The sequence below is a fragment of the Intrasporangium sp. genome, assembly GCF_035280925.1.
Classification (GTDB): Bacteria; Actinomycetota; Actinomycetes; order Actinomycetales; family Dermatophilaceae; genus Intrasporangium.
Map to the genome: position 1 here is coordinate 1 of NZ_DATEEY010000181.1, position 56339 is coordinate 56339.

Below are 56339 nucleotides of genomic sequence, written 5' to 3' on the forward strand. Positions count from 1 at the left end.
GCATGTGCCGCGACCCGGTTCAGCTCCGTGACGCTCAGGTGCTCGATGTTCTCCACGATGGTGTCGATGATCCCGTCGAGCTGCCCCGGGTCGGCGATGCGGACGACGTCCTTGTGCAGGCGCAGGACCACCGCGGCCTGCGCCACGGACACCTCCCCGCTGGCCACCTTGTCACTCAAGGCCTGCCACCGCGGGTCGTTCATCGCCCCGCCCATCAGCGCCAGGGACGTTGCTTGACCACACCCGAGCGCGGGCGCCTGCGCCTTGAGCCAGTCCACCCGGGACAGGCCGTCCTCGGCGCCCAGCGCCCGCGAGTCGGCCTCCCTGGCCAGGACCGCGGTCAGCGTCTGGCTCAGCTGGCCCAGCCGTTGGGCCGCGGCCACACCCGCACTCACTTTGGCCTCGGACAACGACCACGTCGGGAACCGGGACGCCAGCTTCTGCACAATCTCGACGGCGAGCTCGAGCGCACCAACGAGGCCCTCCGCCTCGATCAGCCGCTGCGCTTCCATGGTCTCCCCTGACCTCTCGGACGAGATCGCCAACCGACTCGCCGGCATCTCCGGACGATCCCACCGAACCACAATCGCGAAAATGGGCCCGGCGGATATCCCCAGCCCCTCGAGAAAGGCCTACCCGAGAGCTTTGAGGACCTTCCAGGGGACGACCGCAAGGACCGCATCACGGCGGCGAAAGGTCATATAAGCCTATGTGATCGTCCATATAATGGTTGGTTATTGCAGGTGCAAGGCCTGCTGGCGACACTGGAACGCATGCCGACGCATCGCCTCACCTGCCCGTACTGCGGGGGTGACGACCTGACCCCTTGGCCGGACCCACTTCACGCGTGGTCCTGTCTCGCGTGCCTGCGGGTGCTTCGGGTCGAGGTCGTGCAGCCGGCTTCCGTGTCTGGATGGGGCGTCCTCCGGACAGTGCGCCAGGTCCCCTTGACAGCCTGAGAGACATCTGGCGGGAATCGTTGTCCCCGGCATGCGGTTTGATCGGAGGACGAAGGAGGGCCCGCCTTGGGGATGCAGCCGTGGATGATGATGCGATCGCTCTCGCGCGACCGCAGCGTCACCGACCGCACCCTTGCCCCGGGCACTCGCCGGCGGGTCCTGTCCTATGCGGCTCCGTACCGCTCGTGGATCATCGCCTTCCTCGGCGTCGTGATCGTCGACTCAGTCCTCGTCGTCACCGTGCCGCTCCTGCTCAAGGCGCTCGTTGACGACGGCGTCATCCCCAAGGACTCCACCGTCGTCGTCCGGCTGTCCCTGATCGTCGCGGGGATAGCCCTGTTCGACGCGCTGTTCAGCGTCGTCCAGCGCTGGTTCTCGGCGCGGATCGGCGAGGGGCTCATCAAGGACCTGCGCACCGAGGTCTTCTCCCACGTGCTGCGCCAGCCCATCGCCTTCTTCACGCGGGCCCAGACCGGCTCGCTGGTGTCGCGACTCAACAATGACGTGATCGGTGCGCAGCAGGCCTTCACGTCAGTGCTGTCCAACGTCGTCAGCAACATCGTGTCCGTCGTGCTCGTCATCGGCGCCATGCTCGCGTTGTCGTGGCAGCTGACTCTGGGTTCGCTCCTCCTGGTCCCGCTCTTCCTCTTCCCGGCCAAGCTCATGGGCCGACGCCTCGCGGAGCTCGCTTCTCGCCAGATGTCGCTCAACGCCGACATGGGCACTCGGATGACGGAGCGCTTCAACGTCGCCGGCGCGCTCCTGGTGAAGCTCTTCGGCGACCCCAGGCGGGAGGAGACGGAGTACGACGAGCGGGCCGGCCGAGTCCGCGACATCGGCATCCAGATCGCGATCAACCGCACTGTCTTCATGGCGGCGCTCACCCTTGTCGCTGCGATGGCGACGGCGATGGTCTACGGCTTCGGCGGCGTCATGGCCGTCAACGGGACGCTCACGGTCGGGACGCTCCTGGCCCTGACCGCCCTGCTCGCCCGGCTCTACGGGCCGCTGACGTCACTGTCGAACGTCCGGGTCGACATCATGACTGCGCTCATCTCGTTCGAGCGCGTCTTCGAGGTACTCGACCTCAAGCCGCTCGTCGACGAGCACCCGGGGGCCGTTCCGCTGCCCGACGAGCCGCTGGGCGTCGAGCTCGACGACGTGTCCTTCCGGTATCCATCGGCTGACGAGGTGTCGCTGGCCTCTCTCGAGGCGACGGCGAGTGGTGATCGTCGCGCCGGTGGAGAGGTGCTCCATGGCGTGAACCTCACGGTCGAGCCGGGCCAGCTCGTCGCCCTCGTTGGTCCCTCGGGTGCCGGCAAGACGACCTTGACCTCACTTGTGGCGCGCCTCTACGACCCCACCTCCGGGGTCGTCCGCGTCGGTGGACTCGACCTGCGCGACGTGACCCTGTCGTCATTGCGGGACCGCCTCGGCGTCGTCACGCAGGAGGCCCACCTGTTCCATGACACGATCCGGGCCAACCTGCTCTATGCCCGACCCGATGCCACCGAGGAGGACATGGCAGCCACCCTGCGGGCGGCACAGATCAGCGACCTCGTCGACGACCTGCCCGAGGGCCTCGACACCGTTGTGGGAGACCGTGGTCACCGGCTCAGTGGGGGTGAGAAGCAGCGCCTGGCGATCGCCCGGTTGCTGCTCAAGGCGCCCGACATCGTCGTCCTCGACGAGGCCACGGCGCACCTCGACTCCGAGTCCGAGGTGGCGGTTCAGCGCGCCCTCGATGCCGCGCTCGCCGGTCGCACGTCGGTCGTCATCGCACACCGACTCTCGACGATCCGCCAGGCGGACCTCATCGTCGTGATGGACCACGGTCGCATCGTCGAGACCGGTCGTCATGCCGACCTGCTCGCCGCCGGAGGGCTTTACGCGCAGCTCCACGCCACGCAGTTCGCGGACTCGCCGCCACCTGCCGCAAGCCCGTCCACGGAGTCCGTCGAGGCGGAGGCCGTGGCAGCAGAGTCGCTCGCAGCAGAGTCGCTCGCGGCGGAGTCCGTGGGAGCGGAGTCCGTGGGGCTGCCCGCAGGGCCACGGCTGTCCTGACCGCCCAGCGTGCCTATGCTGCCCGGGTGTCGAACGATCCGCGCAGCATGACACCGGAGGCGTTCCATGCGCCCATCCGGCCCCAGCTCGAGATGTTCCTCGACGAGCACCGCGCAGCGCTCAACAGGTGCTTGGACGGGCTGACCGAGGAGGAGGCCCGCCGCTCGCTCGTGCCGTCGAGGACGACGCTGCTCGGACTGGTCAAGCACGCGACCTTCGTCGAGGGGGTGTGGTTCGACGAGGCGATCACGAGGCGGTCTCGCTCGGAGATCGGGATTCCGGCAAGTCCGGACGCGTCGTTCATCCTGGATCCGGAGGACACGATCGAGACCATCCGGGCCTCGCACCAGCGCGCGTGTGCCGCCTCCCGCGAGGCCACGGCCACACTCGCGCTGGAGGACATCATCACGGGCAACCGCCGCGGCCCCCTGCCGCTGCGCTGGGTCTACCTCCACATGATCGGGGAGCTGGCGCAGCACTGCGGACACGCGGACATCCTCCGGGAGCAGGTCCTCGCGGCCAGGCGAACGGGCGCTGGCCCACATATCTAGCCCGCCCCAAGCCCACACCAGCCCACACCAGCCCACACCAAGCCCACACCTGGCCAGACGGGCGCCTCGAGCGGGCGACGCGTCAGGCGTCCTCCTCGTCCCAGATCCGCACCTTCTTCGGCCTCGCGGTCGCCTCCTGCCGGGAGTCCTCGGCCGACTGGATCGCCTGCCGCCGGATCGCGAACCACACGAAGACCAGCCCCGCCGGCATCGTCAGCCACCACTGGATGGCGTAGGCCTGATGGGGACCGAGACCCTCGTCGGGGCGCGGCAGCGGTACGACCGGGTGCTCACCCGCCGGCGCGGGCGGCGTCTGCGAGCCGAGCACCACGTAGGCGCCTACGTCGCTCAGCTCAGGAACCCGCGCCCGTGCGTCCGAGATGCTGATGCTCGCCAGCTGGGGGGCGGGTAGGTCGCGGCCCAGGTCGGGCTCACCGCTCCGTAGCCACCCGACCACCTCGATCGGGCCCGACGGCGGTGGGTCGGCCGAGGGAGTGCTCTCGGCGTCCCGGGCATTGGGTACCCAGCCCCGATCGACGAGGATGGTCAGCCCGTCCGTGACGAACGGCGTGAGGACCTCAAAGCCGACGGTCTGGTCCTTGGTGCGGTTGCGAACCATGAGGTCGGGGCCGGGTCGGTAGGAGCCCTGCAAGGTCACCCGGGTCCACTGCTGCTCCGGCGTGAGCCACTCCCCGCTCCTGTCGGCCCCGCCCCCGTGCGCCAGGACGGTCGCGATCGGCGCTGGGTCGGCTTCGTAGTTCTGTTCGATGGCCGTGACCTTGGTGCGCTGCTCGACGTGTCGGCCCCACTGCCATGAGCCGAGCATCCAGCACGCCACACCGAAGAGGATGGCGGCGACGGTGACGAGCAGCCATCGCCGAGTGAGCCAGAGCCGGAGCACACCATGACGCTACCCGGCTTAGAGTAGTGGTCATGACGCGCCTTCCGGATCCCACCGTCCGGCCCGCCGACGCGATGAGCCGGCCGGTCGGCCAGACCGGTCTGCGGGACCAGTTCGGCCGCGTGGCCCGAGACCTACGCGTCTCGGTGACCGACCGCTGCAACCTGCGCTGCACCTACTGCATGCCCGCCGAGGGTCTGCCCTGGATGCCAAAGGCGGAGATGCTGACCGACGAGGAGATGCTCCGGCTCATCGGGCTCTTCGTCCGTGACGGCGTCACCCAGGTGCGCCTCACCGGTGGAGAGCCGCTGCTGCGCAGGTCCCTCGTCGAGATCGTGGCCGGCATCGCTGCGCTCGAGCCGCGCCCGCGGATCGCGATGACGACGAACGGCGTCGGCCTCGAGCGTGTCGCCCAGGGCCTCGCGAGCGCAGGCCTGGACCGGGTCAACGTCAGCCTCGACACGATCGACTCCGAGACCTTCACGCGGCTCACGCGACGGGACCGGATCGCCGACGTCGAGCACGGACTCAAGGCTGCGGCGGATGCCGGCCTCACCCCGGTCAAGGTCAACGCCGTCGCCATGCGAGGCGTCAACGACGACACCGTGGCAGACGTCCTGCAGTGGTGCCTGGACCGTGGTTACGAGCTGCGCTTCATCGAGCAGATGCCGCTCGATGCCCAGCATGCGTGGGACCGCCGCGACATGGTGACCGCGGACGAGATCCGAGCGAGGTTGTCCGACCGCTTCACCCTCACCGCATTGCCCGCGGAGGAGCGGGGCAGCGCCCCGGCGGAGCGGTTCCTCGTGGATGGCGGTCCGGAGACGGTGGGCATCATCGCCAGCGTGACCGCCCCCTTCTGTGCGGCCTGCGACCGGACCCGGCTGACTGCCGACGGCCAGGTGCGCAACTGCCTCTTCTCCCGCACGGAGACGGATCTGCGCACCCCAATGCGCGAGGGCGCCACCGACGACGAGCTGCTCGACCTCATGCGCGGGGAGATGTGGCGCAAGCGACGTGGGCACGGGATCGGCGCGCCGGACTTCGTCCAGCCGGACCGTCCCATGTCCGCGATCGGCGGCTGAGCCAAGACTCGTCGACGTGGCCCGCCCGCTGCGGACCCCGGTCCCCGTCTGGCGGAGTTCCCGGCACATGACGCGCCCGCTGCGGACCCCGGTCCCCGTCTGGCGGAGTTCCCGGCACGTGGCCCGCCCGCTGCGGACCCCGGTCCCCGTCCGCCCGGCTCAGCCGTCCGCGTCGGTCAGCGCGCCGACGGGGATCACCTCGATGAGGAAGCCCCGCAGGCCGACGAAGTCCGCCAGCGACTGCTGGTGCTGGTCGCAGGCGAGCCACACCTTGCGCCGCCCTTCCACGTGCAGCTTCGGGTTGCGCCAGACGACGGCATGCCGGGCAGGGGCACGGCAGCCCTTCGCGCTGCACACGTGGTCCTGGGTCCTCGGAACGGGACCGGCGAGCGGCTCCGTCACTGCTCGAGCCGGTTGCGGTCCGGCTGGGGCGTCACCGGCTGGATCGACCCGGATTGGCTCGGGCGCACGGCGTTGGCCGTGACGACGGCGAAGTACGGCAGCACGACGGCTCCGATGATGGCGACCCAGCGCATCCAGCCGTGGAGGACGAAGACGAGGCCGAAGCAGGCGACACGGATGCCCATCATCGTCAGGTACCGCCGGATGCGTTGGCTCTGGTCATCCGCGGGCGAGGTCGGTGCCGAGGTGACGGTGTGCACCACGGGTCGCTGCTTGCCTTCTCCCACCCATCCACCATAAGCCCGGCACGAGCGGATGAACCCGGCGCCCCGGGGACGGCTTCGGCGTACCCGTCGGTAGTCCACTAGGTTCGGGGCTTGACCCCGAGATGCCGGATCGGGCGCGTCCACGCCCCGGAAGGAGACACCAGGTGGCAGACACCGAGCCGCGCAACGTGCTCGTCACGGGAGGCAACCGAGGGATCGGCCTCGCCATCGCCCGCGCCTTCCAGGCGGCCGGTGACAACGTCGTCATCACGCACCGCTCCGGGAAGCCACCAGAGGGCCTCGGGGGTGTCACCTGCGAGGTGACCGACACGGAGTCCGTCGACCAGGCCTTCACGGCCGCCGAGGAGATCTTCGGGGGCCCGGTCGAGGTTCTCGTGGCCAATGCCGGCATCACCCGCGACACGCTGCTCATGCGGATGAGCGATGAGGACTTCGACACCGTCATCGACACCAACCTCGCCGGCGCCTTCCGCTGTGCGCGCCGCGCAGCCACCGGGATGATTCGCAAGCGCAAGGGCCGGATCATCCTCATCTCGAGCGTCGTCGGGCTCTACGGCTCCCCGGGCCAGACCAACTACGCGGCGTCGAAGTCGGGCCTCGTCGGCCTCGCCCGTTCGATCACCCGCGAGCTCGGCGGTCGTGGCATCACGGCCAACGTGGTCGCACCCGGCTTCATCGACACCGAGATGACCGACGTCCTGCCCGAGGAGCAGAAGAAGGCCTACCTGGCGAGCATCCCGGCCGGCCGCTTCGCCACCCCTGAGGAGGTGGCCTCGGTCGTCCGCTTCATCGCGAGCGACGAGGCGGCCTACATCAGCGGTGCGGTCATCCCCGTCGACGGGGGACTCGGCATGGGGCACTGACCCAGCCCAGCGGCATACGACACCAGCGTTTTCCCGTATGCCGCTCAGCTCGCTTCCGCTCGAACGCCGCCTCCCACACGAGAAAGTCACGAGAAGACATGGGAATCCTCGAAGGCAAGAAGCTCCTGGTCACCGGTGTCCTGATGGACAGCTCCATCGCGTTCCACGTCGCGAAGATCGCCCAGGAGGAGGGCGCCGAGGTCGTCCTGACCTCCTTCGGGCGGACCATGAAGATCACCCAGGCCATCGCCAAGCGGCTGCCCACGACACCCGAGGTGATCGAGCTCGACGTCGCCGACCAGGAGCACCTCGACACGCTCGCGGACCGGCTGCGCCAGCACGTGGAGCGGCTCGACGGGGTGCTGCACTCCATCGGCTTTGCGCCCCAGGGCGCCTTCAACTTCCTGGAGGGCTCGTGGGAGGACGTGTCCACGGCGCTGCAGATCTCGGCCTACAGCCTCAAGTCGCTGTCAGTGGCGGCGCTTCCGCTCATGGCCGATGGCGGCAGCGTCGTCGGCCTGACCTTCGACGCGAAGTTCGCGTGGCCGGTCTACGACTGGATGGGCGTGGCGAAGGCCGCGTTCGAGTCGACGAACCGTTACCTCGCGCGTGACCTCGGCCCCAAGCATGTCCGGTGCAACCTCGTGGCTGCCGGGCCGATCCGCACCACGGCGGCCAAGTCGATCCCGGGTTTCGAGCAGTTCGAGCAGGTGTGGGACGAGCGGGCGCCGCTGGGTTGGGACGTCAACGACCCCGTGCCCGCCGCGCAGGCGTGTGCCGCGCTCCTGTCGGACTGGTTCCCCGCGACGACGGGCGAGATCGTCCACGTCGACGGCGGCGTCCACGCCATGGGTCAGTAGCCTCAGGCTCGGACTCCCGGCACTGGGGGAGCGGCGGTCGGCGTTCCGTCGCTGAGGTCCGCCTCCTCGATCTCCTCGCGCGTGATGCCGAGCAGGTAGAGCACCGAGTCGAGATAGGGCACGTTGACGCTGGTGTGCGCCTGCTCGCGAACGAGCGGCTTGGCGTTGAAGGCGACGCCCAGGCCCGCGATGTGGAGCATGTCGAGGTCGTTCGCACCGTCCCCGATCGCCACCGTCCGGCTCAGCGGCAGCCCCTCCAGCTCTGCGAACTCGCGGAGGGCGGCCGCCTTGCCGGCCCGGTCGACGACCACGCCCACGAGGGCACCTGTCAGCACTCCGTCGCGGATCTCGAGCCGGTTCGCCCGGGCATGGTGGATGCCGAGCTCGGCCGCCAGCCCGCCGACGATCTCGATGAAGCCACCGCTGACGAGGCCGACCGTGAACCCGAGGCGCTTGAGGGTCCGGACCAGGGTGCGGGCTCCCGGTGTCAGGACGATGTCCTGGCTCACCTCGGCGAGCACCGACTCCGGAAGCCCCGCCAGAGTGGCCACCCGAGCCCGCAGCGACTGCTCGAAGTCGAGCTCGCCGGCCATGGCGCGCGCGGTCACGGCAGCCACCTCCTCCTCGCGCCCGCAGTGGGCGGCGAGCATCTCGATGACCTCCTGCTGGATCAGCGTCGAGTCCACGTCGAGGACCACGAGGCGGCGTCCGCGCCGCGCGAGGCCGCCCGGGGCGACGGCGATGTCGATCCCCGACGACGCTGCCACGAGGGCCAGCTCGTTGCGGAGCGAGGGCACGAAGGCGCCGCTGATGTCGAACTCGACCGTCGTCACGGGGTAGCGCGACAGCCGCCGGATCCGGTCGATGTTCGCGCCGTGGTTCGCGATCTGCGCCGTGACGAGGGCCACGGCGTCGGCGAGCAGGGGCGCGCCGAGCACCACGACGGCGGCGCGGCCCTGCCGCGGTCGCCCGTTGTCCCCGCTGCCCTCGAGCACGGTCAGCGACAACCCGAGCCGGTGCGCCGCCACGGCAGCGGCGTCGCGCAGCTCGTCGGAGTGGTCGCCGGGGTCGAGGAGCACCGCCAGCGTGAGGTGTCCGTGCACGGCAACCTGCTGGATGTCGAGCACCTCGGCGCCCGTTGCGCTGATGGCTCCGAGGATCGTGCTGGTCACACCCGGTCGGTCCTCGCCGGTCAGGGTCAGGCTCAGGGTCTGGGCGTGCTCGCTCGTCACTCTCGAAAGGCTAACCAGCCGTGTTGAGGGGCGACGCATCGATCCGGCATGCGACCGATCACACCGCGTTCGTCTCGTCCCGCCACTGCAACAGGTCCCGGGCCCGCCCGAGGTCCGGATGGGCCGCGGAGATGCCGGCCGTGAACAGGCGGGTGCCGACGTCATGCAGCCGCTGCGCGTTGCCCGCGTAGTCGGCCCGCTGGTCCGGGTTGCGCCCAGGGACGAAGGCCACGCCGGCTGAACGCTCGATCTCCAGTGGGTCGCGTCCGCGACGCCGGCACCACTCGTCGAGCACTCGGTGCTTGTGTGCGATGACGTGGTCGTCGCCGAAGCCGTGCCAGATCGTCGCGTGCTCGGCGACGAGGCGCAGGGTCTTCCGCTCACCCCCGCCACCGATGAGGATGGGGATGCCACGCGTCGGCTTCGGGTTGAGCCGCTCCCAGCGCCGACGGATGACGGGCAGGTCCTTGGCGAGGTCGTCGAGACGGCTCCCCGCGGTCCCGAACGCGTAGCCGTACTCGTCGTAGTCACGCCGTGCCCATCCCGACCCGATCCCGAGGATGAGCCGTCCACCGCTCACGTGGTCGACGGTCCGCGCCATGTCGGCCAGCAGGTTGGGGTTGCGGTAGGAGTTGCCCGTGACGAGGCAGCCGATCTCGACCCGCTCGGTCACCTCCGCCCACGCGGCGAGAATCGTCCACGCCTCGAAGTGGGCCCCGTCCCGGTCACCACTCAGCGGGAAGAAGTGGTCCCACGTGAAGAGGATGTCGGTCCCGAGCTCCTCGAGCGTGCCTGCCAGAGAACGGATCTGCGCCCACGTGGCATGCTGCGGCGGGATCTGGAATCCGACCCGCGCCGGCCTCGGGTCCGTCGCGCTGATCGGTGCCGTCTCGCTCATGCTTCCTCCACGGATGAGGTCGTATGCCGCATGGCTGGCTCCACGCGGATCGTGCGGACCGCCGGTGGTCAGGTCGCCATCCTCGCAGCACCGGGACAGAGATTGCCCTGGACGGCAGGTGCTCAGGACAGGACGCGAAGGGTCATCAGGGTTGGATCGGCGGCATAGGCGACGCGGGTTCCATGCCCCTGGGCCGTCCTCACTGCCTCCACCGCTGCTGTCGTGACCTGCTCGCCGGGCGCGAGGACCGGGACTCCCGGCGGGTAGGGCGCCACGAGCTCAGCGCACGTCCGTCCGATGGCAGCGGCCGTGGGGACCGACTCGTGCGGTGCGAAGAACGCGGTGCGGGGCGTCGTCACGACGATCGGGTCGACGTTCCAGGCGGCGGCAGGGACGACGGCGCGTGGCTCAGCACGGTGGCGCTCCAGGGCTTCAGCGAGGGCGTCGCCGAGCCGGCCGACAGTCAGGTCGTCGTCGGCCAGGGTGACGAGCGCGACGATCGTGTCTCGGTCGGCCATCTCGACCGGGAGGCCCTGCGCGATGAGGTCCTGCTCGACCTGGATGCCATCCGCCCCGGTGCCGCCGAGCACGAGCGTCACCTTTGCGGGATCGACGTGGGGCCCGTCGAGGACCACGAGGCCCGGGATCTCGGAGAGCCTGGACCTGGTGCGGGCAACGCGGCCGACGAGCTCCCCGAGCAGCGCGGCACCGTCCCGGGCGAGCAGGGCCCGTGCCGCGTCGGCGCTGGCCAGGATGGCACCGGCCGGGCTCGTCGTGTGGGTTGCCTCGACTGCCGCGTCGAGCCGCGCCGGGTCGATCCGGTCGGTCCGGGCCAGCAGGTAGGCCGCCTGCGACCACGCTGGCAGCGTCTTGTGTGCGGACGTCACGAGTGCGTCGGCGCCGAGGGCGAGGGCGTGCTGGGGAAGGTCGGGATGGAAGCCGAAGTGGGCCGCCCAGGCAGCGTCGACGACGAGCGGCACACCGTGTCGGTGCGCCACCTCGGCCAGCCGCGCGACGTCGCCGACCGTCCCGACGTAGGCCGGGTCCCCGACGAGGACGGCGACCGCGTCCGGTGCCCGGCGGAAGCCGTCCTCGACGGCGGCGGGGCTCACGCCGAGGGGCAGACCGGTGCCTGCGTCGAGGTCCGGTCGGAGCCAGACCGGCTCGAGGCCGGCGAGGACGAGACCGAGGAGCACCGATCGGTGGAGCGTGCGTCCGACGAGGACCCGGTCGCCGTCCGACCCGATGGCCAGGGCCAGCGCCTGGTTCGCGTGGGTGGACCCGCCGACCGAGAAGCGGCAGACGTCGGCGCCCCACAGGGCGGCGGCCCGCGCCTCCGCGTCGGCGAGGACGCCGCCTGTCAGCTTCACCGTGTCGAGGCCGCCGTAGAGCGGGATGTCCCCGGCCACGACGTCGCCCACGAGGTCGGTCCGGTGCTTGTGCCCGGGAATCGTGAAGGGCGCGGGCGGCTGCTCCTGGAAGCGCAGCCACGCGTCGAGGAGGGGTGCGTCGCCACGCAGCCCCCGCGGGTCAGTCGGCATCGAGCCGCTCGGCGAGGGACCCGACGGCCGTGACGATGGCCTCGGGAAAGAGGCGTACCTGGCGCAGGTCGACCCACTCGTCGACCGAGTGCAGCCCGCCCCCTGACGGTCCACAGACGAGAGCCGGGATCCCGCTCTCCTCGAAGAGCGGGGCCTCCATCCAGTAGGGCGCTTCGAAGGGGGCGCCGGTCCGGCCCGGTACCGTGCTGAGCCGTGCGGCGAGGGCGGTCGCAAAGGTCCGCGCCGGGCCCGCTGGCTGCAGCTGCCACGACTCCCGGGCGACGACCAGCCGCGCGGTGGCCGTGACCGTCGGGTCCTCCTCGCGCATCCGGGCCAGGAGCGCCTCGACCTCATCGAGCGCCACACCAGTCGCCTCCCCAGGAGCGGTCCGGCGCTCGACGGTCGCCGAGGCCCGGTCCGCGACGGTGAAGGGTGCACGGCCACCGCGGACCACGCTGACGAGGAGCTCACCACCCCTGGCCCGGACCGGCTCCCGTGCGGCCGCGACGGCGGCCAGGAAACGTCCCAGCTGCGCCACCGCGTCGACCCCCTCGTCCGCCTGCGACGTGTGGACGGCGCGTCCCGCGAGCTCGACCTCGACGACGGCGAACCCCCGGAGGCTCACGGTGAGGTCGAGGTGACTCGGCTCGGCGACGAGTGCCAGGTCGGGCCGAAGATCGGTGGCCCCCAGCCGTGCGAGGACGGTCTCGGTGCCGAGGCTCCGGTCCTCCTCGTCCGCCACGAGAGCGAGCACCACCGAGCCGCTCCCACGCCGGGCAAGCTCCTCGGCGGCGACGACGACCCCGGCCACCCCGCCCTTCATGTCTGCCGCGCCGCGGCCGAAGAGGCGGTCACCGTCGATCCGCGGGCTGAACGGCTCGGCCATCCCGGCCACCCCGACGGTGTCGACGTGGCCGTTGAGCAGGAGACAGGGACCCGGCGCCGAACCCGTGTGCCAGGCGAGCAGGCTCGGCCGGTCCGGATGGCCATCGGGTGTCACGACCAGCGTGGAGAACCCGGCCCGCTCGAGGCGTAGCCGCAGGTGCGCGACGATGGGCGCCTCGCCGCGTGCCCCTGCCACGAGGCCCGGGTTGACGGAGTCGATGGCCACGAGCTCTCCGAGCAGCTCGACGGCCTGCTCGTCCAGCTCGCGTGCGGCCGACTGGCTCACCGGGGGACGGCCTGGCCCTTCCCGATGACGACGATCCCGGTGTCGGTGACGTGGAAGCCGCGGGCCACGTCGTGGTCGTGGTCGAGGCCGATCTGCGCGCCCTCTGGCACCACGACGTTCTTGTCGATGATCGCGCGCCGGATCTGTGCGTGGCGGTGCACCTGCACGCCGTCGAGGATGACCGAGCCCTGGACGCTCGCGTACGAGTGGACACGGACGAGCGGCGACAGCACCGACGCGTAGATGTGGGCGCCGGACACGACGACCCCGGGAGACACGGCCGAGTTGAGGGCCTCACCGATGCGGTCGCCGCTCCCGTGGACGAACTTCGCCGGCGGATAGCCCTGGTGCTGCGTGTAGATCGGCCACTCGTAGTTGTAGAGGTTGAACACCGGGTGGATCGACACGAGGTCCATGTGGGCGTCGTAGTAGGACTCGATCGTGCCGACGTCGCGCCAGTAGCCACGATCGCGGTCCGTCGCGCCGGGCACCGGCGTGTCCTTGAAGTCGTAGACCGCAGCGTCACCGCGAGAGACGAAGTCGGGCACGATGTTGCCGCCCATGTCGTGCTTGCTCTCGTCGTTGTCGCGGTCGCGCGTCACCGCATCGATCAGCGCATCGACGGTGAAGACGTAGTTGCCCATCGACGCGAGGATCTCGTTGGGGCTGTCCGGCAGTCCCTTGGTCTCCGTGGGCTTCTCGAGGAAAGCGGCGATCCTGGTCGGGTCGCTGTCGTCCACCTCGATGACCCCGAACTGGTCGGCCAGCGAGATCGGCTGTCGAATCGCCGCGACGGTGCACCCGGCGCCGGACTCGATGTGCTGCTCGACCATGTGGCTGAAGTCCATGCGATAGACGTGGTCCGCGCCGACAACGACGACGATCTCCGGCTTCGCGTCGTCGATGAGGTTGAGGCTCTGGTAGATGGCGTCCGCGCTACCGAGGAACCAGTTCTTGTCGACGCGTTGCTGGGCCGGCACGGTCGTCACGTAGTTGCCCAGGAGGGTGGACATGCGCCACGTCTTGGTGACGTGCGCGTCAAGGCTGTGCGACTTGTACTGCGTGAGGACGACGATCTGGAGGTAGCCGGAGTTGACGACATTGGACAGGGCGAAGTCGATGAGCCGATAGATCCCCGCGAACGGGACCGCCGGCTTGGCTCGGTCAGCGGTGAGGGGCATGAGCCGTTTGCCCTCTCCTCCGGCCAGGACGATCGCGAGGACCTTGCGGTTGGAGTTCGGGCTTCGTCGCGCCATGACCTCACCCTAGGTGGCGCCACGACGTGGGGGGAGGTTTGTCCCGAAGCAGGGCGCGTCCCGTCCGACCACCAATGCATTCCGTGTGCCGCCGGGCTGGCTCCGCGGGGCCGGTCCGTTTCAGCCGGGTACCAGACGCGTTCGCGGCTAGGCTCGACGCGTGCGCGTCGACATCCTGAGCAAGGAGTACCCCCCGGCGATCTACGGGGGAGCAGGCGTCCACGTCGCCGAGCTGGTCCGGGCCCTGCGGGCCCGGGGTGGCCTCGAGGTTCAGGTCCGGTGCTTCGGGGCTCCCCGTGACGAGCCGGCAACGCAGGCCTACGGCGACCTGACCGAGCTTGCCGACGCCAACGCCGCGATCCAGACGCTCGGGGTCGACCTGGCGATGGCCGGTGACTGTGTCGGGGCTCACCTGGTGCACTCGCACACGTGGTACGCCAACCTGGCGGGCCACCTCGCCTCGCTCCTCGGCGGCATGCCGCACGTCGTGACGGCCCATTCCCTCGAGCCGCTGCGGCCATGGAAGGCCGAGCAGCTCGGCGGTGGCTACCGGGTCTCCTCGTGGGCTGAGCGCACCGCCTACGAGTCGGCCGCGGCCGTCGTGGCTGTCAGCGACGGGATGCGCGAGGACATCCTCAAGAGCTACCCCTCGCTGGACCCCGGCCGAGTTCATGTCGTGCACAACGGGATCGACTCGCGGCTCTGGCAGGCGGACCGGTCTGCCCAGGCACGAGCCGTCGTCGAGCGCCACGGCGTGGACCCGGACCGGCCGTCGATCGTCTTCGTCGGCCGGATCACCCGCCAGAAGGGCCTGCCCTACCTGCTGCGCGCGTGTGCCGAGCTGCCACCCGACATCCAGCTCGTCCTCTGCGCCGGGGCGCCCGACACGCCGGAGATCATGGCCGAGGTCGAGGGCCTCATGGAAGGCCTGCGGGCACAGCGCGAGGGCGTCGTGTGGATCGCCGAGATGCTCCCTCGTGAGGAGGTGATCGCCCTGCTCTCGCACGGCACCGTCTTCGCCTGTCCCTCGGTCTACGAGCCGCTGGGGATCGTCAACCTCGAGGCGATGGCGTGTGAGCTGCCCGTCGTCGCGACGGCCACGGGCGGCATTCCTGAGGTCGTCGTCGATGGCGAGACCGGCTGGCTCGTGCCGATCGAGCAGGTCCAGGACGGCACGGGCACGCCCGTGGATCCGGACCGCTTCGTCGCCGACGTCGCGGCCGCGCTGACCGACGCGGTGTCTGACCCCGACCGGGCGCGACGGCGCGGTCTCGCTGGGCGTGACCGCGCCGTCGAGTCGTTCTCCTGGGCGTCCATCGGAGACCGCACCCTCGACGTGTACCGCACGGTCCTCGGCACGTGACACCATTCCGTATGCCGCTGGGCTGAGTCCCGACACCCGCTCGCTCCCGCGACACCAAGGACTCCAGGGACGCCAGGGACGCAAGGACCCCAGGGAGGTCACCGATGCTCGAAGTGCTGACCGGGATGGGTCTGTCCGCGGCGGCAGGACTGAACGCCTACATCCCGTTCCTCGTCGTCGCCCTCGGCGCACGGTTCACCGACATCATCACCCTGCCGACGAACCTGACGTGGATCGAGAGCGGCTGGGCGATCGGTATCGGTTCGGTGCTGCTGCTCGCCGAGATCGTCCTCGACAAGATCCCCGCCGTCGACACGATCAACGATGCCGTCCAGACCTTCATCCGGCCGAGCATGGGTGGGCTCATGGTCGCCGCGACCTCCGCCGCCGAGAAGGCCGATCAGTCGACCTGGCTGGCCGACAACCCCTGGGTCGGGGTCGTCACGGGCGTCGTCGTCTCCGGACTGGTCCACGCCGGCAAGCTGACCGTCCGGCCCGCCGTCGATGCCGGGACCTTGGGCATGGGCACCCCGGTGGTCTCGACTGCCGAGGACTCCGCGTCGCTCGGCCTGAGCCTCATCGCGATCCTCGTACCGGTCCTCGTCATCGCGGCGCTCATCATGCTCGCGATCGTCCTCATCGTGCTGGTTCGGACCGTGCTCCGATGGCGGCGTCGTCGTCGTCGAACCGGCGACCCGGACGTGCGGGTCAGCTGATGAGGCGGCCGGTCAGGGCGTGCTCGACGCCGAGCAGCTCGGCCGGGGCGCCCAAGAGCTGCTGGAGCAGGTCCCGCGGCTTCGGATAGCCAGGACCCAACGCCTCGAGGTAGCGGTCGTGGGCCGACAGCGACGCCACCGCGGCCTCGAAGTGCCCGGAGACGTCCACGAAGTGGGTTGGTTCCGGGTCGGCGGCGACGAACAGCTGCTGGGCCTGCCACGGCTCGAGGCCCTCGTCGGCGAGCCCGCGATAGATCCAGCGGTTGCCCGCATCGGCCCTTGCGTCGAGGGTGGCGAGACCCACCGCGCGGTGGTCGGCCTGGTTGACCATGCCGCCGGGGAAGTAGGGGGCGAAGTTCGTCGCGATGATGAGGTCAGGTCGGCGGATACGGATCTCGCGGGCGATCGCACGGCGCAGCGGGATGCCGTACTCCACCACGCCGTCGCGGAAGTCGTCGAGGAACTCGACCACCGTCACGCCGACCTCCTCGGCGCCGTCGCGCTCCTCCTGCTCACGAACCGGACCGGCCTCCTCCGGAGCCATCGTGTCGATGCCGGCCTCGCCCCTCGTCACGAGCAGGTAGGTCACCGACGCGCCGGCCCTGACCCACTTGTCGACCGCGGCAGCCGTGCCGTACTCGAGGTCGTCGGGGTGTGCGGCCACGCACAGGACGCGCGCGACGGCCGACTCGTCCAAGGGTTGGAGCTCGTGCTGTTGGGACATGGCCCAACTATGCCCGGCGCCACCCCGCAAGACTCATGACCGCGACGTTCGTGGCGTCGCCAAGGGCGTCGTCCGCGTCGGCAGCCAGAGAGCGCACGAGCGACTCACGTCGAGCGCTCGTGCCCAGGTCGAGCCCGTCGGAGCCGAGGCTGGTGAGCCGCCGAGCCCGTCGGGCGAGCACCGCTGCCGTGGCCGCCATCGACATGACCCGCAGGGCCTTCCCCGGGGTGTCGTCCGGCAGGCCCCACGGACGCGTGTCCAGCGCGGTCTCGGCCTCGGCCCTGGCCGCTGCACCCCATGGCGTCCCGCCAACCCGCTCGAAGGCGTCCGTGTGCTCCTTGAGGCGGCTGACCAGCGTGCGCTCGACATCGCGCAGGTCGATCATCTCCAGCCGGTGCCGTGGCACGGGCTGCGCGTCGTGGGCCGACCAGTCGACCCGCCACCCGGTGTCGCCTGACGGGCCGTACTCCGTGAGCTTCGGGACGAGCAGGCCTCCCAGCGACGGCACGAAGACGCACTCGCCGGCCTCGGCAGCCAGCGCTGCGGCTGGGAGCGAGCACAGCGGCATACGGCTCATGTCTCCCGGTCGGGGGAGAGCGACGAACAGAGCCCGTTCGCCGAGGTCGTGCCACACCTCGAGGCGGCCGAGATCACCGGCCACGTGGTCCAGGTCGGGGAAGGAGCGGGCCAGGGCGGCTGGGAGGGAGACCGCGTCGTGCCACGCAGCCGTGACCCACAGCGCAAGCCGCACGGACCCTGGGAGCTCGGACATCAGGCGCCATCGTAGGCCGCGCGCCGAGGGCCGGTGAGCCGCTCTGTCCGACCTCCGAGGGCCTCACGGGGTGGCATAGGGTCATGCCATGAGCGATGTCCTCGCCTTGGCCGGCGTGTCCGTCAGACGGGGCACCACGATGCTGCTCGAGGACGTGAACTGGGACGTCGAGGAGGGGGAGCGCTGGGTCATCCTCGGCCCCAACGGAGCTGGAAAGACGACCCTGCTGCAGATCGCGGCGGCCCGGATGCACCCGACGAGCGGGGTGGCCGGCATCCTCGGCGAGGTCCTCGGAGCAGTCGACGTCTTCGAGCTGCGGCCGCGGATCGGCCTCGCGAGCTCGTCGATGGCCGAGCGAATCCCGGGCGACGAGCTGGTGGGGAACGTCGTGGTCACCGCCTCCTACGGCATCCTCGGCCGATGGCGCGAGCAGTACGACGACCTCGACTACGTGCGCGCCATGGAGCTGCTCAAGGCGATGGGCGTCGACCACCTCGCGGACCGGCACTACCGCACCCTCAGCGAGGGGGAGCGCAAGCGGGTCCAGATCGCCCGGGCACTGATGACCGATCCGGAGCTGATGCTGCTCGACGAGCCGGCGGCCGGTCTCGACCTGGGTGGGCGCGAGGACCTCGTCCGACGGCTGGGAGAGCTCGCCGCCGACACGGACGCGCCGGCCCTCGTCCTCGTGACCCACCACGTCGAGGAGATCCCACCGTCGTTCACGGACGTCCTCCTGCTCCGCCAGGGCCGGGTCGTGGCCGCGGGGCCGATCCCGATCACGCTCACCGAGGAGAACCTCTCCCAGACGTTCGGGCTGCCCCTCGTGCTCGAGCGATACGGCGAGCGGTGGTCCGCCCGCGCGCGGCCGTGACCATACCGTTGCCTCCCGCGATTCGCGTTCGACGGAACTGAGGCAGAATCGAAGACGTCACAGGTGTGACGCACGAGGCGTCGCCCCGGCTGGGGCGACACGGACGAAGGTCGGGTGCAACGTGTTCGAGGGTTACGTATGGATCGTGTGGCTCGGAGTCTCTCTCCTGCTCGTCGCCGTCGAGGCCGCGAGCGGCGACTTCACGTTCCTGATGCTCGCCGGCGGTGCACTCGGAGGGTCTGTGGCGGCCGCCCTCGGAGCACCGGTCGCCGTCCAGTCAGTGGTCGCCGCCCTGACCGCGATCGCGCTGGTCCTCACGGTGCGGCCCTGGCTGAAACGCCGGTTCACCAGTGTGCACGAGCCGATGGGAGCCGAGGCCAACCTTGGCAGATCGGCGTACGTGCTCGACCGTGTGACGACCTCCAACGGACGGGTCAAGCTCGCTGGCGAGACGTGGAGCGCCCGCACGACGGGCGACAGCATCGAGCCGGGTGAGGAAGTCGTCGTCGACGCGATCGAGGGCGCAACCGTCGTCGTGAGCCGCGCCCGCATCCTCGGGAGCTGACTGCCACCTGCTGTTTCGCCACCAACGTCTTCTGCGGGCGCCGCCCGCAGCCAAACCCGCGCGACCGGTCAGGAAGCGCATCCACAGAACAGACAGGGAGTAGGTCGTGGACCCCGTACTCATCATCCCGGTGCTGATCGTCGTCGTGGCGCTCGTCATCGTGCTGCGCACGGTGCGCATCGTGCCGCAGCAGACGGCGCAGATCGTCGAACGGCTCGGCGGCTACAACAAGACGCTGACGGCGGGGATCCACTTCCTCGTGCCGTTCGTCGACAAGGTGCGCGCCAACATCGACCTGCGCGAGCAGGTCGTCACCTTCCCTCCGCAGCCGGTGATCACGTCCGACAACCTCGTCGTCAGCATCGACACGGTCATCTACTACTCGGTGATCGACGCGAAGGCAGCCGTCTACGAGATCGCCAACTTCATCCAGGGCATCGAGCAGCTCACGGTGACGACGCTCCGCAACGTCATCGGGTCCCTCGACCTCGAGCAGACCCTCACCAGCCGCGACCAGATCAACGGCCAGCTCCGTGGCGTCCTCGACGAGGCGACCGGCAAGTGGGGCATCCGGGTGAACCGGGTCGAGCTCAAGGCGATCGACCCGCCCCACTCCGTGCAGGACTCGATGGAGCAGCAGATGCGCGCCGAGCGGAACCGGCGCGCGGCCATCCTCACGGCCGAGGGTGTCAAGCAGTCGGCGATCCTCACCGCGGAGGGTGAGAAGCAGAGCCAGATCCTGCGCGCCGAGGGCTCCGCCCAGGCCCGGATTCTCGAGGCGCAGGGCCAGGCTCGCGCCATCCAGCAGGTCTTCGGCGCGATCCACCGCGGCAAGCCGACCCAGAAGCTGCTCGCCTACCAGTACCTCCAGGTCCTCCCGCAGATCGCCCGCGGCGACTCCAACAAGATGTGGATCATCCCGTCGGAGCTGACGGACGCCCTGCGCGGCATCGGGTCTGCTCTCGGCGCCACCGAGGCCAGGGCCGACCTCGGCGTCGACGAGTCGTTCGAGCAGAGCCCGCCCGATGACGACGCGTTCGCCGAGACGGTTCTCGAGGACCCGGCGAAGGCCCTCGCCGAGGCGCGCGGCCAGGCGGCCCAGGCCAGCGCCGAGTCCACCGAGCACGCAGCCCCCGTGAGTCGCCAGCAGCCACCCATCCGGCCTCCCGCCGACCAGGTGCCTCCCGTCGCCCAGGTGCCCTTTGAGCACCCGGCGTCGACGACGAACCCGACGTCGGCGGACGGCGTGGGAACGGGACCGGCCGCGCCCGAGGCGCCCCGGAACACGACGCAGGCGTCGGACCTGCCGGAGGATGGAGACGGGTCGCCCTCCCGCTGACCGGACCAGGCAGCACCCGGCCACCCGCTCCTCTAGGGTGGCCGGGTGTCGTTCTGGTCAGCCGTAGCCATCGCGCTGGCCGGGGCCGGAGCGGGCCTGATCAACACCATCGTCGGCTCGGGCACGCTCCTCACCTTCCCGACGCTGCTCTTCTTCGGCGTCAACCCCCTTGCGGCCAACGTGTCCAACACCGTGGGCCTCGTGGCGGGAGGCGCGAGTGGCGCCTGGGGCTACCGCCACGAGCTGACCGGCCAGGGGCCCACGGTTCGCCGGCTCATGCCGCTGTCCTTCGTCGGGTCCGTCATCGGCGCCGCCCTGCTCCTCATCCTGCCGCCGAGCGCCTTCAACGCCATCGTGCCGGCCCTCATCGGCATCGCGCTCGTCCTCGTCCTCGTGGGGCCGCGCATCCAGGCCTGGGCCTCCCGGGACCGTCACGAGCAGCCGGCCTGGCACGCTCCGGCGATGAGCGTGGGCGTGCTCGTCGCGGGTATGTACGGCGGCTACTTCGGTGCGGCCCAAGGGGTCCTCCTCATGGGCCTGTTCAGTGCGCTCAGCGCCGAGCCCCTCCAGCGGCTCAACGGCTACAAGAACGTCCTCGCGCTCGTCGTCAACCTCGTTGCGGCGCTGCTCTTCGTCCTCTTCGCTCGCGAGCACATCGACTGGCTCGTCGTCCTGCTCATCGCCGCCGGCAGCGCCCTCGGTGCGGTCATCGGCGCTCGCGTCGGGCGTCGGCTCCCGCCGAACGGCCTGCGGGCCGTCATCGTCGTCATCGGCGTCGTCGCAATGGTCAAGCTGATCTGGTTCCCGTGACGAGCGTCCACGTCGCGCTCGGTCTCGCCGTCGCGCTCGGGGCGTTCGTCCAGGGCTCCATCGGCTTCGGGATCGCCGTCGTCTCCGCACCGTTCATCGTCGTGTGGGCGCCCGAGCTCATGCCGGTGGCGATGCTCGTCGCCAGCCTCGCCGTGCCGGTGGTCCAGCTCCTCCATGGGCCCCGCGAGATCGCGTGGCGGCCGCTGAGGTGGGCCATCACCGGTCGCGTCCTCTTCACGCCGGCGGGCGTCTGGGTCGTCGCCGCCTTCTCCGTCGACGTCATCGCGGCGCTCGTCGGCGTCCTGCTGCTCGTCACCGTCGCGGTGTCGCTGACCCGAGTGCACATCGACGCGAGTCCCCGCAGCGCCTTCGCGTCCGGGGCCGTGGCAGGGGTCGCGGCCACCGCGGCGTCGATCGGTGGGCCGTTCTTCGCTCTGGTGCTCCAGCACGAGACGCCGGTGCGAGTGCGGTCCACGCTCTCGTGGTTCTTCGTCATCGGCTCGGCGATCTCCCTGGCTGGTCTCGCCATCGGCGGGAGGGTCGACGTGGCGTCAGTGCGCGCCGGGCTCCTCTGGATCCCCTTCGCCGTCGCCGGCTACGCAGCGGCGGGACCCGCCCGCCGACTGCTCTCCAGTGGCCGACTGCGGATCGCGGTCCTCGCCTTCTGCACCCTGGCGGGGACCTTGGTCGTCATCCGAGCTCTCGCTTCGTGAGGGACCAGGCCTGGCCGTATGCCGCTGAGCTCGCCGGCTGCCCCAGTCCTCTCCTCATCGGGGCCGGGTCACCTCCCACGCGGAACTACCCTTGGCGCGTGCCGATCGTCATCACCGACCACGCCGACCCGCGGCTCGAGGACTACGTCTCGCTCACCGATGTCGCCCTGAGGAGGCGGGCGGAGCCGGAGCGCGGCCTCTACATCGCCGAGAGCGAGAAGGTGATCCGGCGGGCCCTCACGGCGGGTCACCGGCCCCGCTCCTTCCTCATGGCACAGCGGTGGCTGGCGGACCTCGCCGACGTGGTGACGGACGCGGAGACGCAGGGGGTCCCGGTCTTCGTGGGGGAGCACGACGTGATCGAGCGGCTCACCGGCTTCCACCTGCACCGCGGGGCGCTGGCCTCCATGCAGCGGCCGCGGCTGCCCGATGTCGCTGAGCTCGTCGCCGAAGCGCGTCGCGTCATGGTGCTCGAGGACATCGTCGACCACACCAACGTCGGCGCGATCTTCCGGTCCGCGGCCGGTCTCGGGGTGGACGCCGTGCTCGTCACCCCTCGATGCGCCGATCCGCTCTACCGACGCTCGATCCGGGTCTCGATGGGCACCGTCTTCCAGGTGCCGTGGACTCGGATCGACCAGTGGCCCAAGGGAGTCGACGTGCTGCGCGAGGTGGGCCTGACGGTGGCGGCGATGGCGCTCTCAGAGGACGCCGTGACCCTCGACGAGCTCGCGGCACATCCGCCGGAGAAGGTCGCCTTGGTCCTCGGGACCGAGGGTGACGGGATCGGGGCGCGCACCGTCGCAGCCGCCGACCTTACGGTTCGCATCCCGATGGCCGGTGCGGTGGACTCACTCAACGTCGCGGCTGCCTCGGCGGTGGCGATGTGGGCGCTGCGCGTGCCTGGCCGCGCCTGAGCCCGGGAGTCTCGCCGGGTCCAGGCGGTCTAGGGCTGGGGCACCCGCACCAGTCGGTCGATGAGCCGGTCCAGCTCCGCTGCCGGGTCGTCGGTCAGTCCTCCGTGGACGGGCCCCGGCTGGATCACCGTCGACCGAGGGGCGATGATCCAGCCGAACCGCTGCCCCGGCTTGTCGAGCGTCGGCAGTCCCCGTCCGGACTCGCCGCGGCACACGGCCTGGACCCGACGGAGCGTCGCGCGCACCCCGTCGAGCTCGCAGTGCGGAGCGAACGAGGTCACGCGGTCCTCGTCGAGCTCCCAGGCCGCGTCGAGGAACTCGGCGTCCTGCGAGTAGAGGACGACGCCGACGTTGAGGAACTCCTCGCGGTCGACGCGGGGGACGATCCGCAGCACGACGTACTGGTAGGCCCTCATGCAGCAGCCCGTCCGGGCACCCAGGCGGTGCTGTCGAGTCGCGCATCGAGCAGGGCCCGGTAGGCCGATCGGACCGAGCCGATGTCGGGCAGGTCCGGGGTCGTCTCGAGCCACTCGTCGGGCACGTCGTCGAGTGCGGCGTCGATGCGCTCGGGCGTGACCAGGGCCGCTAGCTCGTCGTGACGCGCCGCGACGTCGCCGGCGACGTCCCGCAGGACGTGCCGACTGGCATCGAACGCCTGCGCCGCGAATCGCTGGGGCGACGGCGCGCGGCTCGGCCACGAGTGGTGGAAGTAGAGGGCGGCGCCGTGGTCGATGGCGTGGGTCCGGCCGTGCCACACGAGCAGGTTGGGGTTGGACCACGTGCGGTCGACATTCGCGGTCATGGCGTCCAGCCAGATGATGCGCTCGGCCAGATCCGGGGACGGTGGCTGCGAGCCGTCGTAGCCGAGCGAGCCGGGCAGGAAGTCGACCCCGAGGTTGCTGCCGACGGACGCGGTGAGCAGGTCCTGGACCTCCTCGTCCGCCTCGTACTTCGCGATCCGCTCGTCCAAGGCGATGACGGCGAGATCCGGCACGGGGACGTCGATGGCCCGCGCCAGACCCGCGACGATGACCTCGGCGACGAGCACCTTCAGCCCCTGGCCGGCTCCGCGAAACTTCATGACGTAGGTGCCGTCGTCGCTGGCCTCGACGATCCCGGGGAGCGACCCGCCCTCCTTGAGCGGGGTGACGTAGCGAGTCGCCGTGACCTGGGGCAGCACGCCGTCAGCCTAGTGGGCGTCGGGCGCGGATCCGCCGACCCGTCTGGCTAGCAGTCCCGCACCAGCGGGGCACGGGCGTCCCACGCGGACACGCGACGCCAGAGTCCCGGCAGAGCAAGGGCCAGCACGCCGAGCACCGCTGCCACGGCGAAGAAGGGCCACGTCGTCGCGCCTCCCGGCGGCAGCGTCCACGCAGCCAGCGTCGCCGCCGTCACCAGGCCGAAGTTGTACATCATGTCCTGGAGCGAGAACGTGCGGCCCAGCAGCGCGTCGGGCACATGGGCCTGCAGCAGGGTGTCGGTGCTGATCTTGACGGTCTGGACCGCGAAGCTGACGACGAAGTTCGTCGCCGAGACGGTCCATGGCGTGAGCCAGGGCGCCAGCGCCACCGCGGCCACCGCGGAGAGGGCCAGCATCCGCGCCGCGAAGGGGATGGGGTGCCATCGGTGCGTGAGCCACGGGGCGACGAAGGCGGCCAGACCGAACCCCGCGGCGGCTGCCGCGGCGGCCAGGCCGAAGCCGAGGACGTCGCCGACCTGCTGTCCCGGCTGCGCGAACGGGCCCCGGAACAGCAGCAGGGTCTGCATCAGCACGTAGCCGAAGGGCAGCCGGGAGACGAGGACGAGCACGAGCAGCAGCCGGGCCCGCCGGGGCAGGGTCCGGAGCGCCTCGACGAGCCCTCGAGCCACCGCGGCCAGCACGCGCACCGACCGGGGACCGCCGGCCACGGTATCGGGCCCGATGAAGGGCAGCCGCCGAGCCGCCCAGGCCGCCGACAGCGCAGCTGCGGCAGCGACGAGGGCGACAGCGGCGTCCGTCCCCAGCGCACTGATGAACCCGCCCACCACGATCCCGGCGAAGAATGCGACGGACCCGGTGGTCGGGGCCACGGCGTTGCCACTGACGAGATCCTCGGGCGCGATGAGATGGGGCAGCGCCGCCGAGAAGCCGGACAGGATGAAGCGGTTCACCGAGAAGACGAGCAGGACGACGAGGAAGAAGCCGGGGCCGGTGACGCCGAGGATGATGAGCGCTGCGACGGCCGACATGGCGACCACGCGGGCCAGCTGACTGACGACGATCACCTTTCGGCGCGGCCAGCGGTCCAGCAGCGTGCCGGCAAACGGCCCGACGATGCTGTAGGGCAACAGGACGACGGCAAAGGCGGCGGAGATCAGCTTCGGGTCGGTGTTCTGCTCCGGGTTGAACAGGACGTGGCTGGCGAGGGCGGCCTGGAAGACACCGTCGCTGCCCTGCGATGTGACCCTGGCGACGAAGAGGCGCCGGAACCCCTGGACGCGGAGCAGCATCACCAACGCACGCAGGAACGTCACGGCGTCAGCGTACGGGCGTCCTCTCTGACGCCGTTCGTGCGAGCCGGCGGACGGGTAGGACCTACTCATGAGCTCGTCCGATTCGATTGCGGCCGGCCGTGGAACCGCGCCCGCCGAGCTGGTCCTCGTCCGTCATGCCCAGAGCGTCGGGAACGTCGCGGCCGACGCCGCCCGGCGCGAGGGACTGAGCCGACTGGACCTGGACACCCGAGACGCGGACACCCCGCTGTCCGACCTCGGCCGCGAGCAGGCCGCGGCTCTGGCCCAGCACCTCTCGGATCTGGGCCCCGGCCGCCGCCCAGACATCGTGCTCAGCTCACCGTATGCGCGGGCCGCCGAGACGGCCGAGCTCGCGTTGGCGGAGTTCGGCGACCTCGACGTGCTGCGGGACGAGCGGCTGCGTGAACGCGACCTCGGCGCGTTCGACCGACTGACCGGAAGCGGGATCAAGGAGGCCTTCCCCGACGAGGCCGAGCGACGGGGTGCCACGGGCAAGCTCTACTACCGGCCCCCCGGTGGCGAGAGCTGGACGGACGTGGCCCTGCGGATCCGTAGCGTGCTGTCCGACATCCGCTCCGACTATGCGGGCAAACGGGTCTGGGTCTTCACGCACCAGGCCGTCATCATGAGCTTTCGGCTCGTCATCGAGGGCTTGGACGAGGCCAAGCTCCTCGAGATCGACCGCGAGATGCCGCTCGGCAACTGCTCTCTCACGACGTACCGCGATCGCGACGGGACTCTGGCGCTCGACTCCTTCGGTGCCGCCGACCATCTCGAGGCTCGTGACGTGTCCAGGACGCATGAGGAGCCGCACGCCGCGGCGACGGGAGAGTCGGATGGCTGAGCGTCTCCCCGGGCAGCCGGACCCGGTGTGGGACACCGTCGTCACGCCGAGCGTGCTGCGCGACTGGCCGCTGCCGGACCCCTTCGGCGACAAGTACGACAAGGGTGGAATGCTCATTGTCGGCGGCGGCGCCCAGACGCCCGGTGCGGTCCTGCTCGCCGCCGAGGCCGGGCTGCGGGTGGGAGCCGGAAAGGTGCGGGTGGCAACCGTTCGCAGCATCGCGCCACACCTCGCGACGGCGGTGCCAGAAGCGTTCGTCGAGGGGCTGCCCGAGGAGGAGGATGGCGACCTCGCGCCCGACGCGGCCGAGCAGATCCTCGAGCTCGCCGGTTCCGCGGACGCCGTGCTCCTCGGGCCGGGGATCATGACACCCGAGGCGGCGCGCGGGCTGCTCGAGCGCGTGGTGCCGCACCTCGAGGCCGCGGTGCTCATCGACGGCCTCGGCATGGCGTATCTCACCGGGAACCTGGACGGGGTGCGGCATCTCGCAGGTCGGGCGCTGCTCACGCCCAACGCCCGGGAGCTGGCCAGGACGCTTGGTCGGGAGGCAGAACCGCAGGACGAGGACGAGATCCGGACGCAGGCGACGGAGCTGTCGCGCAGGAGCATGGCCGTTGTCCTCGGCGGTGCGGCCACCTCCTTCGTGGCCAGGCCGGATGGCGCCGTGTGGCGCAACGAGGCCGGGGCCCCGGGGATGGCGGCAGCGGGGTCCGGGGACGCCAAGGCGGGGGCCATCACCGGCCTGCTCGCGCGTGGCGCCGCCCCGGAGCAGGCGGCTGCCTGGGGGGCGTTCATCCATGGCCGCGCCGGCGAGCGGCTCACCGCAGCGGTGGGCCGGGTCGGGTTCCTGGCGCGGGAGCTCGTCAGCGAGCTGCCCCTTGCACTGGCCGAGATCGAGGTCTGAGCATGCGACGGGCCCCGTGTCCCGGACCGGTACACGGGGCCTGCATGGTGTCGAGGGGGGGACTTGAACCCCCACGCCCGTTAAGGGCACTAGCACCTCAAGCTAGCGCGTCTGCCATTCCGCCACCCCGACAAGGTGATGTGCAAGCGGTCCCGACGCACGTCTGGGGATCCCTTGCGGCGAGGTGAAACGGTAGCACGGGGCCCCAGCAAATGACCAAACGGGTGGCGGGCACCCGGCGAGCTCAGCGGCATACGCTGACGCCATGACGAGCCACGACGCGAAGGACACCTCCGCAGCGCCCCTGCCGACCGCGCAGGACGAGGTGGCGCGGATCTGCCGGGACCTGATCCGCATCGACTCGTCGAACTACGGGGACGGCAGTGGGCCGGGAGAGCGCAAGGCCGCGGAGTACGTCATGGCCGAGCTCGCGGAGGTCGGGCTCGAGGCTGAGCTGCTCGAGAGCCAACCGGGGCGTTCGACCGTCGTCCTGCGGCTCGAGGGCGAGGATCCCGGCCGGCCGGGGCTCGCCGTGCACGGCCACCTCGACGTCGTGCCGGCCAACGCGGCCGACTGGCAGGTCGACCCCTTCGCCGCCGAGGAGCGCGACGGCTGCATCTGGGGGCGGGGCGCCGTGGACATGAAGGACATGGACGCGATGATCCTTGCCAACCTGCGCGAGTTCGCGCGCACCGGGACGCGGCCGGCCCGGACGACGACGTTCGTGTTCTTCGCCGACGAGGAGGCCGGGGGAGTGCAGGGGAGCCACTGGCTCGTCGAACGGCATCCCGGGTGGTTCGAGGGGGTGACCGAGGCGGTCAGCGAGGTCGGCGGATACAGCGTCACCGTCCCGACTCCTGACGGCGAGCAGCGCGCCTACCTGCTGCAGACCGCGGAGAAGGGCATCGTCTGGCTCCGCCTCCACGCCCACGGCCGCGCCGGCCACGGGTCGGTGCTGGGCGACGAGAACGCCATCGTGCGGCTCGCCGCGGCCATCGGCCGCATCGCGGCGCACGAATGGCCCCGCGAGTACATCGCCTCCGTCAAGCAGCTCCTCGACGGCCTGAGCGGCCTCACCCAGATCCCGTATGCCGCTGGGCTCGATCCGCTCCTGGCCGTCCTCGGCGGGGCGCAGGGTTTCGTGCGCGCGACGCTGCAGGACACGGCGAACGTGACGATGCTCGAGGGCGGCTACAAGCACAACGTCGTCCCGCAGACAGCGTCGGTCGCGGTCGACTGCCGTTTCCTGCCCGGGCACGAGGACTCGCTGCTGTCGACAGTTCGCGAGCTCGCCGGGGAGCACGTCGAGGTCGAGGTCGTCCACCGGGACATCGCCCTCGAGGCACCCTGGGACGGCGACCTCGTCGAGGCCATGAAGCAGTCGCTGCTCCGTGAGGACCCCGGCGCGGCCGTCTTGCCGTACTGCCTGTCGGGAGGCACCGACAACAAGGCGCTGGCCACGCTCGGCATCCGGGGCTATGGCTTCGCGCCGTTGCGGCTGCCGGCCGACCTCGACTTCGCGCCGATGTTCCACGGCATCGACGAGCGGGTGCCGGTTGAGTCGCTCCGGTTCGGTGCCCGCGTGCTGGGCGACTTCCTGCGGACCTGCTGAGGCCCGCCCGCCGTCAGGCGGTGCGCTGGACGCGCATGATCTTGCGCCGCAGCCAGAAGCGGTGGACGCCGCCCTCGTACCGGACTGACCGGGCCAGCTCCCACCGGCCGTACTCCGCGTGCTCGCGCACGGCCTGGCGCGCGGCTGCCTTGGAGGTGCGCCGGTCGAACGTCAGGATGCGGTACTCGTACTCGGTCATCGCGGAACATTGTGACATCACCGAGGCACCCGAGCTCGGGATCCTGCCTTGTGCCGTGCCTGCGCGCCGCCCGGGGGACAGGTCCCTGGGGTAAGGTCACACGGTCCGGTCCAGGGGGATCGGGGAAGCGCTCGCGCGGCGGGCTCGATCGGCCCAGGAGGGCACCAGATGTTGAAGAGGACCCGCCGCTTCGCGGCTGCCGCGGTCGTGCTGCCCGTGGCGTTCATCGCGGCTTGCGGGACGGCGACCGAGACGGAGGCTCCGGCCGCCAACCAGACGACCGCGGTCAGCCCGGCCCCGCAGGCGTCAACCGCGCCGGCGGCCCAGGGGCACGGGGACAAGGACGCCTTCATCGCCGCCCTCAAGTCGGGCAGCGACCAGATGACCAGCGCCCATGTCGAGATGGTCCTCGAGGGCCAGGGCGAGACGATCACGATGTCCGGAGACACGAAGATCGACCCCACGAACCCGGCCATGCAGATGTCGATGGACATGGGCGGCTCCATGAAGCTCGACATGATCGTGCTCGACAAGATCCTCTACCTCCAGGGCATCCCCGGCATCGGGGACGGGAAGTGGGCCAAGATGGCCCTGAGCGGGGACATGGCCAAGGAGTTCGAGAAGTCGCTCGAGCAGGCCGATCCCTCGAAGATGGCCGAGACGTACGAGCAGGCCATCACGGACGTCGAGTACGTCGGCCCGGAGACCGTGGACGGGGAGAGCCTGCAGCGCTACGAGGTGACCATGGACACCAAGGCACTCGGGGACACGTTGCCCGATGACGCTGCCCAGCTGCCCGACACCTTGACCTACGACATGTGGCTGGATGACGAGGACCGAATCCGCAAGGTCGAGTACTCCGTGTCCGGCATCAAGGGCGACATGACCATGAGCAAGTACGGCGAGCCGGTTGACATCACCGCGCCGGCAGCCGCCGACGTCGTCGAGGTCCCCACCTCGTGACGCTCCTTCCCTGACCGACGGGTGAACGGTCTGCGAACGCTGTCGGCGTCCGCAGGCCGTTTCCCTTTCCTCCTGCTTTTTGGTGCGCGCCATACCGTGTCGTCGGCGGCGTGGGTCGACTACGGTCAAGTCATGACCGTGGAGCCTCGCGCAGCCCTGGAGCGGCTCATCAGCGCCCTCGAACGCCACTACGAGGCAGCGGGGTCGACACGGGATCCCGACCATCCGCTCGTCATGGCAGCGGCCCAGGACCTCGCCGAGGCGTTCGACGAGTACGACGAAGCCCTCTTCGACGCCACTGAGGTCGCGACGCCCCTGGCCGTCTACGGAGACGACTTCGACGGTCACGAGGACGAGGACGACAGCGACACCGTCTATGCCGGGCTCGACCCCGACGAGTACGACGACGAGGACGACGAGGACGACGACGACCTCGACGACGATGAGGACGACCTCGACGACGAGGACGACGACGATGTCGAGTTGGACGACGAGGACGAGCTGGACGACGAGGACGAGTTGGACGACGAGGAAGAGCTGGACGACGACGAGACGCCGGACGGCGTGAGGTCCGAGGCCTGACGAGCCCAACGCCGAGCTACCAGGGACTGGGTCCGAGACTCACGGGCGTGCGGACACGTCGTCCAAGGCGTCGACGATCTCCGGTGGGAGCGTCAGCTCGAGGCTGGACAGGGCGGTCCTAAGCTGGGCTGCCGTCCTCGCCCCCACGATGGGGGCAGTCACCCCGGGCCGGTCCCGGACCCAGGCCAGGGCCACCTCGCTCGGACTGACACCGAGGCCACGCGCCGCCATGACGACCGCTTCGGACACGCGTCGGGCGTGGTCGTCGAGGAACCGCTCGGCGAAGCCGGGAGAGTCCGGGGACGTGGCGCGCGAGCCGGCCGGTACGCCGGACCGGTACTTGCCCGTCAGCACCCCGCGCCCCAGGGGCGACCAGGCCAGGATGCCGAAGCCGAGCGCCTCCGCGGCAGGAAGGACCTCTCGCTCGGGCTCCCTCTCGACGAGTGAGTACTGGATCTCGTTGACCACCAAGGGGACTCGCGCCTGTTCGAGCAAGGTCAGTGCCCTGGAGACCTGCCAGCCGGTGTAGTTGGAGACGCCGACGTAGCGCGCGCGACCAGTCCCGACCGCCCATTCGAGGGCGGAGAGGGTCTCCTCGAGAGGGACCTCGTCGGACCAGGTGTGGGCGAGCCAGAGGTCGACGTGGTCGGTGCGCAGCCGCCCGAGCGAGGTGTCGAGCTGGTGCATGAGGGTGCGCCGGGAGACGTCGACCCGGCGCTCGTCGCCGACACGGTGGATTCCCGACTTGGTGCAGATGACGAGGTCCTCCCGGGACACGACCTGGTCGAGCATCTCGCCGATGCACGACTCGGCGTCGCCGCCGCCGTACCCGTAGGCGGTGTCGATCAGCTCGCAGCCCGCATCGAGGAAGGCGCGGACGTGGTCACCGGCCTCGTGGCGATCGACCGAGTTGCCCCACGTCATCGTCCCGAGGGCGAGCGGGGCGATCCGGAGGCCCGAGGAGCCGACACGCCTGTGCATGACCACGCACGCTAGTCGCTCGGGGCGGGCTGCCCCGGCCTTTCCACGCCGGAACCCCTGCTGGCCCGCTGCCGGTAGCCTCCCAGCATGCGACTCGGAGTGAACGTCGGCTACTGGGACCGCGGAGCCGCAGCGCACGACATCGTGGCCATCGCCCAGGAGGCGGACCGGCTCGGCTACGACAGCGTGTGGGTCGCCGAGGCCTACGGCTCCGACGCGCCCTCGATGCTCGCGTGGATCGGAGCGCTCACCGAGCGCATCCACCTGGGGTCCGCGGTGATGCAGATCCCGGCCCGGACGCCGGCGATGACCGGGATGACCGCGGCGACCATCGACACGATGTCCGGCGGACGTTTCCGGCTCGGCCTCGGAGTTTCCGGTCCCCAGGTCAGTGAGGGATGGCACGGTGTCCGGTTCACCAGCCCGCTCGCGAGGACTCGGGACTACGTCGAGGTCGTCCGGTCCGTGCTGCGCCGCGAACGGGTCACCCACGACGGACCGCACTACGAGCTGCCGCTGCCGGATGGTCCGGGAAAGGCGCTCAAGCTGGGCTCCCGTCCACTGCGCAGCGACATCCCGGTCTACCTGGCGGCGGTCGGTCCCCGGAATCTCGCCCTGACCGGTGAGCTCGCCGACGGGTGGCTCGCCATCTTCCTCAGCCCCGAGCATGCAGGCGAGCAGATCGAGGCGATCTCGGCGGCGCGCCGGGCCGCGGGGCGGGGGACGGAGCAGGACCCCATGGCCGGGTTCGACGTCGTGTCGTCGACTCCCGTCGTCCTCGTCGAGGACGTCGCGGCGGCTGCGGACCACCTGCGCGACTACTGCGCCCTCTACATCGGCGGGATGGGCTCTCGGGAGCAGAACTTCTACAACCGGCTCGCCTGTCGGATGGGCTTCGAGGAAGAGGCAGGCCGGATCCAGGACCTCTACCTCGGCGGGCACCACCGCGAGGCGGCCGCGGCCGTCCCGATCGAGTTCATCGACGAGACGGCCCTGCTGGGGTCTCCCCGGCGGGTGGCGCAGCGCCTGCGCCGCTACGAGGACGTCGGCGTGACCACGCTCGCAGTGGCAACCGGCGGCAGAATGACCCGTGAGCAGGCGATGGCGACCCTGGCCGTCCTTGGGGAGCTGCACCCGCACCCCGAGCCCTGACCCGCGTGCGTGACCGACGCCCGTGACCCGTGGTCAGGGCGAAGCGTCGGCCGGGATAGGCTGCTCCACTGTGTCCTGCTGCGATCCCACGGCCGAATCGGGACGGCACACCAGCGTCCGTCGATCCAGAAGGTTTGTGAAGCGTGGCTGACCTGAGCTACCTCGACGCCATCATCCTCGGCATCGTGGAAGGCCTGACCGAGTACCTCCCCGTCTCCTCGACGGGCCACCTGACCATCGTCGAGAAGATGCTCGGACTCGAGGTCGACGACCCCGCCGTGACCGCCTACACCGCAGTCATCCAGCTGGGCGCGATCGCGGCCACCCTGATCTACTTCTTCGCGGACATCACGCGGTTCGCCCGGGCATGGTTCCATGGGCTGGCAGGAGCAGAGGGGCGTAGGAATCCCGACTACGGGCTGGCCTGGGCGGTCGTGATCGGCTCGATCCCCGTCGGCCTGGCGGGATTCATCCTTCGCGATCTCATCGCCGGCCCGCTGCGCAGCCTCTGGGTGGTTGCCGCCGCCCTGGTGCTGTGGAGCATCGTCATGGTGGTGGCTGAACGGGCCCATTCGGCGTTCGAACGCCGAGGTGCAGTCCGGGGCGAGCACACGGTGACCCCGGTCGACGGCCTCGTCATCGGCCTGGTCCAGTGCTTCTCCCTCATCCCCGGGGTCTCTCGCTCCGGGGCGACCATCTCGGCGGGCCTGATGCGGGGCATCGACCGGGTGACGGCCACCCGCCTCAGCTTCTTCCTCGCGATCCCGGCCCTCACCGCCGCGGGCGTTTTCCAAGCGGTCGAGGAGCGCGCGAACCTCGCCCGTCTGGGGATCGGCCCCATGGTCGTCGGCCTCGTCGTGGCCTTCGCGGTTGCCTACGCCTCGATCGCGTGGTTGCTGCGGTTCGTGGCCTCCAACAGCCTGTTGCCGTTCGTGTGGTACCGCGTCGGCCTCGGCACCCTGCTGGCAGTCGCACTGGCCGCGGGCTGGATGACCGCCACCTAGCCACCGGGCACCGCGCGGGCGCTCGCGTCCACGTCAGAGCCAGCCCGAGCGCTTGAACCTCGTCCAGAGGAACAGGCACACCGCTGCGATGAGGGCGATCACCACGAAGTACCCGTAGTAGTACTCGGACCCACCGACGTTCACGCTCGCGTCCAGCTCCGGCATGCCGGAGAAGTTCATCCCGTAGATCCCGGCGATCATGGTGGGGACTGCGGCGATGGCGACCCAGGCTGAGATCTTGCGCATGTCGGAGTTCTGCTGCACGGACACGCTGGCGAGGTGTGCGGACAGGACGTCGGTGAGGAGCCGGTCGTAGCTCTCGATGTGGTCGTTCACGTGGCGCAGGTGGTCAGCGACGTCGCGGAACAGGTGGCGCAGGTCCATGTGCACCTCCACACCGCTGCCCCGCTCCAGGTAGTCGGCCAGTGAGTCGGCGAGGGGGCCGCTCGCTCGCCTGAACTCGAGCACCTCGCGTTTCAGGCGGTAGATCGCATTGGCGTCGCCGACACCGTCCTCGCCCACGACCTGTGCCTCGATCTCGTCGAGGTCGACCCCGAGCTCGCGGTCCACGTCGACGTAGTGGTCGACCACGGAGTCCATCACCGCGTGCAGGACGACGAGCGGCCCGAGCGCCAACAGCTCGGGCTGCTCCTGGAGCTGCTCGCGGACGTCGCTGAGGGGGTTCCCCTCCCCACGACGGACGGTGACCACGAAGCGGTCCCCGATGAAGAGCATCACCTCGCCCGTCTCGATGTCACTCGTCTCGTCGATGTATCGCAGGGTCTTGAGCACGACGAACAGCGAGCCCTCGTACTGCTCGATCTTCGCGCGCTGGTTGCCCATGACGGCGTCCTCCACCGCGAGCGGATGGAGGCCCAGCTCCTGGTTGACCAGCGCGAACTCCTCGTTCGTCGGGTCCTTGAGACCGATCCAGATGAAGCCCTCCGCACCCTCTCTGAGGGTCGCGAGCTCGTCGCTCAGGTCGCCGCACTCAATGCGTTGGCCGTGCCGGTACATGGCCTGGTCCACGATCACAGCCGTAGTCCACCACAGCACGACGCCGTATGCCGCTGGGCCGGCACGGCGCGTCTAGGCTGGCCGGGTGCCCACCGTCCTCTTCGTCCGCCATGGCAGGTCGAGCGCCAACACCGGTGGCGTACTCGCCGGCTGGACGCCGGGAGTCTTCCTCGACGAGACGGGCGAGGCCCAGGCCTCGAGGGTCGGCGCCGCCATCGCCGCAGCCGAGCTGCAGATCGCGGAGCTCGTCTCGTCACCCCTCGACCGGTGCGTCCAGACGGCTGACCTCATCGCGGGTCAGCTCGGGACGGTGTCGCGCTCGGTGCACCCCGGCCTGGGCGAGTGCCGCTACGGTGCGTGGACCGGGCGGCGGATCATCGATCTCGTGTCCGACCCGCTGTGGAAGGTCGTCCAGGACCGCCCGAGTGAGGCCCGGTTCCCGGCGTCCGAGGCCTACGAGGCGGAATCGCTCGCCGACGTCCAGGAGCGGGCCCTGCGCACGGTGCGGGAGACCGACGCCCACGTGCTCGAGCGGCATGGGCCGGACGCGGTGTGGGTCGCGGTCTCCCACGGTGACGTCATCAAGGCGGTGCTGGCCCATGCTGCGGGGGCTCATCTCGACGACTTCCAGCGCTTCGTGGTCGACCCGGGCTCCGTCAGTGTCGTGCGCTACACGAGTCGCAAACCCTTCCTGCTCCGGCTCAACGACATCGCCGGTGACCTGCACGCGATCCGACCGGTGGCGCATCCCGGGGTCGACGGGGATGCCGAGGTCGGCGGTGGAGCGGGGACCCCTGCGGACGCGGGGCTGCCCGATGACGACCCGGCCGGCGACCCCTCCGTGCTCGAATAGAGTGCTCAAACACGGTCGGATAGGGTCGCTGGCATGACGTTCCAGGAGTTCGACCCCGTGTCGCGCTTCGTGGCGGGCACGGTCGGACCGACGGGCAACCGCACCTTCTACCTGCAGGCCAGCGACGGCCGGCGCGTCGTCACGGTGGCCGTCGAGAAGCAGCAGGTGTCGATCCTGGCCGATCGCGTCAACGACGTGCTGGACCAGCTGGCGCCCATGACGGCCACCGAGCCCGGGCAGCCCGGTGGTGCCGTGGAGGACACGGATCCGCTCGAGACTCCGTTCGAGGAGGACTGGCGCGTCCAGACCCTGTCGCTCGCCTGGGACGAGGGGCGTCAGCGTCTCGTCATCGAGTGCCACGACCACGACCCGGACGAGGTCGAGGGAGACGAGGCCGCCGCCGATCCGGTGGCCGGCGGCGCCGAGGCAGCCGAGGAGTCGCCCTTCTCGCGGAACTCGCTCCGGGTGACGCTGGACCCGCCCCAGGCGCGCGCCTTCGCCCGGCGCAGCCTGTCCATCGTCGCGGCCGGGCGGCCCCCGTGCCCCTTCTGCGGTGGCCCCCTCGACCCGACGGGCCACATCTGCCCGCGGGCCAATGGGTACCGTCGCTGACGGCGGCTTCCGCGCCGCGCCCGACGACGCTGCGCTGCTCGGGGATCTCGAGGTCGTAGGACGAGTCCCCGACTCCTCCAACCTCTCGGTCCTGGTCCGGCTCCTCGCCGGGGACGGCGCCCACGCGATCTACAAGCCGGTGCGTGGTGAGGCGCCGTTGTGGGACTTCCCGGAGGGCACGCTCGCTGGTCGGGAGGTGGCCGCCCACCTGGTGTCAGAGGCCGGCGGCTGGTGCCTCGTCCCGGCGACCGTCCTCCGCGACGGTCCGCTCGGTCCGGGGTCGGTCCAACGCTGGATCGGCGACCCGTTCTCGCCGCTCGCCGACGACCTCGTCGTCGACCTCGTGCCGGAGGGGAAGGTGCCGCCCGGCTGGGTCGCCACCTTCTCCGGGGAGACCCCGTCCGGTCGCGCCGTCGCGGTGGTGCACTCCACCCGCGAGGACGTTCGATCCCTCGCCGTGCTCGACGCGGTGATCAACAACTCGGATCGCAAGGGTTCGCACTGCCTCCGGGACATGGCTGGGCGCCTCTGGGCCATCGACCACGGCGTGAGCTTCCACGCCAACCCGAAGCTGCGGACCGTGCTCTGGGGCTGGGCCGGCGAACCGCTGGCCGACGCCGACCTCGCCCGTCTCGAGCGCCTGATCGACACGCTGGACGATGCCGCGAGCGGTCTCAACGGGGCCCTGGAGGCCCTGCTGCCCCACGCCGACGTCGCTGCCCTCCACGAACGCGTCGCAGGCCTGCTCCGCCGGCGCCGCCATCCCCGGCCGAGCCCGGGCTGGCCCGCCGTGCCCTGGCCCCCGCTCTGACCTCGCCGTGATCGAGTGAACAAGAACGGGGCTCCGCCCCTGATCGAGTGAACAAGATCTGCGCGAGGGTCGCGCAAATCTTGTTCACTCGATCAGACGTGCGCAGATCCTGTTCACTCGATCTGGGCAGGCGACGGGAGTCCCGGAGACGCCGGATAGAGTCTGCCGCGTGAAAAGTTGGCCCGCAGCGTTCGTCCCTCAGGTCCCCGGTCGGTCGCCTCAGGTGCGAGTCAGGGACACGGTGACCGGCGAGCTCGTCCCCGCCGCGGTGGGGGAGTCGGCGTCGGTCTACGTGTGCGGCATCACCCCGTACGACGCCACCCACCTCGGGCATGCGGCAACCTACCTGACCTTCGACCTGCTCGTTCGGGTCCTGCGCGACAGCGGGGTCGCCGTGCGGTATGTCCAGAACATCACCGACATCGACGATCCCCTCCTCGAGCGTGCCGAGCGGGACGGCATCGCCTGGGAGGAGCTGGCCACCCGGGAGATCGACCTCTTCCGGGAGGACATGACCGCCCTCGCCGTCCTGCCGCCCGACGAGTACCTGGGAGCAGTCGAGAGCATCCCGACGTTCATCGAGCCGATCGAGAAGCTGCTCGCCTCTGGGGACGCCTACCTCGTGCCTGCCCCGGACGCCTCCCGGGCCGAGGCCCACGACGTCTACTTCGACATCAGCCGCGACCCCAAGTTCGGCTCGGTCAGCCGGCTCGACGAGACCGGCATGCTCGAGGTCTTTGCCGAGCGAGGCGGCGACCCGGACCGCCCCGGCAAGCGCAACCGCCTCGACGCGCTCCTGTGGAGGGCGCACCGCGAGGGCGAGCCATCCTGGGACGGCGGGCAGCTGGGGCCCGGACGCCCCGGCTGGCACATCGAGTGCGCGTGCATCGCCTGTGCGCGCCTCGGGGTGCCGATCGACGTCCAGGGGGGTGGGACCGACCTCATCTTCCCGCACCACGAGATGAGCGCCGCGCATGCCCGGGCGTTCAGCGGCAACCCGACGTTCGCCCGCGCTTATGTCCACCAGGGCATGGTCGGTCTCGACGGCGAGAAGATGAGCAAGAGCAAGGGCAACCTCGTCTTCGTGTCCGAGCTGCGGCGCCACGGCGTCGATCCGATGGCGATCCGGCTGGCCCTGCTCGCCCGGCACCATGCCGAGGACTGGATCTGGCAGGACGGCGACCTCACGACCGGGCAGCAACGCCTGGACACATGGCGCTCTGCCGTCTCGGGCAACGGCGGCCCGCCGGCAGAGGAGACCGTCACCGAGCTACGGGCCGCCCTGGCCAACGATCTCGACAGTCCCAGGGCGCTCGCTGCCGTCGACCGCTGGGCCAGGGCGGCCCTGACGCAGGGCGGGGACGACCTCGGCGCGCCCGGCGTGCTGGCCCGAGCCCTCGACGCACTCCTCGGCGTCCGCCTCTGAGGATTCGTGTGGAAGCTTGGCCGCACGGGAGGGTGGCCGAACTCCACACCGAACCGTCAGGGCGGCTGCGGAGTGCACCCTCGATGGGGGTGCAGGCGGGCGCGGAGGCCAGTTCGGTGTGGGGCGAGCTCAGCGGCATACGGAATGAATGACCCTGCGCCACAAGGTCACTCAGCGGCCACCCTGGTCGTCGTCCCGCCGCCCTCGGAGATAGCGCTCGAACTCGCGGGCAATGGCATCGCCCGTGGCCTCCGGGAGCTGGGCGGTGTCCTGCGCCTCCTCCAGCGACTGGACGTACTCCGCGACCTCCTCGTCGGACTGGGCCAGCTCGTCCACGCCGCGCTCCCACGCCCGAGCGTTCTCCTCGAGGTCGCCGTGTGGGATGGTCACGCCGAGCAGGGACTCGATCCGCCGCAGGAGGCTGAGCGTCGCCTTGGGGGAGGGCGACGCGCCGGCGTAGTGGGGCACTGCGGCCCACGCCGACACTGCCGGGAGGCCCGCGTCGCTCGCGGTCGCGCTGAGCACACCGACGATCCCGGTGGGTCCCTCGTAGCGGCTCGCCTCGACATCGAAGCGGTGGATGGCCGCGTCGTCCTCCGCCGTCGCGGTGACCGGGATGGGGCGGGTGTGCGGAACGTCGGCGAGGAGCGCCCCGATCGTGACGACCGTGGTCACACCGAGCTGTTGCGCGAGCTCGAGCAGCTCCATGGAGAAGGCACGCCACCGCATGGACGGCTCGATGCCCTGGACCAGCACGACATCCCGGTCGAAGCCGGTCTCCGTCGCGACGAGGATGCGGGTCGTCGGCCAGGAGAGGACCCGTCGGCCGTCCTCGGTGCTGACGCGCGGGCGGTTGACCTGGAAGTCGTAGTAGTCCTCGGGGTCGAAAGCCGCGACGAGCTCGGCATCCCAGACCTCGGCGAGGTGCCGGACGATGGAGCTGGCCGCCTCACCGGCGTCGTTCCAGCCCTCGAAGGCCGCGATGAGCACGGGGTCGACGAGCTCCGGAACGTCCTCGAACTCCAGCACATGGCCTCCTCTCACCGGGTGCGCGTGCGCCCTCGATCTCACCCTATGCCGCGTCGGGCCGCCGTCACAGCGACCTCGCGGGGACCACAGTTCGGCACTTTGCGAGCCGCGCGGGCGGACATCCCTAGAATTGGGGATCCTGCCATCCACGAGAGAAGAGCCGTGACCGACACCGAGCTCCGTCCTGACGCCACCGAGGCCCTCGCCGCGACCCTGCGCGAGCGGATCATGGTCCTCGACGGCGCCATGGGCACGGCGATCCAGCAGGAACGACCCGACGAGGCGGGCTACCGCGGCGAGCGCTTCGCCGACTGGCCCACCGACCTTCAGGGCAACAACGACCTGCTCACGCTGACCCAGCCCGATCTCGTCGCCCGGATCCACCGGGGCTACCTCGACGCCGGCGCCGACATCATCGAGACCAACACGTTCAACTCCAACGCCGTCTCCCTCGGCGACTACCGGATGAGCGAGCTCGCCCACGAGCTGAACCTCGAGGCCGCGAGGCTGGCCCGCCGCGAGGCCGACGCGATGACCGCGCGGACGCCCGACCGCCCGCGCTGGGTGGCCGGTGCCATGGGGCCCACCACGCGCACGGCGTCGATCTCCCCGGACGTCAACGACCCCGGCGCGCGAAACGTCACCTTCGACCAGCTCGTCGCGGCCTATGCGGACGCGGCGCGCGGCCTCGTCGAGGGCGGAGCCGACCTGCTGGTCATCGAGACGATCTTCGACACGCTCAACGCCAAGGCCGCGATCTTCGCCGTCGAGAGGATCTTCGAGGAGTTCGGCCGTCGGTGGCCGGTCATCGTCTCCGGCACCATCACGGACGCCTCCGGACGCACCCTGTCCGGGCAGGTGACGGAGGCCTTCTGGAACTCCGTCCGGCACGTCCGTCCGCTCGCGGTCGGTCTCAACTGCGCGCTCGGGGCCAAGGAGCTGCGGCCCTACATCAGTGAGATGGCGCGCGTCGCCGACTGTTTCGTCTCGTGCTACCCGAACGCCGGGCTGCCCAACGCCTTCGGTGAGTACGACGAGGTGCCCGAGGAGACGGCCGCCATCGTCGGCGAGTTCGCTTCCTCGGGGCTGGTCAACCTCGTCGGCGGCTGCTGTGGCACCACCGCCGAGCACATCGCCGCGATCGCCGCCGCTGTCGACGGCAAGCCGCGGCGTGAGGTCGCACCGATCACACCAGCCCTGCGGCTGTCCGGGCTCGAGCCGTTCGCCATCACCGAGGAGAGCCTCTTCGTCAACGTCGGTGAGCGGACCAACATCACTGGATCGGCCCGCTTCCGCACGCTGATCAAGGACGGCGACTACGACACCGCGCTCTCCGTCGCGGCACAGCAGGTCGAGAACGGCGCCCAGGTGATCGACGTCAACATGGACGAAGGGATGATCGACGGGGTCGCCGCGATGGACCGGTTCCTCCGGCTCGTGGCGAGTGAGCCCGAGATCAGCCGTGTGCCGGTCATGATCGACTCCTCGAAGTGGGAGGTCATCGAGGCCGGCCTCAAGTGCGTCCAGGGCAAGGGAATCGTCAACTCCATCTCACTCAAGGAGGGCGAGGAGGCCTTCGTCGAGCACGCCCGGATGGTGCGCAGGTACGGCGCAGCCGCCGTCGTGATGGCGTTCGACGAGGACGGCCAGGCCGACAACCTGGAGCGCCGCACCCGGATCTGCGCGCGGGCCTACCGCATCCTCACCGAGGAGGTCGGGTTCCCCGCGGAGGACATCATCTTCGACCCCAACGTGTTCGCCGTCGCCACCGGCATCGAGGAGCACGCCTCCTACGGTCGGGACTTCATCGAGGCGACGCGCTGGATCAAGCAGAACCTTCCAGGGGCAAAGGTCTCGGGTGGGATCTCCAACGTGTCCTTCTCGTTCCGGGGCAACAACCCGGTCCGTGAGGCGATCCACGCCGTCTTCCTCTACCACGCCATCGCGGCCGGCCTCGACATGGGCATCGTCAACGCCGGGGCCCTTGCGGTCTACGACGAGATCGACGAGGAGCTGCGAGACCGCATCGAGGACGTCGTCCTCAACCGACGACCGGACGCCGCAGAACGGCTCCTCGAGATCGCCGAGCGGTACAACCGCGCGGCCGGCGTTGACGCCGTGGGCGAGGAGGAGTGGCGATCGCTCCCGGTCCGCGACCGGATCACCCACTCGCTCGTCAAGGGCATCGACGGGCACATCGAGGAGGACACCGAGATCCTCCGCGCCGAGATCACCGCGTCCGGCGGCCGGCCCATCGAGGTCATCGAGGGCCCGCTCATGGACGGGATGAACGTCGTCGGCGACCTCTTCGGTGCGGGAAAGATGTTCCTGCCCCAGGTGGTCAAGAGCGCCCGCGTCATGAAGAAGGCGGTCGCCTACCTCATCCCGTTCATCGAGGAGGAGAAGGCGAAGAACCCCGAGCTCGCCCGGCAGAAGGACACCAACGGCACCATCGTCATGGCCACGGTCAAGGGAGACGTCCACGACATCGGCAAGAACATCGTCGGCGTCGTCCTCCAGTGCAACAACTACGAGGTCATCGACCTCGGCGTCATGGTGCCGGCCCAGAAGATCATCGAGGCCGCGAAGGAGCACGAGGCCGACCTCATCGGGCTGTCCGGCCTGATCACCCCCTCGCTCGACGAGATGGTCGGCTTCGCCGCGGAGCTGCAGCGCCAGGGCTTCGAGATCCCGCTCCTCATCGGCGGCGCGACAACCTCGCGGGCGCACACGGCCGTCAAGGTCGACCCGAAGTACGACGGCCCCGTGGTCTGGGTCAAGGACGCGTCGCGGTCCGTGCCGACCGCCGCGGCCCTGCTCAACGCGAACCAGCGGGCGCGGCTCATGCTGGACGTCAAGAGCGACTACGACGCCCTCCGCGCGCGGCACGCCGCCAAGCACGACCGTCCGCTGCTCACGCTGGAGCAGGCGCGGGCCAACGCGACGCCCATCTCCTGGGAGGGATACCACCCACCGCGCCCCCACCTGCTGCTGCAGCAGGAGAAGGACGTGTCTCCCGTCGTCTGGCACCAGGGCAAGACGCAGCACGTCCGCGTCTATCGCCACCACCCCATCGAGGAGCTGCGGCGCTACATCGACTGGCAGCCCTTCTTCAACGCATGGGAGCTCAAGGGCTCCTTCCCGGACATTCTCAACAACCCGGCCAGCGGGCAGGCGGCCCGCAAGCTGTACGACGACGCCCAGGCCATGCTCGACCGGGTCGTCACCGAGGGCTGGCTCACCGCCAGCGCCGTCGTGGGCCTGTTCCCGGCCAACTCCGTCGGTGACGACATCGAGGTCTACCTCGACGAGCACCGCGAGACGCCGGTCGCCGTCCTGCACCAGCTGCGCCAGCAGGGCGAGCACCGCCCGGGGATCCCCAACCGCAGCCTCTCCGACTTCGTCGCCCCGCGGACCAGCGGCCTGCGTGACTACATCGGCGCCTTCGCGGTCACGGCCGGCCTGGGCGCGCAGGAGCGGGTGGCGGCCTTCCGCAAGGACCTCGACGACTACAACGCGATCCTGCTCGAGTCGGTGGCCGACCGGCTCGCGGAGGCGTTCGCCGAGCGGATGCACGAGCGGGTCCGCAAGGAGCTGTGGGGTTACGCGCCGGACGAGCACCTCGACAACGACGCACTCATCAAGGAGCAGTACGACGGGATCCGGCCCGCACCCGGCTACCCGGCGTGCCCCGAGCACACGGAGAAGGCGACGCTGTGGGAGCTGCTCGACGTCGAGGCGTACACCGGCATCCAGCTGACCGAGGGGATGGCCATGTGGCCGGGCGCGTCCGTCTCCGGCTGGTACTTCTCGCACCCCGAGTCGCAGTACTTCGTCGTCGGCAGGCTGGGGCGCGACCAGGTGGCGGACTACGCCGAGCGCAAGGGCTGGAAGCTCGGTGAGGCAGAGCGGTGGCTGTCCGCGAACCTCGCCTACGACCCCGAGGACTGACGTGGCGACAACGCTCCTCCAGCCGGGAGACGGTGTGCCGGAAGACGGTCTGCCGGGAGACGGTCTGCCGGCAGGCGTGCTCTGGGACATGGACGGCACGCTCGTCGACACCGAGCCGTACTGGATCGTGGCGGAGCATGAGCTCGTGGCAGCGCACGGTCGCGAGTGGAGCGACGCGCTGGCCCACGAGCTCGTGGGCAACGCCCTCGAGGTCTCCGCGCAGGTCATCATCGACCACACCGGGATCCCGCTCACGGTTCCGCAGGTCATCGACGCCCTGCTGCAGCGGGTCATCGAGCAGGTTCGAGTGAGCGCCCCGTGGCGGCCCGGCGCCCGCGAGCTGCTCGAGGAGCTGAACGAGTCGGGCGTCCCCAACGTCCTCGTCACGATGTCCTGGCGCAACCTGGCCGGCACCATCGTCGAGAGCCTGCCGCCGGGCTCGTTCGCCCACCTCGTGACCGGGGACGAAGTGACCCGGGGCAAGCCGCATCCCGAGCCGTACCTGCTCGCGGCGCGGCTGATCGGGGCCGACCCGGCGGCGTGCGTGGCCCTGGAGGACTCACCGACCGGCGTCCGCTCCGCAACCGCGGCAGGCGTGCCAACCATCGCGATCCCGCACATCGTGCCGGTGCCGCCCATCGCCGGGGCGGTGCACGTGTCCACGCTCGAGGGCGTTGGGGCCCAGGACCTGCTGGCCGTGGCCGCGGGCGCCGGCTCCGTCCGAGCCGCCTCAGGCCAGTGACGCCGTCCGCTCACTGAGTCGGCGCAGGTTCAGCAGCTGGCGTCGCATCATGACGAGGTCTCCCCACGCGAGCAGCAGCTGGCGCAGGCGCTCCAGCCGGTTGCGCGGGCGGGGTAGCAGCAGGTCGCAGCGCAGCACCGTGCAGGCCTCGTCGGGGAGGGTGCGGTACACGATGGTGAGCGGCCCGAACGCGACCAGCGCCGCGCGGTCGGTCAGCTCCAGGGTGATGCTGCGATCCGGCTCGAACGAGGTCAGGGTGAAGATCTCCGCGAAGGTCTGGCCGGTCACGATCGGGTCGGTCCTGGTCATCATCGGGGGACTGCGGCGACCGCGGTTGTCGATGAGGTCGTAGCTGTAGGGAGCCACCCGAAGCTGTCCCAGCCACCCGAAGACGACGGGGGGCTCGGCGCGGACCCGGACGGCCCTGGAGAGGAGCACCTCGCGGCCCGGCCGGTCCGGAGGAGGAGGTGTGCTGCCGAGGTCACCCCATGTCCACGGGATCGTGGGAGGCGGCACGGGCGAGCGGGTGCGGCGGTGCATCGTCGTCATGTACCGAGCGTCGCGCTGCCCCGGGTGTGCGGGCATCGCCCGGAGGTCGTGGTGCGCTCAGTCTCGAGGTGGTTCTTTCGTCTCTTGGCCGTATGCCGCTGAGCCGGCCTGCGCTCGGACGGGGGCTCCCAGCGCGGCTCGGATCCGCGCCCTGGTTCACGCTCCGGGACGGACGAGCCCCGACTCGTAGGCGAGGACGACCGCTTGGACCCGGTCTCTCAGCCCGAGCTTGCCGAGCACGTGTCCCACGTGCGTCTTCACCGTGGCCTCGGACAGGAACAGGTGCTTCGCGATCTCGGCATTGGAGGCGCCGCTGGCCACCTCGAGGAAGACGTCCTGCTCACGGGCGGTCAGCTGCTCGAGGACCCGCTGGGCCTCGCCGTCATCCGTCGTCGGCGCCGCCACGACGTGTGCGATGAGGCGACGGGTCGTGGGAGGCGAGACCACGGCGTGTCCCGCATGCACGACCCGGATGGCGTCGACGATCTCCTCGGCTCGCGCGTCCTTGAGCAGGAACCCGCTCGCGCCGGCGCGAATGGCCGCGAAGGCGTACTCGTCGAGGTCGAACGTGGTCACCACGATGACCTTGGGTGCGTCCGTTCTCGAGACGACCTGCCGGGTCGCCTCGATGCCATCCATCCTCGGCATCCGCACGTCGACGAGAACGACGTCGAGCCGATGGGCGAGGCACAGCTCGACAAGTGCTGCTCCGTCCCCGACCTCTCCGACCAGGTCGAGGTCGGGCTGGCTCCGGACCACCATCGCAAGAGCCGACCGCATCAGCTCCTGGTCGTCGGCGATGGCGACACGGATCCTCGCTGGCGTGCTCACTGGTGGCTTCCTCCGTCGTCGGGTTGGTTGTCCGGTGGTTCGGTACCGGGCCTGTTGTCGGGTTGCTCGGCACCGGGTCGGTCAGCATCCGGCGCGGGGATCCGCGCCTCGACGACGAACCCGCCAGGCCCGGAGGGGTCCGGTCCGGCGCGCTCGAGACGACCGCCGACGAGGGCGAGGCGTTCTCGCATGCCGATCAGGCCTCGGCCGCGGGGCCCCGGGGCATCAGGTGCCTGGGCGTCCGCTCCGTCATCCTCCACCCGGATCCGGAGGCCGCGGGCGCTCCAGTCCAACGCAACCCGCGCACTCGAACCGGGCGGCGCATGCTTGACGATGTTGGTCAGTGACTCCTGGACGACCCGGAAAGCCGTCAGGTCGGCCGTGGGCGACAGCGGGACGGGCTCTCCGGTGGCCACCAGCTCGACCGTGGTGCCGGTGCGTCTCACGTCGTCGATGACGCGGCCGAGCTCGTCGAGCCCGGGCTGTGGGGTGCGGCTCGCCTCATGGTCCTCGCGGAGGACGCCGAGGAGGGAGCGCATCTCGGTCAGGGCCAGCCGCCCCTGCTCCGCGATCGTCGAGAGCACCTCGGTCGCCCGAGAGGGCTCACTTGCGACGAGCATCCGGCCACCTTCGGCCTGGCCAACCACGACGGCAAGCGAGTGGGCGACGACGTCGTGCATCTCACGGGCGATCCTGCGGCGCTCCGCGGCGCCGGCCCGCTCCGCCTCGTGCTCGAGGTCCCTGCGGGCCTGCTCGATGATCGCCAGACGCTCCCGTTCGGCTCGCACGGCCCGTTCCTCGAGCGCCGCCACCCACGCCAGCCTCGTGGCGCGATAGCGGCCCAGCGCCCAGGCCGCCAGCAGCCCGGCCGCCACGGCCGCGGTGATGAACAGCCTCCAAGCCGCCGCACCCTCGCCGGGGGTCGAGACGTATTCGCCGGCGTCCCACAGCTTGGCGACCGTGATGATGCCGCCGATGGCGCCCACCGCCAGCGCGACATGGGGCAGGGGCGGTGTGGTTCTCGAGCTGACCGTGTAGAGCAGCACGAAGTACACGAGCCCGCTGGGGAGCAGCAGCGGGGAGAACGGACTGCCGACCTCCGCCGCAGACGCGCCGCCCAGATCGGGGGCGAGGGCGAAGAGGAGCATCGTTGCCGAGGCGACGCCGAAGCTCGCGACCGGCCACCGCGACCGGCTCAGGACGGTGGTGTGCAGCACGACGAGACCCACGATGAGGATGCTGCGCCAGGCGTCCGTCGCGTCAGACGCCCGAACCGCCGAAACACTGGTGGTGAGCAGGAGCGCCGCCAGCACCACGGCGAGTGCCACGTCGGCGAGCACAGAGATCCTGCGCAGCGGCGTGTGCTCGCGTCCCACGGGGTCGATCGTAGGGCCCACGCCGCCTTGCTCCGACCGAGCCCTGACCTGGCCCTGACCTGGCCCTGACCTGGCCCCGACCTGGCCCCGACCTGGCCCTGACCTGGCCCCGGACCCCCTCAACGGTGCTGGACAGACCTCGCGGAGGCGCCGGCAGCCTCGGCGATGGCGTCGGCCACGTCGACCTGGCGGTCCGCGATGAGCCCGGTCGTGACCCGGATGTGCGGACCATCCAGCGCTCCGCCGACGACGAAAGGGCCCCCGGGTGCGACCGCAATGCCTTGGCTCGCGAGACGCAGGACAGCGGCCGACTCGTCCCTCACCGGCACCCAGATGTTGAGGCCGTCCGTACCCGGCACGGAGATTTCGTGCTCGGCGAGCCGGTCCGCTACGAGACCGCGGCGGCGAGCGTACTCGCCCCTGGCTCGTCTGACCTGGTTCTGCGAACCGGGGTCCGACAGGAGGGCGACCAGAGCGCGCTGGAGCAGTCGACTCGTCCAGCCCTGTCCGAGGGCGCGGGCGTGCCGGATCGGGGCGAGCGCCGACGGAGGACCGCTCACGGCGGCGAGCCGCAGGTCGGGTCCATAGGACTTGCTGAAGCTGCGGATGTGGAGCACCTGGTCGGGCAGCCACTCAGCGAGGCTCAGGTCGCGGGAGGAGGCGATGTCTCCGGCCGAGTCGTCCTCGATGACGAGGACGGACGTCGCCGCGAGGAGCGAGGCGAGGCGTCTGGCCCGCGTGGGAGTGATCGAGACGCCGGTCGGGTTCTGGCCGCGTGGCTGGATCACGATGGCAACCGGCTTGCGCGACAGGCCTGCCGCCACGTCGTCCAGGACCGGCCCGCTGTCGTCCAGCGCGACGGGCTCCACGTCGACACCACGGTCCTCGAGCAGGTCGAGCAGGGGCGGGAAGCCGGGGTTCTCGACGAGGACCCGGTCGCCCGGCCGGAACAGGGTGCGCGTGATCAGGTCCAGGGCATCCATGGCGCCATCGACGACCAGCAGGTCATCGACCGCGCACGGCCAGTCGGCCCCCAGGGCGTCGCGGAGCTCCGGCAGCACCGGGTCGTCGAGGTAGCTGCTCGGCGCGGCCTCCCCGCCCACCTGTCCGAGGGGGAGGCGCAGGTCTGGCAGCAGCCTCGGGTCGGGTACCCCGGTGGACAGGTCGAGGCGGCTGCCGGACTGGTGGCGCAACGCGGTCGTGTAGCGCGCCCCACCCAACCTGTCCGGGGCGACCGTGGTGCCCCGGCGCCCGTCCGAGCGGATCGCACCGGAGCGGGCGAGCAGCTGCCAGGCCGAGCTGACAGTGGTGGGCGAGACCATGAGCTCCTCGGCCACGCGCCGGATCGGGGGCAGCTGGTCGCCCGGCGCCAACACCCCGTCGCGGATGGCCCGGGACACCGCTTGTGCCAGCCCCTTGGCGGTGGGGGAGTCGAGCCGCGCCTCGACGGCCGACAACACATCACGCATGTTTGTAATGTAGCAATAGGGCGTTTGTGTGGCTACAGGGTGGCACGTAGTCTCGACTCATGACGAAGACCTCCGCACCGAACACCAACACCATTGACCACTGGGTCTCCGGCGCGCGGGTGCCCGGCTCCTCGGGTCGCACGGCACCGGTCCATGACCCAGCCACGGGCCGGGTGACGGCACAGGTCGCCCTCGCCTCGGCGGCCGAGGTCGACGCTGCCGTCAAGGCCGCGGTGGCCGCCGCTGAGGAGTGGCGCTCGGCATCGCTGTCGAGGCGAGCCGCCGTCCTGTTCGGCTTCCGTGAGCTGCTGCACGCGCGCGCCGACGAGCTGGCCGCCATCATCACCTCGGAGCACGGCAAGGTCCTCGGCGACGCTGCGGGCGAGGTCGCCCGCGGGCTCGAGAACGTCGAGTTCGCGACGGGCGTGCCGCAGCTGCTCAAGGGCGGCTTCAGCGAGCAGGCCTCCTCCGGCGTGGACGTGTACAACGTCCGACAGCCGCTCGGCGTCGTCGCCGGCATCACGCCGTTCAACTTCCCGGCGATGGTGCCGCTCTGGATGTGCGCCAACGCCATCGCCTGCGGCAACGCCTTCGTGCTGAAGCCGAGCGAGAAGGACCCCTCCGCCTCGATGTTCATCGCCGAGCTCTGGAAGGAGGCCGGCCTGCCCGACGGCGTCTTCACCGTGATCCACGGTGACAAGGAGGCCGTGGACACGCTGCTCGACCACGAGGACATCTCGGCCGTCAGCTTCGTCGGGTCGACGCCGATCGCCAAGTACATCTATGAGCGCGGCACGGGCAACGGCAAGCGGGTCCAGGCGCTCGGCGGCGCGAAGAACCACGCCCTCGTCCTCCCCGACGCGGACCTCGACATGGCGGCGGACGCCATCGTCTCGGCTGCCTACGGTGCCGCCGGCGAGCGGTGCATGGCCCTGTCCGTCGCCGTGGCGGTCGGGGAGGTCGCCGACGACCTCGTCTCCGCGATCCGGGACCGACTGCCGTCGCTCAAGGTCGGCGCAGGCGGTGAGCCGGGCACCGACATGGGCCCGCTCATCACCCGTGAGCACCGGGACAAGGTGGCCGGCTACATCGGCGCCGGCGCCGATGCCGGGGCAAAGGTCGTCGTCGACGGACGCGAGCAGGAGGTGCCGAAGGATGGCTTCTTCCTCGGCATGACCCTGCTCGACCAGGTGACCCCAGAGATGACGGTGTACACCGACGAGATCTTCGGCCCGGTCCTGTCGGTCGTGCGGGTGGCGACGTTCGACGAGGGGTTGGCACTGATCAACGCCAACCAGTACGCCAACGGCACCGCGATCTTCACCCGCGACGGGGGCGCCGCGCGCAGGTTCAAGAACGAGGTCGAGGTCGGCATGGTCGGCGTCAACGTGCCCATCCCCGTCCCCGTCGCGTACTACTCCTTCGGTGGCTGGAAGGACTCCCTCTTCGGCGACACGCACATGTACGGGCCCGAGGGCATCAACTTCTACACCCGCGGCAAGGTCGTGACCGAGCGCTGGCCCGACCCCGCGACGTCAACGGTCGACCTCGGCTTCCCCCGCACGCGCTGAGAGACAGGCAGATTCATGACTGACACGCACACCACGGCACGGGGGTCGCTCTCCGAACGCTTGGACGGCATGAGCCGGGAGGATGTCCATCGGCTCGACCGACAGCACGTGTTCCACTCCTGGTCCGCGCAGGCTCTCATCGAGCCGCTACCGATCCAGCGGGCCCAGGGCTCGTACTTCTGGGACTACGAGGGCAGGCGGTACCTCGACTTCAGCTCCCAGCTGGTCAACGTCAACATCGGCTACCAGCACCCGAAGGTCGTCGCAGCGATCCAGGAGCAGGCGGCCCGCCTCACCACGATCCAGCCCGCGTTCGCCAACGACGCCCGCAGCGAGGCTGCCCGCCTCATCACCGAGGTCGCCCCCGAGGGGCTCGACTGCGTCTTCTTCACCAATGGCGGCGCCGAGGCGAACGAGAACGCGCTCCGCATGGCTCGCCTGCACACCGGACGCCACAAGGTGCTGGCGACCTACCGCAGCTACCACGGCGCCACCGCCGGCTCGATCACGCTGACGGGCGACCCGCGACGCTGGCCGTCCGAGCCGGGCCAACCGGGGATCGTCCACTTCTGGGGCCCGTACACGTACCGCTCGGCGTTCCACTCCGAGAACGACGAGCAGGAGCGCGATCGCGCTCTGGCCCACCTGCGCGACACACTCATGGTGGAGGGGCCGCACACGGTCGCCGCGATCATCCTCGAGACGGTCGTGGGGACCAACGGCATCCTCGTCCCGCCGGATGGCTACCTCGAGGGCGTGCGTGCCCTGTGCGACGAGCACGGCATCATGCTCATCGCTGACGAGGTCATGGCCGGCTTCGGGCGCTGCGGCGAGTGGTTCGCCGTCGACCACTGGGGCGTCCGGCCTGACCTGATCACGTTCGCCAAGGGGGTCAACTCGGGCTACGTGCCGCTGGGCGGCGTGGTGATCTCGGACGAGGTGGCCGCCTCCTTCCAGGAGCGGGCCTACCCGGGCGGCCTGACCTACTCCGGCCACCCGCTCGCCTGTGCCTCCGCGGTGGCGTCGATCTCCGCCTTCCACGAGGAAGGCATCATCGACAACGCGCGTCGCCTCGGCGAGGAGGTCATCGGACCACGGCTTGGCGAGATCGCCGAGAAGCACCCGAGTGTCGGTGACGTCCGCGGGCTGGGCGTCTTCTGGGCCGTCGAGCTGGTCAAGGACCGCGGTACGCGTGAACCGCTCGTCCCGTTCAATGCATCCGGAGACGCCGCCAAGCCGATGGGGGCCTTTGCCGCAGCGTGCAAGGAGCGCGGGCTCTGGCCGTTCACCCACTTCAACAGGACCCACGTCGTCCCGCCCTGCACGACGACGCCGGAGGAGGCCGAAGAGGGGCTCGCGATCCTCGACGAGGCCCTCAACGTCGCCGACACCTTCACGGCCTGACGAACCACCACGCCGTCGTATGCCGCTGGACTCGCTCCCGAGCCCAGCGGCACCGCCGCACCTACCGCCCCCCGAGTCGAGTGTGCACTTCGCGCAGAGTCGGAGGCGAGTGCGCGTCCACGGCGGGGCCTTCGGTGTCCGTGGCCGGTCTGGTCGACGGGGATCGGATTGGTCCTGTGGACGCCGTGACGGCGGAGCTGGGCCGGACTCGCACCGAAGAGTGCGCCTCTCCGCCAGCACCAGTCGGGACAGGTCCGTGGCCGACGTGGCAGGGCGCGGAACAATCTGCTGGTGGGTCCGTGATTGAGCCTGAGCCAGTTACGGACGGCCTGCCGGCAGCCCCAGTGTGCTGGGCCATCGGACGCAGCACTGGCAGGTATGGACGAATGTGGGTCGGACCCGACCACCAGACCGCTCAGTCGTCGGTGTACTTCTTGACAGTTGCGGTGATGAACGAGTCGGCGGCGACCATGGAGCCCGGCTTCAGGTCTTGTCCAACCACGACCCAGTTGGAGTCGAGGACCGGCAGCCGGTTGGCACCGGTCGCGTCGTTGGCGGGGGCAACGTGCAGGCCCGCTGCGCGCCAGCTGTCCTGTGCTTCCTGGTAGTTCAGTCCGATGCCGTTCGGAACTGTGATGTTCGAGTCGGCCGCCGGCGCGATCGAGGTGGGAGCCGCTGCGGCAGCGGGCGCCACCGAGGTCTTGGTTGGGGCAGCGGAGACGGTTTCCGTGACGGTCGACGTCGCCGTGACCGTCACGGGTTGCACGGGAGTGCTGGGCGTCGAGCCGGCGCAGCCGGCGAGAAGGAGGGGCAGCGCAGCAATCAGCGGTACCAGCAGTCCTCGGTGTCGAGCATCGACGTCGGATGGAGATGAAGTGACCGTGCGTGACATGAGCGCCCCTTGGTGGTGAGTGGGTCTGGCCCCGTGACCGTAGTGAGGGCGGCTCCCAGCCGCGTTGCGTTTCCCGATGATGTGACGAAAACCGCAAATGACCGAGGTCCGCACAAAGTGGATCGGACGGCCCGTGACCTGGGCATTGGGCCCGGGCAGGTTTGGTCGGTCATTGATCCCCTGCTGAGCGGCGCGAAGTGCACACTCGAGGAGATCCCGATGGAGCGCTGGGGTTCCATTGGGCTGGAAGCGAACTCAGCGGCATACGACCTAGTCGTCGATCTCGGCCAGGCCGCTGACGGCGGGGTCGACGGCGCGGGTCGCCGCGTCGTCGGGCAGGTCCGGGGGAGTGCCGCCCCAGGCCGGGCAGAGGCTCCGGTGCTCACACCAGTCACACAGTCGGCTCGGGCTGGGGCGCCAGTCGCCGAGCTGGGCGGCTCGCTCGATGGCCGCCCACAGCGCCTTGATCTTCCGCTCGACCCCGAGCAGGTCCTGGACGTCCGGTTGGTAGCGGACGATCTCACCGTTGCCGAGGTAGACGAGCTGCAGGAGCTGGGGGATCTGGCCCCGGAGGCGCCAGAGGACCAGCGCATAGAACTTCATCTGGAACAGCGCCTTGCCCTCGAAGCGCTCCGACGGGGAGCGCCCGGTCTTGTAGTCGACGACCCGCATCGCACCGTCGGGCGCGACGTCGAGCCGGTCCACGTACCCGCGCAGGACGAGGCCGTCGACCTCGGTCTCGACGTAGAGCTCGCGCTCGGCGGGCTCGAGACGGGTCGGGTCCTCGAGGCCGAACCAGGTCTGGAGCAGCGCCCCGGCGCCGGAGAACCATTCGTCGGTCCGACCGTCGTGCTCGGCCAACAACGAGAGCATCTCCGGCTCCTCGGTGGCGATCCGCTCCCACTCATGCGGGACGAGCGCGACCGCGGCGTCGAGGGTGCGCTCGGCCGTCGGCAGGTCGAAGAGCCGCTCGAGCACCGCGTGGACGAGGGTGCCCCGTGCCGTCGCCGCGGTGGGGGGCGACGGCAGCTTGTCGATGACGCGGAAGCGGTAGAGCATCGGGCACGTCATGAAGTCCGAGGCCCGGCTCGGCGACAAAGCGGGGAGCATGAGGCGACTGTATGACGACGGTCGGACAGTGCCCCGGACCGCCCACCGCATGTCCGGCGCGCCCCGCATAGGCTTCGACTCATGACCACACCTGCGCCGGACGAGTCGCGCCGCCACGGCTGGCGCATCGGCAGCATCGCCGGCTCGCCCGTCTACATCGCCCGGTCCTGGCCGGTCATCGCCGTGGTCATCATCGCCGTCTTCGGGCCGGCGCTCGGACGGCCGGACCGAGGCGCGTCGTACGGCTACCTCGTGGCGGCCGGCTATGCGCTGCTGCTCCTCGTCTCGGTGCTCGTCCACGAGGCCGCACACGCCCTCGCCGCTCGGGCCAGAGGACATTCCGTGGGACGCATCGTGGCGGACGTCTGGGGGGGCCACACCGTCTACGACGCGACCCGGTCGACGCCGGGAACCACGGCTCTGGTCGCCGTCGTCGGCCCGGTGTCCAACCTCGCCCTCGCCGCCGTGGCGTGGGCCGTGGAGGCCGGCGTCACGAACGAGGCGGCGTCGACGCTCCTGGTCATCGTGGCTCGCGCCAACTTCCTCGTCGGACTCTTCAACCTCCTCCCGGGCCTGCCTCTCGACGGTGGCCAGATCGTCAGTGCCCTCGTCTGGCGCCTCACCGGCCGGAAGGGGTCGGGACTGGTCGCGGCCGGCTGGCTGGGCCGGGTCATGGCGGCCGGCACCGTCCTGTGGTTCGTCGGGCGACCGCTGCTCGAGGGCGAGGGCATCGCGATGTTCGAGGTCGTGTGGCCGGTGGCCATCGCCTTCTTCCTCTGGCAGGGCGCCACCCAGGCGATCCGGGCCGGAGCGATCCACGACGCGACGGCCGGGCCCGTCCAGGACGTCCTCGAGCCGGTGGTGCTGCTGCCCGCGACGGCGACGGTGGGCGAGGTGGGCGAGCTGGCGCGCGGGTCGCGCACCAGCTCGGCATGGCTGGTCGCCACGGACGAACGCGGGTGGCCGTTCGGCCTGCTCGACCCCGCCGCCGCTGCAGAGGTGCCGGCCGCCACGCGGGCCACCACACCCCTCCGCGCGGTCGTCACGTCCCAACCGGCTGACTGGGTGGTGGCGCTGGACACGGACGCTGTGCTGACGGACCTCGTCCGGGAGATGAGCGAACGCAACCTGCCCGTCACCGTCGTCCTCGATGCCACGACACGACGAGTCCTCGGTATCGCCACCGCGGACCGGGTCAACGAGGTCGTCGGCGCCGCCCTCGCCCGCCGACGGCGGAGCTGAGTCCCGGCGCGCGACGCCGGGGTGGAGGGGGCTTCGTCCCCACCCCCTGAGGAACGACGCGGCCGTCCACAGGCACGACGCCGACCCGGCCGCGTCACCGCCCGACGCCGGATGCTGCTGCCACCCCGGCAGGACGGGTCACGAAGGGAGCGAGCGATGCCACGAGGAGCATCGGCAACACCGACGGGTGCGACCCCGAGCGCCGATGAGGGGCCAGCGCACGACGTGCGCAACGAGGTCCGTCTCTGCGGTCGGCTCAGCGCCCCGGCAGAGGAGCGGACGCTGCCGAGCGGGGACGTCATCGTCACGCTGCGCATCGTCATCCCCCGGCCGGAGCCGACCCGCCGGTCCGGCTCGCCGGACGGCGGGTCTCGGCCCGGCCAGGTCGACACCATCGACGTGGTGTGCTGGAGTGCGGGGACGCGGCGCGCCGCGCTGCGACTCGACGCCGGGGCCACCATCGAGATCGCGGGGGCGCTGCGGCGCCGCTTCTTCGCGACACCGAGCGGGCGCCAGAGCCGTTACGAGGTGGAGGCAAGGACCGTGCGCAGGCCGGGAAGGCGGCGTGTTTCCGGCACCTAGACTGTGCTCCCATGACCCACGCCCCCCGGCCCACGCACGCGCCCCAGCGCACCACCGCGCACCACCGGCGGGGCGCTTTCGAGGTCGGCGAGCGGGTGCAGCTGACCGACCCCAAGGGGCGCCTGCACACGATCACGCTCGAGCCGGGACGTGAGTTCCACACCCACCGGGGCTACCTGCGCCACGACGAGCTGATCGGCGCACCGGACGGCTCCGTCGTCACGAACACGGCCGGCGTCGAGTACCTCGCCCTGCGGCCGCTGCTCAGTGACTACGTCATGTCCATGCCTCGCGGTGCCGCCGTCGTGTATCCCAAGGACGCCGGCCAGATCGTCCAGATGGCGGACATCTTCCCGGGGGCCACCGTGGTCGAAGCCGGTGTGGGCTCTGGCGCCCTGTCGATGTCCCTCCTGCGGGCCGTGGGCGAGCATGGTCGGCTCCTCTCCTTCGAGAGGCGAGAGGACTTCGCCGAGATCGCACGAGGCAACGGCAGGGCGTTCTTCGGGGGTGACCACCCCGCGTGGACCATCACCGTCGGGGACCTCGTGGACGCGCTTCCGCAGACGGTCGAGCCGGGGTCGGTGGACCGCGTGGTGCTCGACATGCTCGCACCGTGGGAGTGCCTCGACGTCATCGCCGAGGTCCTCATCCCCGGTGGCGTGCTCATCTGCTATGTGGCGACGACGACGCAGCTGAGCCGGATCGCGGAGGGAGTCCGCGCGCATGGCGGGTTCACGGAGCCCAACGCGTGGGAGTCGCTGGTCAGGGGGTGGCACCTCGAGGGCCTCGCCGTGCGACCCCAGCACCGCATGCACGGACACACCGGCTTCCTCGTCACCGCGCGACGCCTCGCCCCGGGCGTCGTCCCGCCCGAGCGCAAGCGGCGCCCGGCCAAGGGTGCCCATGGGCCGTACGAGGGTACGGGAGACAGGTCAGCAAACGGCTTCGACGAGCCCGGCGGCCTCGCCGAGGCCACCCCTCCAAAGCAGGTGCCCGGGTCGACGCCCTCGACCGAGATTCCCGCGGATGCCTGGACGCCCGAGGCGCTGGGGGAGCGGGTGAAGAGCGACAAGAGGATCCGGCGGCTTCGCCGTTCGGTGACAGAAAGGTCCGACGACTTGTGACCCGTCGGGGTTAGGGTCGAATTGTCACGGCCCCTTCGTGGGGTCGTGCTGACACACAAGGAGGCCCGAGATGACCGACGAGAGCAGGCATGAGGAGGCGCGCGCCCGTGGGCTCGGAGATCTCGGATCG

General features: G+C 70.6%; 56 protein-coding genes and 1 tRNA gene (1 of these 57 running past the window's edge). 32 read left to right on the top strand and 25 right to left on the bottom strand.

Features of this window, described 5'->3' with window-relative positions; genetic code table 11:
• Positions 1-512 (bottom strand): hypothetical protein (locus tag VJN29_RS16465; protein ID WP_324144722.1); only part of this gene is annotated, 512 nt, incomplete at its 3' end.
• A 519-nt stretch (positions 513-1031) separates the two neighbouring features.
• On the opposite strand from VJN29_RS16465, the gene VJN29_RS16470 reads away from it, so the two are divergent.
• Together VJN29_RS16470 and VJN29_RS16475 are read left to right on the top strand one after the other, a co-directional pair.
• Positions 1032-3023 carry an ABC transporter ATP-binding protein gene (locus VJN29_RS16470; protein ID WP_324144820.1) on the top strand — a complete coding sequence of 664 codons (1992 nt, stop codon included), beginning with the start codon at positions 1032-1034 and terminating at the stop codon, positions 3021-3023.
• A gap of 47 nt (positions 3024-3070) precedes the next feature.
• Entirely contained in the window at positions 3071-3574 is a 504-nt protein-coding gene (locus VJN29_RS16475; RefSeq protein ID WP_324144821.1) for a DinB family protein, read from the top strand.
• A gap of 82 nt (positions 3575-3656) precedes the next feature.
• Here the strand turns inward: VJN29_RS16475 and VJN29_RS16480 are convergent, their stop codons facing one another.
• On the bottom strand, positions 3657-4475 hold the full coding sequence (locus VJN29_RS16480; RefSeq protein ID WP_324144723.1) for an SURF1 family protein: 819 nt from the start codon (positions 4473-4475) through the stop codon (positions 3657-3659).
• 32 nt (positions 4476-4507) lie between these two features.
• Here VJN29_RS16480 and moaA point away from each other — a divergent pair, with 32 nt between their 5' ends.
• The gene (gene moaA, locus VJN29_RS16485) at positions 4508-5560 is read left to right on the top strand and encodes a GTP 3',8-cyclase MoaA (RefSeq protein ID WP_414654403.1); all 1053 of its coding nucleotides are present in this window, start codon (positions 4508-4510) and stop codon (positions 5558-5560) included.
• 159 nt (positions 5561-5719) lie between these two features.
• Here the strand turns inward: moaA and VJN29_RS16490 are convergent, their stop codons facing one another.
• On the bottom strand, positions 5720-5962 hold the full coding sequence (locus VJN29_RS16490) for a hypothetical protein (RefSeq protein ID WP_324144724.1): 243 nt from the start codon (positions 5960-5962) through the stop codon (positions 5720-5722).
• Positions 5959-6249 carry a DUF3099 domain-containing protein gene (locus tag VJN29_RS16495; protein ID WP_324144725.1) on the bottom strand — a complete coding sequence of 97 codons (291 nt, stop codon included), beginning with the start codon at positions 6247-6249 and terminating at the stop codon, positions 5959-5961. The genes VJN29_RS16490 and VJN29_RS16495 overlap by 4 nt, the downstream gene beginning before the upstream one ends.
• Positions 6250-6350: 101 nt before the next feature.
• Between VJN29_RS16495 and VJN29_RS16500 the strand changes: the two genes are divergently transcribed.
• Positions 6351-7112 (top strand): beta-ketoacyl-ACP reductase, encoded by a 762-nt coding sequence (locus VJN29_RS16500; RefSeq protein ID WP_324144726.1) that lies wholly within the window; start codon positions 6351-6353, stop codon positions 7110-7112.
• 98 nt (positions 7113-7210) lie between these two features.
• On the top strand, positions 7211-7972 hold the full coding sequence (fabI, locus tag VJN29_RS16505; RefSeq protein ID WP_324144727.1) for an enoyl-ACP reductase FabI: 762 nt from the start codon (positions 7211-7213) through the stop codon (positions 7970-7972).
• 2 nt (positions 7973-7974) lie between these two features.
• Here the strand turns inward: fabI and serB are convergent, their stop codons facing one another.
• The 5 genes from serB to glgC all read right to left on the bottom strand — a co-directional run bounded on the left by serB (position 7975) and on the right by glgC (position 14070).
• Positions 7975-9204 (bottom strand): phosphoserine phosphatase SerB, encoded by a 1230-nt coding sequence (gene serB, locus VJN29_RS16510; protein WP_324144728.1) that lies wholly within the window; start codon positions 9202-9204, stop codon positions 7975-7977.
• Between the two features lie 58 nt (positions 9205-9262).
• Positions 9263-10102: an LLM class F420-dependent oxidoreductase gene (locus tag VJN29_RS16515; protein WP_324144729.1), complete on the bottom strand. Its 840-nt coding sequence runs from the start codon at positions 10100-10102 to the stop codon at positions 9263-9265.
• A gap of 122 nt (positions 10103-10224) precedes the next feature.
• Positions 10225-11643, bottom strand: a complete 1419-nt coding sequence (locus VJN29_RS16520; RefSeq protein WP_324144730.1) for an aminotransferase class I/II-fold pyridoxal phosphate-dependent enzyme — start codon at positions 11641-11643, stop codon at positions 10225-10227.
• A complete protein-coding gene (locus VJN29_RS16525) occupies positions 11633-12814 on the bottom strand; it encodes a M20/M25/M40 family metallo-hydrolase (RefSeq protein ID WP_324144731.1) in 1182 nt (393 codons plus the stop codon). Before VJN29_RS16525 ends, VJN29_RS16520 begins: the two co-directional genes overlap by 11 nt.
• Positions 12811-14070, bottom strand: coding sequence for a glucose-1-phosphate adenylyltransferase (gene glgC, locus VJN29_RS16530; protein WP_324144732.1), 1260 nt, complete (start codon positions 14068-14070; stop codon positions 12811-12813). The genes VJN29_RS16525 and glgC overlap by 4 nt, the downstream gene beginning before the upstream one ends.
• A gap of 160 nt (positions 14071-14230) precedes the next feature.
• On the opposite strand from glgC, the gene glgA reads away from it, so the two are divergent.
• Positions 14231-15433: a glycogen synthase gene (gene glgA / locus VJN29_RS16535; protein ID WP_324144733.1), complete on the top strand. Its 1203-nt coding sequence runs from the start codon at positions 14231-14233 to the stop codon at positions 15431-15433.
• A 104-nt stretch (positions 15434-15537) separates the two neighbouring features.
• Positions 15538-16149, top strand: a complete 612-nt coding sequence (locus tag VJN29_RS16540; RefSeq protein ID WP_324144734.1) for a DUF4126 domain-containing protein — start codon at positions 15538-15540, stop codon at positions 16147-16149.
• Here VJN29_RS16540 and VJN29_RS16545 read toward each other — a convergent pair.
• On the bottom strand, positions 16142-16873 hold the full coding sequence (locus tag VJN29_RS16545; RefSeq protein WP_324144735.1) for a PIG-L deacetylase family protein: 732 nt from the start codon (positions 16871-16873) through the stop codon (positions 16142-16144). The two genes, VJN29_RS16540 and VJN29_RS16545, sit on opposite strands and share 8 nt — an antisense overlap.
• Positions 16874-16880: 7 nt before the next feature.
• A complete protein-coding gene (locus tag VJN29_RS16550) occupies positions 16881-17645 on the bottom strand; it encodes a hypothetical protein (protein WP_324144736.1) in 765 nt (254 codons plus the stop codon).
• Between the two features lie 88 nt (positions 17646-17733).
• On the opposite strand from VJN29_RS16550, the gene VJN29_RS16555 reads away from it, so the two are divergent.
• From VJN29_RS16555 to VJN29_RS16580, 6 genes are all read left to right on the top strand, one after another.
• Positions 17734-18519: an ABC transporter ATP-binding protein gene (locus VJN29_RS16555; protein WP_324144737.1), complete on the top strand. Its 786-nt coding sequence runs from the start codon at positions 17734-17736 to the stop codon at positions 18517-18519.
• A gap of 121 nt (positions 18520-18640) precedes the next feature.
• Positions 18641-19084: an NfeD family protein gene (locus VJN29_RS16560; RefSeq protein ID WP_324144738.1), complete on the top strand. Its 444-nt coding sequence runs from the start codon at positions 18641-18643 to the stop codon at positions 19082-19084.
• A 106-nt stretch (positions 19085-19190) separates the two neighbouring features.
• Entirely contained in the window at positions 19191-20423 is a 1233-nt protein-coding gene (locus VJN29_RS16565) for an SPFH domain-containing protein (RefSeq protein ID WP_324144739.1), read from the top strand.
• Between the two features lie 45 nt (positions 20424-20468).
• On the top strand, positions 20469-21233 hold the full coding sequence (locus VJN29_RS16570) for a sulfite exporter TauE/SafE family protein (protein WP_324144740.1): 765 nt from the start codon (positions 20469-20471) through the stop codon (positions 21231-21233).
• Complete coding sequence (locus VJN29_RS16575) at positions 21230-21946, top strand: TSUP family transporter (protein WP_324144741.1); 717 nt, start codon at positions 21230-21232, stop codon at positions 21944-21946. The genes VJN29_RS16570 and VJN29_RS16575 overlap by 4 nt, the downstream gene beginning before the upstream one ends.
• A 98-nt stretch (positions 21947-22044) precedes the next feature.
• Entirely contained in the window at positions 22045-22863 is an 819-nt protein-coding gene (locus tag VJN29_RS16580; protein WP_324144742.1) for an RNA methyltransferase, read from the top strand.
• A gap of 29 nt (positions 22864-22892) precedes the next feature.
• On the opposite strand, the gene VJN29_RS16585 is transcribed toward VJN29_RS16580, so the two are convergent.
• From VJN29_RS16585 to VJN29_RS16595, 3 genes are read right to left on the bottom strand one after another with little or no spacing between them, the layout of a single operon-like run.
• Positions 22893-23279: a DUF3037 domain-containing protein gene (locus VJN29_RS16585; RefSeq protein ID WP_324144743.1), complete on the bottom strand. Its 387-nt coding sequence runs from the start codon at positions 23277-23279 to the stop codon at positions 22893-22895.
• Entirely contained in the window at positions 23276-24043 is a 768-nt protein-coding gene (locus tag VJN29_RS16590; RefSeq protein ID WP_324144744.1) for a HipA family kinase, read from the bottom strand. Before VJN29_RS16590 ends, VJN29_RS16585 begins: the two co-directional genes overlap by 4 nt.
• 47 nt (positions 24044-24090) lie before the next feature.
• Positions 24091-25377, bottom strand: coding sequence for an MFS transporter (locus VJN29_RS16595; RefSeq protein WP_324144745.1), 1287 nt, complete (start codon positions 25375-25377; stop codon positions 24091-24093).
• A 67-nt stretch (positions 25378-25444) separates the two neighbouring features.
• On the opposite strand from VJN29_RS16595, the gene VJN29_RS16600 reads away from it, so the two are divergent.
• Positions 25445-26221, top strand: coding sequence for a histidine phosphatase family protein (locus VJN29_RS16600; RefSeq protein WP_324144746.1), 777 nt, complete (start codon positions 25445-25447; stop codon positions 26219-26221).
• A complete protein-coding gene (locus VJN29_RS16605; RefSeq protein ID WP_324144747.1) occupies positions 26214-27125 on the top strand; it encodes an NAD(P)H-hydrate dehydratase in 912 nt (303 codons plus the stop codon). Before VJN29_RS16600 ends, VJN29_RS16605 begins: the two co-directional genes overlap by 8 nt.
• Before the next feature lie 45 nt (positions 27126-27170).
• Here the strand turns inward: VJN29_RS16605 and VJN29_RS16610 are convergent.
• Positions 27171-27257: transfer RNA gene (locus VJN29_RS16610), tRNA-Leu, on the bottom strand.
• A 133-nt stretch (positions 27258-27390) separates the two neighbouring features.
• Here VJN29_RS16610 and VJN29_RS16615 point away from each other — a divergent pair.
• Positions 27391-28737 (top strand): M20/M25/M40 family metallo-hydrolase, encoded by a 1347-nt coding sequence (locus VJN29_RS16615; RefSeq protein ID WP_324144748.1) that lies wholly within the window; start codon positions 27391-27393, stop codon positions 28735-28737.
• Between the two features lie 13 nt (positions 28738-28750).
• On the opposite strand, the gene VJN29_RS16620 is transcribed toward VJN29_RS16615, so the two are convergent.
• Positions 28751-28936 (bottom strand): DUF5703 family protein, encoded by a 186-nt coding sequence (locus VJN29_RS16620; protein WP_324144749.1) that lies wholly within the window; start codon positions 28934-28936, stop codon positions 28751-28753.
• 168 nt (positions 28937-29104) lie between these two features.
• Between VJN29_RS16620 and VJN29_RS16625 the strand changes: the two genes are divergently transcribed.
• A complete protein-coding gene (locus VJN29_RS16625; protein WP_324144750.1) occupies positions 29105-29899 on the top strand; it encodes an LppX_LprAFG lipoprotein in 795 nt (264 codons plus the stop codon).
• A gap of 132 nt (positions 29900-30031) precedes the next feature.
• Positions 30032-30481: a hypothetical protein gene (locus VJN29_RS16630; RefSeq protein ID WP_324144751.1), complete on the top strand. Its 450-nt coding sequence runs from the start codon at positions 30032-30034 to the stop codon at positions 30479-30481.
• A 39-nt stretch (positions 30482-30520) separates the two neighbouring features.
• Here VJN29_RS16630 and VJN29_RS16635 read toward each other — a convergent pair whose 3' ends face one another.
• Entirely contained in the window at positions 30521-31462 is a 942-nt protein-coding gene (locus tag VJN29_RS16635) for an aldo/keto reductase (RefSeq protein WP_324144752.1), read from the bottom strand.
• A gap of 87 nt (positions 31463-31549) precedes the next feature.
• Between VJN29_RS16635 and VJN29_RS16640 the strand changes: the two genes are divergently transcribed.
• Together VJN29_RS16640 and VJN29_RS16645 are read left to right on the top strand one after the other, a co-directional pair.
• Entirely contained in the window at positions 31550-32614 is a 1065-nt protein-coding gene (locus tag VJN29_RS16640) for an LLM class F420-dependent oxidoreductase (protein WP_324144753.1), read from the top strand.
• A 143-nt stretch (positions 32615-32757) separates the two neighbouring features.
• Positions 32758-33618 carry an undecaprenyl-diphosphate phosphatase gene (locus VJN29_RS16645; protein ID WP_324144754.1) on the top strand — a complete coding sequence of 287 codons (861 nt, stop codon included), beginning with the start codon at positions 32758-32760 and terminating at the stop codon, positions 33616-33618.
• A 33-nt stretch (positions 33619-33651) separates the two neighbouring features.
• Here VJN29_RS16645 and VJN29_RS16650 read toward each other — a convergent pair whose 3' ends face one another.
• Entirely contained in the window at positions 33652-34653 is a 1002-nt protein-coding gene (locus tag VJN29_RS16650; RefSeq protein ID WP_324144755.1) for a magnesium and cobalt transport protein CorA, read from the bottom strand.
• A gap of 67 nt (positions 34654-34720) precedes the next feature.
• Between VJN29_RS16650 and VJN29_RS16655 the strand changes: the two genes are divergently transcribed.
• From VJN29_RS16655 to mshC, 4 genes are all read left to right on the top strand, one after another.
• The gene (locus VJN29_RS16655) at positions 34721-35488 is read left to right on the top strand and encodes an MSMEG_4193 family putative phosphomutase (RefSeq protein ID WP_324144756.1); all 768 of its coding nucleotides are present in this window, start codon (positions 34721-34723) and stop codon (positions 35486-35488) included.
• A 33-nt stretch (positions 35489-35521) separates the two neighbouring features.
• Positions 35522-36100 (top strand): DUF3090 domain-containing protein, encoded by a 579-nt coding sequence (locus VJN29_RS16660; RefSeq protein WP_324144757.1) that lies wholly within the window; start codon positions 35522-35524, stop codon positions 36098-36100.
• Complete coding sequence (locus tag VJN29_RS16665; protein WP_324144758.1) at positions 36084-36911, top strand: SCO1664 family protein; 828 nt, start codon at positions 36084-36086, stop codon at positions 36909-36911. The genes VJN29_RS16660 and VJN29_RS16665 overlap by 17 nt, the downstream gene beginning before the upstream one ends.
• A gap of 169 nt (positions 36912-37080) precedes the next feature.
• The gene (gene mshC / locus VJN29_RS16670; protein ID WP_324144759.1) at positions 37081-38337 is read left to right on the top strand and encodes a cysteine--1-D-myo-inosityl 2-amino-2-deoxy-alpha-D-glucopyranoside ligase; all 1257 of its coding nucleotides are present in this window, start codon (positions 37081-37083) and stop codon (positions 38335-38337) included.
• Positions 38338-38508: 171 nt separating this feature from the next.
• Here mshC and VJN29_RS16675 read toward each other — a convergent pair whose 3' ends face one another.
• The gene (locus VJN29_RS16675) at positions 38509-39366 is read right to left on the bottom strand and encodes a PAC2 family protein (RefSeq protein ID WP_324144760.1); all 858 of its coding nucleotides are present in this window, start codon (positions 39364-39366) and stop codon (positions 38509-38511) included.
• Positions 39367-39594: 228 nt separating this feature from the next.
• Between VJN29_RS16675 and metH the strand changes: the two genes are divergently transcribed.
• Both metH and VJN29_RS16685 read left to right on the top strand, forming a co-directional pair.
• Positions 39595-43317, top strand: a complete 3723-nt coding sequence (metH, locus tag VJN29_RS16680; protein ID WP_324144823.1) for a methionine synthase — start codon at positions 39595-39597, stop codon at positions 43315-43317.
• Positions 43318-43351: 34 nt separating this feature from the next.
• Positions 43352-44059: an HAD family hydrolase gene (locus tag VJN29_RS16685; protein WP_414654408.1), complete on the top strand. Its 708-nt coding sequence runs from the start codon at positions 43352-43354 to the stop codon at positions 44057-44059.
• On the opposite strand, the gene VJN29_RS16690 is transcribed toward VJN29_RS16685, so the two are convergent.
• The 4 genes from VJN29_RS16690 to VJN29_RS16705 form a co-directional block, all read right to left on the bottom strand.
• Positions 44048-44608, bottom strand: coding sequence for an SRPBCC family protein (locus VJN29_RS16690; protein WP_324144761.1), 561 nt, complete (start codon positions 44606-44608; stop codon positions 44048-44050). The genes VJN29_RS16685 and VJN29_RS16690 overlap by 12 nt on opposite strands.
• 156 nt (positions 44609-44764) lie before the next feature.
• Positions 44765-45439, bottom strand: a complete 675-nt coding sequence (locus VJN29_RS16695; protein WP_324144762.1) for a response regulator transcription factor — start codon at positions 45437-45439, stop codon at positions 44765-44767.
• Entirely contained in the window at positions 45436-46815 is a 1380-nt protein-coding gene (locus tag VJN29_RS16700; RefSeq protein WP_324144763.1) for a sensor histidine kinase, read from the bottom strand. Before VJN29_RS16700 ends, VJN29_RS16695 begins: the two co-directional genes overlap by 4 nt.
• Before the next feature lie 119 nt (positions 46816-46934).
• Positions 46935-48284, bottom strand: a complete 1350-nt coding sequence (locus tag VJN29_RS16705) for a PLP-dependent aminotransferase family protein (RefSeq protein WP_324144764.1) — start codon at positions 48282-48284, stop codon at positions 46935-46937.
• Between the two features lie 59 nt (positions 48285-48343).
• On the opposite strand from VJN29_RS16705, the gene VJN29_RS16710 reads away from it, so the two are divergent.
• Entirely contained in the window at positions 48344-49855 is a 1512-nt protein-coding gene (locus VJN29_RS16710) for a CoA-acylating methylmalonate-semialdehyde dehydrogenase (protein ID WP_324144765.1), read from the top strand.
• A gap of 15 nt (positions 49856-49870) precedes the next feature.
• A complete protein-coding gene (locus tag VJN29_RS16715; RefSeq protein ID WP_414654404.1) occupies positions 49871-51259 on the top strand; it encodes an aspartate aminotransferase family protein in 1389 nt (462 codons plus the stop codon).
• 415 nt (positions 51260-51674) lie between these two features.
• Here the strand turns inward: VJN29_RS16715 and VJN29_RS16720 are convergent, their stop codons facing one another.
• Together VJN29_RS16720 and VJN29_RS16725 are read right to left on the bottom strand one after the other, a co-directional pair.
• Positions 51675-52016 (bottom strand): PASTA domain-containing protein, encoded by a 342-nt coding sequence (locus tag VJN29_RS16720; protein ID WP_324144766.1) that lies wholly within the window; start codon positions 52014-52016, stop codon positions 51675-51677.
• Positions 52017-52421: 405 nt separating this feature from the next.
• On the bottom strand, positions 52422-53261 hold the full coding sequence (locus VJN29_RS16725; RefSeq protein WP_324144767.1) for a PD-(D/E)XK nuclease family protein: 840 nt from the start codon (positions 53259-53261) through the stop codon (positions 52422-52424).
• 81 nt (positions 53262-53342) lie between these two features.
• Between VJN29_RS16725 and VJN29_RS16730 the strand changes: the two genes are divergently transcribed.
• The 4 genes from VJN29_RS16730 to arc all read left to right on the top strand — a co-directional run.
• Complete coding sequence (locus tag VJN29_RS16730) at positions 53343-54503, top strand: site-2 protease family protein (RefSeq protein WP_324144768.1); 1161 nt, start codon at positions 53343-53345, stop codon at positions 54501-54503.
• A 156-nt stretch (positions 54504-54659) separates the two neighbouring features.
• Positions 54660-55085 carry a single-stranded DNA-binding protein gene (locus VJN29_RS16735; RefSeq protein WP_324144769.1) on the top strand — a complete coding sequence of 142 codons (426 nt, stop codon included), beginning with the start codon at positions 54660-54662 and terminating at the stop codon, positions 55083-55085.
• Positions 55086-55096: 11 nt separating this feature from the next.
• Positions 55097-56209: a tRNA (adenine-N1)-methyltransferase gene (locus tag VJN29_RS16740; protein ID WP_324144770.1), complete on the top strand. Its 1113-nt coding sequence runs from the start codon at positions 55097-55099 to the stop codon at positions 56207-56209.
• Between the two features lie 70 nt (positions 56210-56279).
• On the top strand, positions 56280-56339 hold the start of the coding sequence (gene arc, locus VJN29_RS16745; RefSeq protein WP_324144771.1) for a proteasome ATPase. Its footprint extends 1788 nt past the window's final position; only the first 60 of its 1848 coding nucleotides appear in the window; it begins with the start codon at positions 56280-56282; the stop codon falls past the right edge of the window.

Excerpts from the sequence above, each read along its gene's own strand:
- glgC (WP_324144732.1), bottom strand. The coding sequence starts at position 14,070 with ATGGCGCGACGAAGCCCGAACTCCAACCGCAAGGTCCTCGCGATCGTC.
- VJN29_RS16520 (WP_324144730.1), bottom strand. The coding sequence starts at position 11,643 with ATGCCGACTGACCCGCGGGGGCTGCGTGGCGACGCACCCCTCCTCGAC.
- VJN29_RS16635 (WP_324144752.1), bottom strand. The coding sequence starts at position 31,462 with ATGCACAGGCGTGTCGGCTCCTCGGGCCTCCGGATCGCCCCGCTCGCC.
- metH (WP_324144823.1), top strand. The coding sequence starts at position 39,595 with ATGGTCCTCGACGGCGCCATGGGCACGGCGATCCAGCAGGAACGACCC.
- VJN29_RS16470 (WP_324144820.1), top strand. The coding sequence starts at position 1,032 with ATGCAGCCGTGGATGATGATGCGATCGCTCTCGCGCGACCGCAGCGTC.
- VJN29_RS16600 (WP_324144746.1), top strand. The coding sequence starts at position 25,445 with ATGAGCTCGTCCGATTCGATTGCGGCCGGCCGTGGAACCGCGCCCGCC.
- VJN29_RS16620 (WP_324144749.1), bottom strand. The coding sequence starts at position 28,936 with ATGACCGAGTACGAGTACCGCATCCTGACGTTCGACCGGCGCACCTCC.
- VJN29_RS16640 (WP_324144753.1), top strand. The coding sequence starts at position 31,550 with ATGCGACTCGGAGTGAACGTCGGCTACTGGGACCGCGGAGCCGCAGCG.
- VJN29_RS16735 (WP_324144769.1), top strand. The coding sequence starts at position 54,660 with ATGCCACGAGGAGCATCGGCAACACCGACGGGTGCGACCCCGAGCGCC.
- VJN29_RS16625 (WP_324144750.1), top strand. The coding sequence starts at position 29,105 with ATGTTGAAGAGGACCCGCCGCTTCGCGGCTGCCGCGGTCGTGCTGCCC.
- VJN29_RS16660 (WP_324144757.1), top strand. The coding sequence starts at position 35,522 with ATGACGTTCCAGGAGTTCGACCCCGTGTCGCGCTTCGTGGCGGGCACG.
- VJN29_RS16665 (WP_324144758.1), top strand. The coding sequence starts at position 36,084 with ATGGGTACCGTCGCTGACGGCGGCTTCCGCGCCGCGCCCGACGACGCT.
- VJN29_RS16475 (WP_324144821.1), top strand. The coding sequence starts at position 3,071 with ATGACACCGGAGGCGTTCCATGCGCCCATCCGGCCCCAGCTCGAGATG.
- VJN29_RS16630 (WP_324144751.1), top strand. The coding sequence starts at position 30,032 with ATGACCGTGGAGCCTCGCGCAGCCCTGGAGCGGCTCATCAGCGCCCTC.
- VJN29_RS16555 (WP_324144737.1), top strand. The coding sequence starts at position 17,734 with ATGAGCGATGTCCTCGCCTTGGCCGGCGTGTCCGTCAGACGGGGCACC.
- VJN29_RS16515 (WP_324144729.1), bottom strand. The coding sequence starts at position 10,102 with ATGAGCGAGACGGCACCGATCAGCGCGACGGACCCGAGGCCGGCGCGG.
- VJN29_RS16540 (WP_324144734.1), top strand. The coding sequence starts at position 15,538 with ATGCTCGAAGTGCTGACCGGGATGGGTCTGTCCGCGGCGGCAGGACTG.
- VJN29_RS16690 (WP_324144761.1), bottom strand. The coding sequence starts at position 44,608 with ATGACGACGATGCACCGCCGCACCCGCTCGCCCGTGCCGCCTCCCACG.
- VJN29_RS16615 (WP_324144748.1), top strand. The coding sequence starts at position 27,391 with ATGACGAGCCACGACGCGAAGGACACCTCCGCAGCGCCCCTGCCGACC.
- VJN29_RS16550 (WP_324144736.1), bottom strand. The coding sequence starts at position 17,645 with ATGTCCGAGCTCCCAGGGTCCGTGCGGCTTGCGCTGTGGGTCACGGCT.
- VJN29_RS16740 (WP_324144770.1), top strand. The coding sequence starts at position 55,097 with ATGACCCACGCCCCCCGGCCCACGCACGCGCCCCAGCGCACCACCGCG.
- VJN29_RS16710 (WP_324144765.1), top strand. The coding sequence starts at position 48,344 with ATGACGAAGACCTCCGCACCGAACACCAACACCATTGACCACTGGGTC.
- VJN29_RS16725 (WP_324144767.1), bottom strand. The coding sequence starts at position 53,261 with ATGCTCCCCGCTTTGTCGCCGAGCCGGGCCTCGGACTTCATGACGTGC.
- VJN29_RS16715 (WP_414654404.1), top strand. The coding sequence starts at position 49,871 with ATGACTGACACGCACACCACGGCACGGGGGTCGCTCTCCGAACGCTTG.
- VJN29_RS16705 (WP_324144764.1), bottom strand. The coding sequence starts at position 48,284 with ATGCGTGATGTGTTGTCGGCCGTCGAGGCGCGGCTCGACTCCCCCACC.
- VJN29_RS16500 (WP_324144726.1), top strand. The coding sequence starts at position 6,351 with ATGCCGGATCGGGCGCGTCCACGCCCCGGAAGGAGACACCAGGTGGCA.
- VJN29_RS16730 (WP_324144768.1), top strand. The coding sequence starts at position 53,343 with ATGACCACACCTGCGCCGGACGAGTCGCGCCGCCACGGCTGGCGCATC.
- VJN29_RS16605 (WP_324144747.1), top strand. The coding sequence starts at position 26,214 with ATGGCTGAGCGTCTCCCCGGGCAGCCGGACCCGGTGTGGGACACCGTC.
- moaA (WP_414654403.1), top strand. The coding sequence starts at position 4,508 with ATGACGCGCCTTCCGGATCCCACCGTCCGGCCCGCCGACGCGATGAGC.
- fabI (WP_324144727.1), top strand. The coding sequence starts at position 7,211 with ATGGGAATCCTCGAAGGCAAGAAGCTCCTGGTCACCGGTGTCCTGATG.
- VJN29_RS16545 (WP_324144735.1), bottom strand. The coding sequence starts at position 16,873 with ATGTCCCAACAGCACGAGCTCCAACCCTTGGACGAGTCGGCCGTCGCG.
- VJN29_RS16585 (WP_324144743.1), bottom strand. The coding sequence starts at position 23,279 with ATGAGGGCCTACCAGTACGTCGTGCTGCGGATCGTCCCCCGCGTCGAC.